At 64.5% G+C, this 57,671-nt stretch carries 49 protein-coding genes (1 of these 49 running past the window's edge); 31 read left to right on the top strand and 18 right to left on the bottom strand.

Annotation, left to right across the window (positions count from 1 at the left end):
* Nucleotides 1-587: the 5' portion of a metal-dependent hydrolase gene (locus KVY23_RS19405; protein WP_230557873.1), read on the bottom strand. 370 nt of this gene lie to the left of the window's left edge; the window shows 587 of its 957 coding nt (coding positions 1-587); its start codon is at nucleotides 585-587; its stop codon lies beyond the left edge, outside the window.
* Nucleotides 588-691: 104 nt separating this feature from the next.
* Between KVY23_RS19405 and KVY23_RS19400 the strand changes: the two genes are divergently transcribed.
* Nucleotides 692-1,285, top strand: coding sequence for a TetR/AcrR family transcriptional regulator (locus KVY23_RS19400; protein ID WP_206508967.1), 594 nt, complete (start codon nucleotides 692-694; stop codon nucleotides 1,283-1,285).
* Here KVY23_RS19400 and KVY23_RS19395 read toward each other — a convergent pair.
* The 6 genes from KVY23_RS19395 to KVY23_RS19370 all read right to left on the bottom strand — a co-directional run bounded on the left by KVY23_RS19395 (nucleotide 1,263) and on the right by KVY23_RS19370 (nucleotide 9,790).
* Entirely contained in the window at nucleotides 1,263-2,768 is a 1,506-nt protein-coding gene (locus tag KVY23_RS19395) for an aldehyde dehydrogenase family protein (RefSeq protein WP_230557872.1), read from the bottom strand. The two genes, KVY23_RS19400 and KVY23_RS19395, sit on opposite strands and share 23 nt — an antisense overlap.
* On the bottom strand, nucleotides 2,765-4,312 hold the full coding sequence (locus KVY23_RS19390; protein WP_230557909.1) for a long-chain fatty acid--CoA ligase: 1,548 nt from the start codon (nucleotides 4,310-4,312) through the stop codon (nucleotides 2,765-2,767). The genes KVY23_RS19395 and KVY23_RS19390 overlap by 4 nt, the downstream gene beginning before the upstream one ends.
* A 172-nt stretch (nucleotides 4,313-4,484) precedes the next feature.
* Nucleotides 4,485-5,096, bottom strand: coding sequence for a TetR/AcrR family transcriptional regulator (locus KVY23_RS19385; RefSeq protein WP_230557871.1), 612 nt, complete (start codon nucleotides 5,094-5,096; stop codon nucleotides 4,485-4,487).
* 26 nt (nucleotides 5,097-5,122) lie between these two features.
* Nucleotides 5,123-7,297, bottom strand: a complete 2,175-nt coding sequence (locus tag KVY23_RS19380; protein WP_230557870.1) for a 3-hydroxyacyl-CoA dehydrogenase NAD-binding domain-containing protein — start codon at nucleotides 7,295-7,297, stop codon at nucleotides 5,123-5,125.
* Between the two features lie 48 nt (nucleotides 7,298-7,345).
* Nucleotides 7,346-8,554 (bottom strand): acetyl-CoA C-acetyltransferase, encoded by a 1,209-nt coding sequence (locus tag KVY23_RS19375; RefSeq protein WP_230557869.1) that lies wholly within the window; start codon nucleotides 8,552-8,554, stop codon nucleotides 7,346-7,348.
* 42 nt (nucleotides 8,555-8,596) lie between these two features.
* Complete coding sequence (locus KVY23_RS19370) at nucleotides 8,597-9,790, bottom strand: acyl-CoA dehydrogenase family protein (protein WP_230557868.1); 1,194 nt, start codon at nucleotides 9,788-9,790, stop codon at nucleotides 8,597-8,599.
* Between the two features lie 240 nt (nucleotides 9,791-10,030).
* On the opposite strand from KVY23_RS19370, the gene KVY23_RS19365 reads away from it, so the two are divergent.
* Nucleotides 10,031-10,918 carry a universal stress protein gene (locus KVY23_RS19365; protein ID WP_230557867.1) on the top strand — a complete coding sequence of 296 codons (888 nt, stop codon included), beginning with the start codon at nucleotides 10,031-10,033 and terminating at the stop codon, nucleotides 10,916-10,918.
* Between the two features lie 30 nt (nucleotides 10,919-10,948).
* Here the strand turns inward: KVY23_RS19365 and KVY23_RS19360 are convergent, their stop codons facing one another.
* The 3 genes from KVY23_RS19360 to KVY23_RS19350 all read right to left on the bottom strand — a co-directional run bounded on the left by KVY23_RS19360 (nucleotide 10,949) and on the right by KVY23_RS19350 (nucleotide 13,667).
* Complete coding sequence (locus KVY23_RS19360) at nucleotides 10,949-11,173, bottom strand: hypothetical protein (protein ID WP_230557866.1); 225 nt, start codon at nucleotides 11,171-11,173, stop codon at nucleotides 10,949-10,951.
* 130 nt (nucleotides 11,174-11,303) lie between these two features.
* Nucleotides 11,304-12,773, bottom strand: coding sequence for an HNH endonuclease signature motif containing protein (locus KVY23_RS19355; RefSeq protein ID WP_230557865.1), 1,470 nt, complete (start codon nucleotides 12,771-12,773; stop codon nucleotides 11,304-11,306).
* 138 nt (nucleotides 12,774-12,911) lie between these two features.
* Nucleotides 12,912-13,667 carry an IclR family transcriptional regulator gene (locus tag KVY23_RS19350; RefSeq protein WP_230557864.1) on the bottom strand — a complete coding sequence of 252 codons (756 nt, stop codon included), beginning with the start codon at nucleotides 13,665-13,667 and terminating at the stop codon, nucleotides 12,912-12,914.
* A gap of 47 nt (nucleotides 13,668-13,714) precedes the next feature.
* Here KVY23_RS19350 and KVY23_RS19345 point away from each other — a divergent pair, with 47 nt between their 5' ends.
* The 3 genes from KVY23_RS19345 to dmpG are packed head-to-tail and all read left to right on the top strand — an operon-like array spanning nucleotide 13,715 to nucleotide 16,546.
* On the top strand, nucleotides 13,715-14,506 hold the full coding sequence (locus KVY23_RS19345) for a 2-keto-4-pentenoate hydratase (protein ID WP_230557863.1): 792 nt from the start codon (nucleotides 13,715-13,717) through the stop codon (nucleotides 14,504-14,506).
* Between the two features lie 28 nt (nucleotides 14,507-14,534).
* Complete coding sequence (locus tag KVY23_RS19340) at nucleotides 14,535-15,482, top strand: acetaldehyde dehydrogenase (acetylating) (protein ID WP_230557862.1); 948 nt, start codon at nucleotides 14,535-14,537, stop codon at nucleotides 15,480-15,482.
* Nucleotides 15,479-16,546 (top strand): 4-hydroxy-2-oxovalerate aldolase, encoded by a 1,068-nt coding sequence (gene dmpG / locus KVY23_RS19335; protein ID WP_230557861.1) that lies wholly within the window; start codon nucleotides 15,479-15,481, stop codon nucleotides 16,544-16,546. The genes KVY23_RS19340 and dmpG overlap by 4 nt, the downstream gene beginning before the upstream one ends.
* Before the next feature lie 3 nt (nucleotides 16,547-16,549).
* Here dmpG and KVY23_RS19330 read toward each other — a convergent pair whose 3' ends face one another.
* The gene (locus KVY23_RS19330) at nucleotides 16,550-17,926 is read right to left on the bottom strand and encodes an MFS transporter (RefSeq protein WP_230557860.1); all 1,377 of its coding nucleotides are present in this window, start codon (nucleotides 17,924-17,926) and stop codon (nucleotides 16,550-16,552) included.
* A 107-nt stretch (nucleotides 17,927-18,033) separates the two neighbouring features.
* Nucleotides 18,034-20,397, bottom strand: a complete 2,364-nt coding sequence (locus KVY23_RS19325; RefSeq protein ID WP_230557859.1) for a pyruvate dehydrogenase — start codon at nucleotides 20,395-20,397, stop codon at nucleotides 18,034-18,036.
* Between the two features lie 271 nt (nucleotides 20,398-20,668).
* Between KVY23_RS19325 and KVY23_RS19320 the strand changes: the two genes are divergently transcribed.
* Entirely contained in the window at nucleotides 20,669-21,976 is a 1,308-nt protein-coding gene (locus KVY23_RS19320) for an MFS transporter (RefSeq protein WP_230557858.1), read from the top strand.
* On the opposite strand, the gene KVY23_RS19315 is transcribed toward KVY23_RS19320, so the two are convergent.
* Entirely contained in the window at nucleotides 21,943-22,650 is a 708-nt protein-coding gene (locus KVY23_RS19315; RefSeq protein WP_230557857.1) for a TetR/AcrR family transcriptional regulator, read from the bottom strand. The two genes, KVY23_RS19320 and KVY23_RS19315, sit on opposite strands and share 34 nt — an antisense overlap.
* A gap of 132 nt (nucleotides 22,651-22,782) precedes the next feature.
* On the opposite strand from KVY23_RS19315, the gene KVY23_RS19310 reads away from it, so the two are divergent.
* The 8 genes from KVY23_RS19310 (at nucleotide 22,783) to KVY23_RS19275 (ending at nucleotide 31,017) form a co-directional block, all read left to right on the top strand.
* Nucleotides 22,783-23,925: a VOC family protein gene (locus tag KVY23_RS19310; protein ID WP_230557856.1), complete on the top strand. Its 1,143-nt coding sequence runs from the start codon at nucleotides 22,783-22,785 to the stop codon at nucleotides 23,923-23,925.
* Nucleotides 23,922-24,857 carry a fumarylacetoacetate hydrolase family protein gene (locus KVY23_RS19305; RefSeq protein ID WP_230557855.1) on the top strand — a complete coding sequence of 312 codons (936 nt, stop codon included), beginning with the start codon at nucleotides 23,922-23,924 and terminating at the stop codon, nucleotides 24,855-24,857. Before KVY23_RS19310 ends, KVY23_RS19305 begins: the two co-directional genes overlap by 4 nt.
* Before the next feature lie 34 nt (nucleotides 24,858-24,891).
* Nucleotides 24,892-26,466 carry a bifunctional 3-(3-hydroxy-phenyl)propionate/3-hydroxycinnamic acid hydroxylase gene (locus tag KVY23_RS19300; RefSeq protein WP_294638678.1) on the top strand — a complete coding sequence of 525 codons (1,575 nt, stop codon included), beginning with the start codon at nucleotides 24,892-24,894 and terminating at the stop codon, nucleotides 26,464-26,466.
* Between the two features lie 57 nt (nucleotides 26,467-26,523).
* Entirely contained in the window at nucleotides 26,524-27,327 is an 804-nt protein-coding gene (locus KVY23_RS19295) for an SDR family oxidoreductase (protein WP_230557854.1), read from the top strand.
* Between the two features lie 56 nt (nucleotides 27,328-27,383).
* The gene (locus tag KVY23_RS19290; protein ID WP_230557853.1) at nucleotides 27,384-28,055 is read left to right on the top strand and encodes a TetR/AcrR family transcriptional regulator; all 672 of its coding nucleotides are present in this window, start codon (nucleotides 27,384-27,386) and stop codon (nucleotides 28,053-28,055) included.
* 84 nt (nucleotides 28,056-28,139) lie between these two features.
* A complete protein-coding gene (locus tag KVY23_RS19285) occupies nucleotides 28,140-29,222 on the top strand; it encodes an amidohydrolase family protein (RefSeq protein ID WP_230557852.1) in 1,083 nt (360 codons plus the stop codon).
* A 163-nt stretch (nucleotides 29,223-29,385) separates the two neighbouring features.
* The gene (locus KVY23_RS19280) at nucleotides 29,386-29,793 is read left to right on the top strand and encodes a YciI family protein (RefSeq protein WP_230557851.1); all 408 of its coding nucleotides are present in this window, start codon (nucleotides 29,386-29,388) and stop codon (nucleotides 29,791-29,793) included.
* An 18-nt stretch (nucleotides 29,794-29,811) separates the two neighbouring features.
* A complete protein-coding gene (locus KVY23_RS19275; protein WP_230557850.1) occupies nucleotides 29,812-31,017 on the top strand; it encodes an RNA polymerase sigma factor in 1,206 nt (401 codons plus the stop codon).
* On the opposite strand, the gene KVY23_RS19270 is transcribed toward KVY23_RS19275, so the two are convergent.
* Nucleotides 30,981-31,964, bottom strand: coding sequence for an endonuclease/exonuclease/phosphatase family protein (locus tag KVY23_RS19270; protein ID WP_230557849.1), 984 nt, complete (start codon nucleotides 31,962-31,964; stop codon nucleotides 30,981-30,983). The genes KVY23_RS19275 and KVY23_RS19270 overlap by 37 nt on opposite strands.
* A gap of 90 nt (nucleotides 31,965-32,054) precedes the next feature.
* Between KVY23_RS19270 and KVY23_RS19265 the strand changes: the two genes are divergently transcribed.
* Entirely contained in the window at nucleotides 32,055-33,206 is a 1,152-nt protein-coding gene (locus KVY23_RS19265) for a GTP-binding protein (protein WP_230557907.1), read from the top strand.
* 47 nt (nucleotides 33,207-33,253) lie between these two features.
* Here the strand turns inward: KVY23_RS19265 and KVY23_RS19260 are convergent, their stop codons facing one another.
* Nucleotides 33,254-34,423 (bottom strand): AI-2E family transporter, encoded by a 1,170-nt coding sequence (locus KVY23_RS19260; protein ID WP_230557848.1) that lies wholly within the window; start codon nucleotides 34,421-34,423, stop codon nucleotides 33,254-33,256.
* A gap of 187 nt (nucleotides 34,424-34,610) precedes the next feature.
* Between KVY23_RS19260 and KVY23_RS19255 the strand changes: the two genes are divergently transcribed.
* The 3 genes from KVY23_RS19255 (at nucleotide 34,611) to KVY23_RS19245 (ending at nucleotide 37,632) form a co-directional block, all read left to right on the top strand.
* Nucleotides 34,611-35,534 (top strand): dioxygenase, encoded by a 924-nt coding sequence (locus KVY23_RS19255; protein WP_230557847.1) that lies wholly within the window; start codon nucleotides 34,611-34,613, stop codon nucleotides 35,532-35,534.
* Nucleotides 35,535-35,628: 94 nt separating this feature from the next.
* A complete protein-coding gene (locus tag KVY23_RS19250) occupies nucleotides 35,629-36,930 on the top strand; it encodes a lipase family protein (RefSeq protein WP_230557846.1) in 1,302 nt (433 codons plus the stop codon).
* A gap of 57 nt (nucleotides 36,931-36,987) precedes the next feature.
* On the top strand, nucleotides 36,988-37,632 hold the full coding sequence (locus KVY23_RS19245) for a YoaK family protein (RefSeq protein WP_230557845.1): 645 nt from the start codon (nucleotides 36,988-36,990) through the stop codon (nucleotides 37,630-37,632).
* 44 nt (nucleotides 37,633-37,676) lie between these two features.
* Here the strand turns inward: KVY23_RS19245 and KVY23_RS19240 are convergent, their stop codons facing one another.
* Nucleotides 37,677-39,701: a hypothetical protein gene (locus KVY23_RS19240; RefSeq protein ID WP_230557906.1), complete on the bottom strand. Its 2,025-nt coding sequence runs from the start codon at nucleotides 39,699-39,701 to the stop codon at nucleotides 37,677-37,679.
* Nucleotides 39,702-39,742: 41 nt separating this feature from the next.
* Nucleotides 39,743-40,984 carry an acetyl-CoA carboxylase biotin carboxylase subunit family protein gene (locus tag KVY23_RS19235; RefSeq protein ID WP_230557844.1) on the bottom strand — a complete coding sequence of 414 codons (1,242 nt, stop codon included), beginning with the start codon at nucleotides 40,982-40,984 and terminating at the stop codon, nucleotides 39,743-39,745.
* A 114-nt stretch (nucleotides 40,985-41,098) separates the two neighbouring features.
* On the opposite strand from KVY23_RS19235, the gene KVY23_RS19230 reads away from it, so the two are divergent.
* From KVY23_RS19230 to KVY23_RS19170, 13 genes are all read left to right on the top strand, one after another.
* On the top strand, nucleotides 41,099-41,554 hold the full coding sequence (locus KVY23_RS19230) for an NUDIX domain-containing protein (RefSeq protein ID WP_230557843.1): 456 nt from the start codon (nucleotides 41,099-41,101) through the stop codon (nucleotides 41,552-41,554).
* A gap of 87 nt (nucleotides 41,555-41,641) precedes the next feature.
* Nucleotides 41,642-42,841: an acyl-CoA dehydrogenase family protein gene (locus KVY23_RS19225; protein WP_230557842.1), complete on the top strand. Its 1,200-nt coding sequence runs from the start codon at nucleotides 41,642-41,644 to the stop codon at nucleotides 42,839-42,841.
* 14 nt (nucleotides 42,842-42,855) lie between these two features.
* Nucleotides 42,856-43,860 carry a phosphotransferase family protein gene (locus tag KVY23_RS19220; protein ID WP_230557841.1) on the top strand — a complete coding sequence of 335 codons (1,005 nt, stop codon included), beginning with the start codon at nucleotides 42,856-42,858 and terminating at the stop codon, nucleotides 43,858-43,860.
* Entirely contained in the window at nucleotides 43,857-44,597 is a 741-nt protein-coding gene (locus tag KVY23_RS19215) for an SDR family oxidoreductase (protein ID WP_230557840.1), read from the top strand. Before KVY23_RS19220 ends, KVY23_RS19215 begins: the two co-directional genes overlap by 4 nt.
* A 214-nt stretch (nucleotides 44,598-44,811) precedes the next feature.
* Nucleotides 44,812-45,786 (top strand): alpha/beta hydrolase family protein, encoded by a 975-nt coding sequence (locus KVY23_RS19210; RefSeq protein WP_230557839.1) that lies wholly within the window; start codon nucleotides 44,812-44,814, stop codon nucleotides 45,784-45,786.
* Nucleotides 45,787-46,223: 437 nt separating this feature from the next.
* Nucleotides 46,224-47,324 (top strand): pyruvate dehydrogenase (acetyl-transferring) E1 component subunit alpha, encoded by a 1,101-nt coding sequence (gene pdhA, locus KVY23_RS19205; protein WP_230557838.1) that lies wholly within the window; start codon nucleotides 46,224-46,226, stop codon nucleotides 47,322-47,324.
* The gene (locus tag KVY23_RS19200) at nucleotides 47,321-48,331 is read left to right on the top strand and encodes an alpha-ketoacid dehydrogenase subunit beta (protein WP_075838555.1); all 1,011 of its coding nucleotides are present in this window, start codon (nucleotides 47,321-47,323) and stop codon (nucleotides 48,329-48,331) included. Before pdhA ends, KVY23_RS19200 begins: the two co-directional genes overlap by 4 nt.
* Nucleotide 48,332: 1 nt before the next feature.
* A complete protein-coding gene (locus KVY23_RS19195; protein ID WP_230557837.1) occupies nucleotides 48,333-49,574 on the top strand; it encodes a dihydrolipoamide acetyltransferase family protein in 1,242 nt (413 codons plus the stop codon).
* On the top strand, nucleotides 49,571-50,920 hold the full coding sequence (lpdA, locus tag KVY23_RS19190) for a dihydrolipoyl dehydrogenase (RefSeq protein ID WP_230557836.1): 1,350 nt from the start codon (nucleotides 49,571-49,573) through the stop codon (nucleotides 50,918-50,920). Before KVY23_RS19195 ends, lpdA begins: the two co-directional genes overlap by 4 nt.
* Before the next feature lie 79 nt (nucleotides 50,921-50,999).
* Nucleotides 51,000-51,674 carry a GntR family transcriptional regulator gene (locus KVY23_RS19185; RefSeq protein ID WP_230557835.1) on the top strand — a complete coding sequence of 225 codons (675 nt, stop codon included), beginning with the start codon at nucleotides 51,000-51,002 and terminating at the stop codon, nucleotides 51,672-51,674.
* A 57-nt stretch (nucleotides 51,675-51,731) separates the two neighbouring features.
* Nucleotides 51,732-53,516: an allophanate hydrolase gene (gene atzF / locus KVY23_RS19180; protein ID WP_230557834.1), complete on the top strand. Its 1,785-nt coding sequence runs from the start codon at nucleotides 51,732-51,734 to the stop codon at nucleotides 53,514-53,516.
* On the top strand, nucleotides 53,513-54,223 hold the full coding sequence (locus tag KVY23_RS19175) for a cysteine hydrolase family protein (protein WP_230557833.1): 711 nt from the start codon (nucleotides 53,513-53,515) through the stop codon (nucleotides 54,221-54,223). Before atzF ends, KVY23_RS19175 begins: the two co-directional genes overlap by 4 nt.
* A 1-nt stretch (nucleotide 54,224) precedes the next feature.
* On the top strand, nucleotides 54,225-55,808 hold the full coding sequence (locus KVY23_RS19170; protein ID WP_230557832.1) for a regulator: 1,584 nt from the start codon (nucleotides 54,225-54,227) through the stop codon (nucleotides 55,806-55,808).
* A gap of 14 nt (nucleotides 55,809-55,822) precedes the next feature.
* Here the strand turns inward: KVY23_RS19170 and KVY23_RS19165 are convergent, their stop codons facing one another.
* Nucleotides 55,823-57,514, bottom strand: coding sequence for an HNH endonuclease signature motif containing protein (locus KVY23_RS19165; protein WP_230557831.1), 1,692 nt, complete (start codon nucleotides 57,512-57,514; stop codon nucleotides 55,823-55,825).
* Nucleotides 57,515-57,671 lie beyond the last annotated feature (157 nt).

Here is a 57,671-nt window from a genome sequence, read left to right as displayed (position 1 = left end):
AGTTCCTCGGCGCCATGCCAGCGCAGTAGGTCGAGCATCGTCGGGTCGACGCCCATCTGATCGAACTCGGTGTTGTCGAGCAGCCACTCGCCGACTACTGCCGTGAAATGCTCTGCGGCTGCGTAGATTCCGAGTCGCTCGTTCAGCCAGGCGCGGCCTGCCCGCCCGGTCAGACCGTGATCTCCGAACACGACGCCAACGGCGAAGCGGATCCGTCGCAGGATGGGTTCGATATCCACACCGTGTGAGGCGAGGTATTCGCGGAAGCTCTCGTGTGAGGATGCGTGGGTCGCTTCCTGGCCGACGAAGCCGATGACCTCCTCGTGCAACCTGCGGTCGTCGATGAGGGGGAGTGCGCTGGCGAAGACGTCGGCCATCGCGCGTTCTCCCTCGGGGAGAACCAGGTGCATCACGTTCCAGAAGTGCGTGGCGTACCACTCACCCGGAATGTACTGGAGGGGGACATCCGTCCAGTCGAACTTCACGGCCCGCGCCACGATGGCGTAGGACTCGTTTTCGTAGGGGGTACCCGAGGTCTGGCCTGTGGCGGGTGGTCGGTTCGGGTCGACCGGCGTGATTCGAGGCATCCGAACTCCGTTCTTTGCGAATGGTGAAGCTGAGGTTGGACCAATGTTACATAGCAACATATAATGTTGCAATGTTGCATTCGCCGCCCCGCTATCATCGTTCGATGCATCCCGACGACGATCCGATACTCGACGCCGCCTTCGAGCTCTTCGGTGAAGTCGGGATCGCGCGCACGACCATCGGCGACGTGGCGAAGCGGGCCAGAATCAATCGGGTGACCGTCTATCGGCGCATCGGGTCGAAGGACGAGTTGATCCGGGCTCTCATGACAAGGGAGTCATCGAGGTTGCTGGCCTCGGTGTCCACCGCGGCATCGCAGCAGAGCACACGTGCGGACCGCACGGCGCACGGATTCGCGACCACGATCGACTCCGTGCGGACCAATCCGGTGCTGCTGGAAATGTTCGCTTCCGAGAGTCCGGTCGTGCTCGAGCAGCTGACCATCAACGCCTCCGCGCTGCTGGCGCCGGCGATCGCGGCTGCCACGGTCATCGCCGGCGGGGAGGCGGGCTTCGGGGGCTTCGCTATACCTGACGCGCCGGAGATCGTCGTACGTGTCGTTCATTCCATCCTGCTGACACCCTCGGCAGGAGCACCTCTCGACACGTACGACGATCTTCTTGCGTTCGCGCGCCGCAACATCGTTCCGCTGCTGGCCAGTGCGGCACCCTCGATCAGCGACGGTGGCGAAGGCTGAGCGCGCGATCGATCAGCGGCATGACCCATCGGCGGCGCTTCAGGGTGACCAGTTCGAACCCGGGAATGCCGAAGAGCTTTCTGACGCGACCGCGTGTTCGACAGAATTCAGCGAATCCCTCGTCACCGTGCACGCGTCCGAACCCGCTGGCACCGACACCGCCCATCGGAACGGCACCCATACCGGCGAAGGCGATCACGGAGTTCACGGTCACCTGACCGCACACCAGTTGTTCCGCGATTTCGGAACCGTGGTGGCGGGAGAAGACCGACGCCCCCAACGCGTACCGGTGGTCGTTCGACAGCGCGATGGCCTCGTCGAGGTCGGCGACCTCACGCACGGTGACCGTCGGGCCGAACGTTTCCTCCCGTACCGCAGAGCAATTCTCGGGGGTCTCCACCAGCACGGTCGGACCCACGAATCGCGAACCGATCGAATGCACTCCGCCGACCAGCGCGCGGCCACCGGAATCGGCGGCATCGGTGAGATGCCGTCGGACGATCTCGATCTGTGACGGCATCGTCATCGGTCCGTATGTGGCCGAACCGTGGACACCGGGTTCGATGCCGCGTGCGTGCGCAACGAGCGCGGCGGTGAACTCGGCGGCAATGCTGCGCTCGACGTACACCCGTTCGACGCCGACGCAGGTCTGGCCACCGTTGGTGAAGGCGCCCCAGGCAACGGCCTCGGCCGCCGCCGCGATATCGGCATCCGCCGCCACGACGACCGGATCCTTGCCGCCGCACTCCATCACCACCGGTGTGAGAGTCTCGGCGCACGTCGCCATGATCTTCGATCCGGTTCGACTCGAGCCGGTGAACGCGATCTTGTCGACCCCAGCCCTGCACAGCGCGGCACCGGTTTCACCGAAACCGGTCACCAGCGACAGCACGCCAGCGGGTAGTTCCGGATTGGCGTCGCTGAAGGCCTTGACGTACCTGGCCCCGACCGCCGGGGTGTACTCGCTGGGCTTGAAGACAACGCAGTTGCCGGCAGCAAGTGCTGCCGAGATCGCGCTGTTGGGCGCGTAGAGCGGGTAGTTCCACGGCCCGATGACTCCGACCACACCGAGGGCGACCTTATCGACCAGCGCCGAGTAGTTCGCCAACAGGAAGCCGGGGTTGACCCGCCGAGTGCGCAGCAACCGAGGTGCGTGCTTTTCGGCCCAGGCAATGTGCTCGAGGGTGAGCACGATCTCGAGCAACGCATCGTCGGCGGGCTTGCCGTTCTCCCGGTGGATCAGATCCACGAATTCGGCACGTCGAGACCAAATCTCGTGCCGCCAGGCTTTCAGATGCTGCGCGCGGGTGCGGGGTGGCATCGACGACCACGCGTGCTGAGCGCTTCGTGCGGTGCTGAGCACACCCGCGACGGTTTCCGCCGAGTCGACGGTGAATGTGGCGATGAATTCGTCATCCGCCGGTGCGAGCGAATCGAACGTCGCCGATCTCTGATCGCCGGTCACCGATGCCTGCACCGTCACTGTGAGATCCCGAGCCCGTCTTTCGCTTCGTGTGCGTCACGAAGGTCGCGCTTGAGGATCTTGCCGGCACCGCTCATCGGCAGTGCGGGCAGGAACTCGAAGGTGCGGGGAGCCTTGTATCCGGCGACGTAGGTCCGGGTGTGCTCGCGCAGCTCCTCGGCCGTCGGTGAGGCACCCTCCGCGAGGACCACGCACGCGTGCACTCGCTCGCCCCATTCGCCGTCGGGTACACCGATCACTGCGCAGGCCAGCACCGCGGGGTGTCGGCTCAGTGCACTTTCCACCTCGGCGCTGTAGACGTTCTCGCCACCGGTGATGATCATGTCCTTGAGCCGGTCGACCACGAACAGGAACCCCTCGGGGTCGAGGTAGCCCACGTCGCCGGTGTGCATCCAGCCGTCGCGGATGGCGGCTGCGGTCTCCTCGGGCTTGTTCCAGTAGCCGAGCATGACATGGCCGCCGCGCACGCAGATCTCACCGACGGCACCGGTGGTCAGCTCCTCGCCGTCCGCTCCGACGATGCGGATTTCCGAGTGCGGGGCAGCGCGACCGGCCGAGCCGATGCGTGCTCCGACGTGGTGCTCGGGCCAGAGCAGGGATGCGACCGGGGCGAGTTCGGTCATGCCGTACGCCTGGGTGAGGCGTACACCCGGAAGACGTGCGAGGGTCCGTTCGAGGACTCCGGCCGAGATCGGCGATCCTCCGTACAGCACACGACTCATCGACGAGGTGTTGTACTCGGCCAGCGCGGGGTGATCGACGAGCATCTGAATCATGGTGGGCACGAGCAACACATCGGTGATGGAGTGTTTCGCGATCGCGCCGAGGACTGCGGTGGGTTCGAAGAACGGAATCATCACGTGCGTGCCACCGAGCATGACCTGTCCCACCCAAGCGGCGAGATCGGCGAGGTGGAACATCGGTGCTGCATGCAACAGGATGGAGTCGTCGTCGAGCAGCTGGCCGGTGGCCACGGTGCCGAGGCCCGAGGTGATGAGGTTGGCGTGCGAGAGCATCACGCCCTTAGGGAATCCGGTGGTGCCGCCGGTGTAGAAGAGTCCGGCAAGCTCGCTTCCGTTGCGTCGCACATCGGGAATCGGCTCGTGGTCGGCGACGAGCTTGTCGTAGGAGACCATGCCGGCGGGGGTCTCACCATCACCGCAGTAGACGATCGATTCCAGTCCGGGACATGCATCGCGCAGGGCGGGGACCATCGCGCCGAAGGTGTCGTCGACGAGTAGCACCTTCGTGTCCGAGTCGTTGAGGGCGTATGCGACCTCCACAGGGGACCAGCGAATGTTGACGGGGTTGAGCACTGCATCCGCCCACGGCACCGCGAGCAGGTACTCGGCGTAGCGGTCGCTGTTGAACGCCAGCATCGCGACCCGGTCATCCTTGGCCACTCCGATCGACTGCAGGCCGGCGGCCAGCCGTGCGACTCGGTCGATCTGTTCGGCGAAGGTGCGCACACGATCACCGAAAATCGTCGCGGGCCGGTCCGGGGTGGTTGCTACGGATCGGTGGAGGCCTTGAGTCAAGTACATGGCGTATTCCCTTTTCGAGAGGAGACTGGTGATGCGCAGGGTGAATGAGGTCACAGTTCCATCTTGTTGGCGCAGTGTCAACAGCGCGGACACGGGCGACCTCGTGGACCGTGTGGTCGGTTCCAGAGGCGCGGAAACGCGAAAGAACGAGAGCCGCTACGGCTCTCGTTCTTTACGCATCCGTCATCGATCGGACGGTTGCGAGTACGGAGACCAGTGCATCGGTCAACAGCGTTTCGACCTGCTCGCGGGTGAGCGTGCCGCGGACGAGCCATTCTCGACCTGCCGCCTTCACCATCCCGCCGAATGCCCGCACCGCGGACGCGGCAAGCAGGCGATCTGTGCCCGTGCCCTCGAACGACGTCGCCTGCAGTACACGCTCGGCTGCAAGATCGTCCGCGTCGTCGAGAATCTGGGCGACCTGCTCGTCGACGCCGGATCCACTCGCCATCGAGACCCACGCCGTACCGTGGGTCTCGATCACGCCGACCAGCCAGTGCACGCTGCCACGGGCCCGCTCCTCGAGCGAACCCGTGGGCAGGTGCACCTCTTCGAGCGGCGGGACCGTGACCAGGAACCGAACGCTCTCCAGATACAGGTCCCGTTTGCTCCCGATGTAGTGGTGGATCAGCCCACGGGCAACACCCGCGGATGCCGCCACCTCCGACATCGATACCTCTGTGTATGCCTTGTCACCGAACAACCGGACGGCGCTCGCAAGGATCTGTGTGCGGCGCTCGTCCGGCTCCAGTCGGTTCCATTTTGGGGTACTCGTAGCCGGCATGGTCCCCATGATGGCACCGCGCCGCGTCAGCGGTACGGCTCGGTGCGTGTACGCAGCGACTGCGGAACACGGAACCGATCACCGTAGCGGGCTCGCAGTTCATCGGCTCGCGCCACGAATCCCTGCGGACCTCCCTCGAACTGCCCGACGAACTGGAGTACACCACCGGTCCAGGCGGGATATCCGATACCGAGAATCGATCCGATGTTCGCGTCCGCCACCGTGCGCAGCACACGCTCGTCGAGGCATGCGACCGAGTCGAGGGACTGCGCGATCAGCATGCGATCCATCATGTCCTCGAACGGAATTCCGTGATCCGGCCGGTGGTAGTGCTCGACGAGTCCGGGCCACAGTCCTGCCTTGGACCCGTCCTCGGCGTACTCGTAGAAACCCCGCCCGGCCTTGCGTCCTGCGCGATCGAACTCGTCGACCATGCGGTCGACCAGTGCGTAGGACTTCGAGTCGGTCCAAGTCCGGCCGTCGACGCGGGCGGCCTCTGCCATTCCCTCGCGGATGTGGCGCGAGAGGGTCAACGAGATCTCGTCCATCAAAGCCAGGGCCCCGGAGGGGTAACCGGCCTGCAGTGCAGCCTGCTCGACAGTTGCCGGGTGCACGCCCTCGGCGACGAGCGAGATCGCCTCGTCCATGAAACGGCCGATGACTCTGGTGGTGAAGAACCCGTGACTGTCACCGACGACGATGGGTGTCTTGCCGATCAAGCGGACAAAGTCGAACGCGCGGGCCAGTGCCGAGTCGCTGGTGTGTTCTCCCACCACGATTTCCACCAGCGGCATCTTGTCCACAGGTGAGAAGAAGTGCGTACCGATGAAGTCCGAGGTGCGCGAGACTCCCTTCGACAGTTCGGTGATGGGCAGCGTCGAGGTGTTCGAGCACAGCAGTGCGTCGGCGGTCAGGTACTTGTCGACGGCCTCGAAGGCGCCCTGTTTGACGGCGGGGTCCTCGAACACTGCCTCGACGACGAGATCGCATCCCTCGGCATCGGCCGGATCCGAACTCGGGGTGATGAGCGCCAGCACCGCGTCGGCGTCGGCCTGGGTCTTGCGGCCCTTCGCGACAGCCTTGCCGAGAATGGAACGAGCGTAGTCTTTTCCGCGCTCTGCAGACTCGACGGAAACATCGCGTAGCACGACGGGCACCTTTGCCGAGGCGACGACGTAGGCGATGGCAGCGCCCATCATCCCGGCACCGATCACCAGCACCTTCTCCGGCACGCGATGTGGCTCTGCGCTCGGACGGGATCCACCCTTGTTGATGGACCCGAGATCGAAGAACATCGACTGGATCAGATTTCCCGATACCGCGCCGCACGCGAGGGAGGTGCAGTGCCGGGTCTCCACCTGTGAGGCCGAGTCGAAGTCCAGGACGGACCCCTCCACTGCCGCCGCGACCACCGCGATGGGAGCTGGCATGGGCGCACCCTTGACCTGCTTGCGCACCGTTGCAGCGAAGGCAGGCAACTGCGCGGCCAATGCGGGCGAGGCCGCGGTCCCACCGGGAATCTTGAATCCCTTTTTGTCCCAGGGCTGCACGGCCTCAGGATTGGCGACGATCCAGGCACGTGCGCTCGCCATCATCTCCTCGTGCGTGTCGACGACCTCGTCGACGAGTCCGAGTTCGAGAGCCTTTGCCGGCCGATACCGCTGGCCCTGTCCGACCACCTGAGTCAGGGCTTTGACGATGCCGAACATGCGGACCGTTCTGGTGACTCCACCGGCTCCGGGCAGGAGACCGAGTGTGACCTCGGGGAGTCCGAATCGAGTATTGCGCTTGTTCAACGAGATTCGATGATGGCAGGCCAGCGCGATCTCGAAGCCGCCGCCCAGAGCGGTGCCGCCGAGCGCAGCCACGACGGGCTTGCCCAGCTTCTCGAGGCGACGGAACTTGTCCTTGGTGAAATCGAGGGCGTCGGCGATGGCCGCGTGCTCGGTCGGGCCGGCGTCGCGCAGCAGCTCGAGATCTCCGCCGGAGAAGAAGGAATCCTTCGCCGAGGTGATGATGACGCCGTCGTACGCGTCGCGGTTGGCCTCGAGCCAGTCGACCGTCTGCTCGAGCGACTGACCGAACGCAGTGTTCATGGTGTTGGTGGACTGTGTCGGATCGTCGATCGTCAGTACGAGTACTCGGTCGCTGCCGACCTCGCCGGTGATCGTGGGTGTCCGCACAGCAGCAGATGTGCTCATGGGTGTCCTTCGGGCGTCGTCATGGTGGGTGATCGAAAGTGATTGGGTCTAGAGGCGTTCGATGATGGTGGCGACGCCCATACCTGCACCGATGCACAGGGTGATCAGCGCGTATCGCTCGCCGCGACGTTCGAGCTCGTCGAGGGCCATTCCGGTGAGCATGGCACCGGTCGCACCGAGTGGGTGGCCCATTGCGATCGCGCCACCGTTGACGTTGATTCGGTCGTGGTCGATGTCCATCTTCTTCGCGTAGTTCAGTACCACCGAGGCGAATGCCTCGTTCACCTCGAAAATGGCGATGTCATCGAGGGTGAGACCGGCTGCTGCCAGCACCTTGTGGGTGGCTGGCACCGGACCGGTGAGCATCAGCGTCGGATCGGATCCGGCAACGACGCCGGCGACGACGCGTCCGCGCGGGGTCAGTCCACCTGCGCGACCGGCATCCTCGGACCCGACCAGGACCATCGCGGTGCCGTCGACGATGCCGGAAGAGTTACCGGCATGGTGGACGTGGTCGATGCGCTCGACCTCGGTGTACTTCTGCATGGCGACGGCGTCGAATCCGGCGAGTTCACCGATCTGAGCGAAGGACGGCTTCAACCCAGCGAGATCGGCAGTCGTGGTGTGGGGACGCATGATCTCGTCATGGTCGAGCATGAGTCGACCGTTCGCGTCGAACACCGGGATGACCGACTTCTCGAAGTGACCCATGGACCAAGCGTGTGCCGCACGCTGCTGGCTACGCACTGCGAAAGCGTCGACCTCGTCGCGATCGAACCCCTCGATCGTCGCGATGAGGTCGGCGCTGACACCCTGCGGCACGAAGTAGCTGCCGTAGTTGGTCATCGGGTCACACGGCCACGCGCCGCCGTCCGCGCCCAACGGCACGCGTGACATCGATTCGACGCCGCCGGCGACGATGAGCTGGTCCCAGCCGGACCGAACACGCTGTGCCGCAGTGTTGACGGCCTCGAGACCGGATCCGCAGAACCGGTTCAGTTGGACCCCCGCCACGCTGTCCGGTAGGCCGGCGACCATGGCGACGGTCCTGGCGATATCGCATCCTTGGTCACCGACCGGGGTGACGACACCGAGAACGATGTCGTCGATCAGGGCCGGATCGAGTTGCGAGTTTCGTGAGAGCAGGGTGGACAACGTGCTCGCGGCCAGATCGACGGGTTTGATGGTGTGCAGCGAGCCGGAGCTCTTGCCGCGGCCGCGTGGGCTTCGGACCGCGTCGTACAGAAACGCCTCCATTGGGCGGTGCCTTTCTCGAAGGAGATACAGGGTTCGAAAGAACTACAGGGAACGGGAGATGAGGTCTTTCATGACCTCGTTGGCGCCGGCGTAGATGCGCGCGATGCGGCCGTCGACGAACATGCGGGCGATGGGGTATTCCTCCATGTAGCCGTAGCCACCGAAGAGCTGCAGGCATCGGTCGACCACCTCGAACTGCCGGTCGGTCGTCCAGTACTTGACCATCGCGGCGGTGGTGACATCGAGCTCGCTGCGCACGTGCTTGGCCACGGCGTCGTCGACGAACGTGCGCACGACTCGGCCGATGGTGGCGCACTCGGCCAACTCGAATTTGGTGTTCTGAAGATCGAACAGGGTCTTGCCGAACGCTGTCCGCGACTTGGTGTATTCCACGGTCTGCTCGACAGCGGCATCGATCATGGCCGCGGCCGCGATACCGCAGATGAGCCGTTCCTGCGGGAGCTGCTGCATCAGCTGGGAGAATCCGCGGCCTTCGGACCCGCTTGCCTGGTCGTTCCTGCCGGCTCCACTCCCGCCCAGGATGTTGGCGGCGGGGATGCGCAGGCCGTCGAATGTCAGCTCGGCGGTGTCCTGGCCTTTCTGGCCGATCTTGTGCAGAACCCGTCCTCGGTGGAATCCCGGAGTGTCGTCGGATACCTCGGCAACGAGCAGGGACAGCCCGCGGGCACCCGCAGCCGGGTCCGTCTTCGCTGCGATGATGATGAGATCGCAGTGCGCTCCGTTGGAGATGAACGTCTTACCTCCGGTGACCACGTAGTCTTCGCCGTCGCGGACTGCTCGCGTGGTGATGCCCTGCAGGTCCGAGCCGGTGCCAGGTTCGGTCATCGCGATCGCACCGATCCATTCGCCGGAGCACAGTTTCGGCAGCCAACGCGCCCGGTTCTCCTCGGATGCGTACGCGAGGATGTAGTGCGGCACGATGCCGCTGTGCACGCCCAGCTGCATGGCGGAGTCTCCGGCGCGCACCTGCTCTTCGAACAGCACGGCCTCGTGGCGGAAGTCTCCGCCGCCGCCGCCGTATTCCTCGGGAACGGACATGCCGAGGAGTCCGAGGTCTCCGGCGCGGCGGTAAACCTCGCGGCTCGGGCGTCCGGCGGCCGCGAAGGCCTCGCGGTGCGGGACGACGTCTTTCTCGAAGAATCCCCGGGCAAGAGCCCGCACGTCGGCAAGCTCGGTTTCCAGTTCCGCACTGGGGCGGTCTGCGATTGCGGTCATGGTGCGTCCTTGACTGTTCATCGGAATCTGAGCCTATTGGCGTCGTGCCAACAAACTGTGCCCGGCATCACGCGGTATGTCAACCATGGGGGGATGTCAGTACCGAAACAGAGGACGAAATGCCCTGTTCTCGGACGCAGGGGCGCCGTGACAATGGACAGGCATCCACCACTCGGATGCACCCGGACCGGGCAATACATCTCGCAGGCGCGTCGGCCGTGTCGAAGACAGGGGAAAACAATGGTTTTGGCGAATCGTCAGAGGATCGTGGCAGGAGTCGACGGGTCGGACGCGAGTGCCTCCGCGGCGCGGTGGGCGGCGGCGATGGCCGCGCGACTGGGGTCTCCGCTGCACCTGGCCAGCGCGATTCGAGAACCGGCTGCCTACGTCGGCGAGCCGCTTCTGGCGATTCCTGCCGAGGTGTGGGAGGAGGAGAAGCGAACCGTAGAGGGGCTTCTCTCCGGCCTGGCTGCATCGATCGGCAAGGCTCATCCCTCGCTCACGGTGACCACCAGCGTCGACCCAGCAGCGATGCCCGGACCCATGCTGATAGAGCTCTCGCACACTGCGCGGATGCTCGTGGTCGGTAACTCCGGTGCGGGACTGGTCAGCACGATTCTGCTCGGTAGTACCGCGAAGGCCGTGGCCGACAAAGCGGCCTGTCCAGTGGTCATCTGGCGTGAAGGAACCCAGGGCGCCGACGCCCCCATCACGGTGGGAGTCGACGGTGGTGCCACCGGCGAGATCGCGCTGGAGCGCGCGTTCGAGGTAGCCTCCCACTTCTCGGCACCGCTAATTGCCGTCCACACGTGGAATGCCAGTGCGGCCCACGGGATCGTCGCCTTCCCCGAGTTCACCGACTGGGCGGGAGTCGAGCGTGAGGAAGCGGCTGTGTTGGCCGAAAGCCTGGCCGGCTGGACCGACAAGTATCCCGACGTGGCCGTCGAGCGAGTGGTGCACCAAGGCAATGCCACCAAGACGCTCGTCGACCGGTCCGCTCGGTCACAACTCGTCGTCGTGGGCAGTCGCGGACGCGGAGTGCTGGCACGCACCTTCCTCGGATCGACGAGCAGCAACCTCGCGCACCACGGGCAGTGCCCCGTGATGATCTGCCGCGACGGTCAGTGATCGCGCTCAGAGGCCGGTAGACAAGTTTCGTCAGGTATCCGGATTCTCGTTGTTTGCGCGTGCCTCGATCCAGTCGACTGCCTCGTCGGTCAATCCGTCGCTGGGTTTGCCGGACCACCAGCGCGGATCCGGGGAGCCGGCGGTGGCCGCGGCGATGTCCTCGCCGACGGCTGCATCCAACGGCTCCCCATTGTGCTCGACGAGCCAGTCGCGTGTCTCGCTGCTGAGCTTCGGCCACCACTGTTCGATGTTCACGCCCTCGATCATCGACCTTGGCCGAGCTGAGCACATCGGGGAATACCCTGATGTCGACGCCGCAGTCGCGAAATCGCCGCAACGCGTCGTTGGCAGGGCCATACTCTCGGTGGGTGGTAGTCGCCCTGGACTAGGCGGAGTGTTTTCGTCTCCGGTGATAGCTGGGGATGGGTCGACGCTGGGGGTCGGTTTCGGGGGGCGGGATGGAGTGCGGGTGCCCGTCCTCGCCCATGGCGAGTTCCCAGTCGGTGTTGTGGATGTCGCGGTGGCATTCGGTGCAGAGGAGCGCGAGGTTGTTGAGATCTGTTGCGCCGCCGTCGTTCCAGTAGGTGACGTGGTGGATTTGGCACCATTGGGCTGGTCGTCCGCACATCACGCAGCATCGGTCGCGGATGATGACCGCTTGGCGTAGTGAGTTGGATGCGAGCCGGAAGCTGCGGCCGAGTGCGAGAGGCACGCCGTGGTGGTCGACGATGATCGGGGTGAGGTGGGCATCGCACGAGAGGTATTCGGCGAGGTGGCCGCTGATGGGGCCGGTCCAGTCCAGCCAGAATGGCCAGTCGCCGTCACTGGGGCTGTTGTCACTGCTACTCGGTGGGGTGGTGCGCTGAGCTGTGTTGTGGGGGTGTGGGTTCTGGTGGTCGGCGGGCTTTTTCAGGAGGTCGGTGAGTGAGACGATCAGGTTGACGTGGGCGCCACCTGATCCGGTGCCTGTGCGGGTGTGGAGGTAGCGGTCGAGGAGTTCGCTGAGCCCGTCGGCGTTGCGTTTGTGGGGTGTGCGGGGGTCGCGGGTGCCGTCGGGTGAGGGTGTGGGTGCGGTCAGCGGTGACAGGGCGGCTTTGAGTTTCTCGACGGTCAGTGTGTCGAGGTCGCCGTCGATTTTGCTGCGGCCGTTGGCCAGTGGGTAGATGCCGAGTCTGTTGAGGGCGGTGTTCTCGGCGACCGGCAGCGGCGGTGGGCCAGGTGGAGGCGCAGGCGGGGCGGGCGCCGGATCGGGAGTCGGGTCTGGCGCCGGATGGCCGGGGCTGGGGTCCTCGGGGCTGGGGTTCTCGCGGCTGTCAGCGGCTTTGCGGCGTTGTTGTTCTTGTTCGTGGCGTCGTCGTTCGGCTTCGTGGCGGGCTCGGGCGTCGTTGGCGGCGTGTTGGGCGAGTTCTTGGCCGCGGTCGTGGACGTCTTTGGGGAGGGCGCGGGTGGCGACGTCGAGCAGTACGGCGGTGATCTCGTTCTGTCTCTGCGTGGTGAGGGTGGGGTCGGCGGCGAGGACGGTGGCGGTGGCGTCGGCGATGGCTTTGACGTGGAGGTAGTGGATGGTGCCGTCGGTGAGGGCTTCGGCGACGGTGGGGTTGTGTGTGAGCCATTTTCCGAGGGTCATCTGGTGGGCGATGTTTCCTTCGGGGAGGCGTACGGCTTTGGCGTACCAGCGTTTGATGGTGGAGTGGCCGAGTTGCAGTGCGAGTCCTCGTCGGTCTGCTTCGGTGAGCATTGCCAGTCGTGATGCGGCGAGCTGGGTTTCGGTGGTGTGGATGTGCGCGAGTCCGGTCACGATGTCCTGGTCGGACAGCGTGTGTGCTGTGGTGAAGTCCCCCAACTTCTTCTGCATGCCAGGGAAGGTACAACCGCCCACCGACAAGAACGGTCGAGCCCGTTCCGAACGTTGCCGTCGATGCCAGGAAACCCCCCAACGATGCCGCCATAGCCGCAGCTCAGAGCGCCCGCAGTTCCAATTGCTACTGCGGTACTAGGCCGGGGTATCGGGCGAGGTACGGGTGAGCACTCGGCCGAGCGCGAGCGCAGCCGTGCGCACGGCGGGCGCGAGCAGTTCGGGTTTGAACTGGGCTTTGGGTACCGAAACCGAAAGTGCAGCAATGGGCTTCTTGTTCACCATGACGGGAGATGCCAGGCAACAGCCACCGAGTGCAGCTTCTTCGCGCTCGAGAGCAACTCCGGTTCGGCGAATGGAATCGAGTTCGAGACTCAGAACTTTCGGATCGGTGATGGAGTGTGGCGTGAAGCGCCGCAGCGGCCGGGCCAGGACGTCCTGCTGAACGGACTTGCTCTCGGGCGCGAGCAGTGCCTTGCCGACGGCCGTGCACGTGAGGGGAAGCCGTCCGCCGATCTGCGAGGGTAGCGGGAACGAGAGATGCCCGTGGATCTTCTCGACGTAGACCGCGTCGTGACCATCGCGTACGGCCAGGTGGACGGTCTGTTCGGTTACCGAGAACAGATCCTGCATGAACGGTAGCGCCGCGGTGCGCAGTCGGTGCTTGAGGCCGACCCGTTCGCCGAGCTCGAACAGAGCCATGCCCAGCTCGAATTTGGTTCCACTGCGCGCCAACCACCCCACATCGGCCAGTTCGACCAACAATCGATGAGTGGTCGATCGGGGGAGCGCGGTCCGTGTGGTGACCTCGGCGAGACTCAATGCCGTGCCGCCGGGAAAAACGCCCAGGATCAGGGCGTATCGCTCGAGAAGCGACATCGTGTCCCGTTTCATGGGACACATCCTATTCACTGCGCCGGGTCGGGCATAGCGTGCTTTTCATGACCAAGGTGGACGAACACGCGATCGACGAAGCAGCGCAGCGCCTGGCCGCTGCCTCCCACACGAGCACCCCGTGCGCTCCGGTGCGCGACCTGATCGACCGAGCGGACATCGATGCCGCGTATCGAATCCAGACGCGCAACATCGACTCGCTCATCGCGGGCGGGCGGCGCGTGATCGGACGCAAGATCGGCCTGACATCGGCGTCGGTGCAGCAGCAGGTCGGAGTAGACCAACCGGATTTCGGCGTCCTTCTCGATGATTTCGATGTCTCGGACGATCCCGCCGTGGACTCGTCGCGGCTGCTACAACCGAAGATCGAGGCCGAGATCGCCTTTACCCTCTCGGCCGACATCGACGAACTGATTACCGCCGATCAGGCGCCGAACTACGTCGATCGCGTTTTCGCCTCCTTCGAGATCGTCGACAGTCGCATCGCCGGATGGGACATCAGTCTGGCCGATACGGTCGCCGACAATGCCTCCTCCGGTCTGTTCGTGCTCGGAGATTCCGTTGCGAAGGACGACGCACCGGATCTGGCCGGCATCGAGATGACCATGACGGCCGACGGCGAGCACGTTTCCGCAGGCACGGGTTCCGACTGCCTCGGTAGCCCGTGGAAAGCGCTTGTGTGGCTGGCGAATACCAGCCTGTCCTACGGATCGCCGCTGCGCGCCGGCGAGGTGATCCTGTCCGGGGCGTTGGGTCCGATGGTGCCGGTGAAGCCGGGCGCGACCTACACCGCGTCCATCACCGGTATCGGTGGGGTCAGCGCGACGTTCACCGCCTGAACCTTCCTCGAAACGAAAGCGAGAAATCATGAGCATCACCAAAGTTGCGGTGATCGGGTCCGGCAATATCGGTACCGATCTCGTCATCAAGCTGAAGAGAGTTGCCAAGAACGTCGAGATCGCTGTTCTCGTCGGCATCGACCCCGATTCCGACGGACTTGCCCGCGCGCGCCGGATGGGGATCAGCACCGTCGATACCGGTGTGCAGGGTCTGATCGAGCATCCCGATTTCGCGGATATCTCGATAGTCTTCGACTCCACCTCCGCCAAAGCGCATGTTGCCAACGCAGAAGCGCTGCAGCCGTACGGAAAGCAGCTCATCGATCTGACGCCCGCGGCGATCGGCCCCTTCGTCGTACCCGCTGTCAACCTCGAGGAACACCTCGAGGCGCCGGATGTCAACATGGTGACCTGTGGTGGTCAGGCCACCATCCCGATCGTTGCCGCGATCTCGGCGATCACCCCCGTTCACTACGCGGAGATCGTGGCCTCGATCGCATCGAAGTCGGCCGGACCGGGCACGCGAGCGAACATCGACGAGTTCACCGAAACCACTTCCGAGGCCATCGAGAAGGTCGGGGGAGCAGCACACGGCAAGGCCATTATCGTGCTCAACCCGGCAGAACCACCGCTGATCATGCGTGACACCGTCCTCGCGCTGGTGAGTACCCCGGACCAGGACGCGGTCCGTCGATCCATCCTCGACATGATCGAGAAAGTATCGGCGTACGTGCCGGGATACCGGCTCAAGCAGGAGGTGCAGTTCACCCAGCTCGACGACGCCGAATCCGTCGCCACCCTGACGGGCGGCGTCGAGAAGGGGCCGGGGCTGTGGAAGGTGTCGGTGTTCCTCGAAATCGAAGGCGCCGCGCATTACCTGCCCGCATACGCGGGCAACCTCGACATCATGACCTCCGCAGCGCTGCAGGTCGCCGAGAAGATCGCCGAGAATACGATGTTGGAGGCAGCACGATGAACGACGCGACCCATACTGCACCGACCGGTGCGACACGCTCGAACGCCGCTGATGGCGCTGCCCTGTACATCCAGGATGTGACGTTGCGCGACGGTATGCACGCGATGCGGCACCGCATCACACCAGAGAACGTCGCCCGCGTCGCGAGTGCCCTCGACAGCGCCGGAGTCGATGCCATCGAGGTCACTCACGGCGACGGTCTTGCGGGCCACAGCCTCACCTACGGTCCCGGTAGCAACACCGACTGGGAGTGGATCGAGGCCGCCGCATCGGTGGTGCATCGGGCGAAGTTGACGACGTTGCTCCTGCCCGGTGTCGGTACCGTCAAGGAGCTCCAGCGCGCGTTCGACCTGGGCGTCACCTCGGTTCGAGTGGCCACGCACTGCACCGAAGCCGATGTGTCGGCGCAGCACATCGGATTCGCTCGCGAACTGGGAATGGACGTCTCGGGCTTTCTGATGATGTCGCACCTCGCCGAGCCTGCCCAGCTCGCCGAACAGGCGAAGCTGATGGAATCGTATGGCGCACACTGCGTGTACGTGACCGACTCGGGTGGCAGGCTGACGATGAACGGTGTGCGAGATCGGGTGCGGGCCTACCGGGACGTGTTGGACGCGGAGACCCAGATCGGCATTCACGCCCATCAGAATCTGTCGCTGTCCGTGGCCAACTCCGTCGTGGCGGTGGAGGAAGGCGTCATGCGAGTCGACGCCTCCCTCGCCGGCCACGGTGCGGGAGCAGGCAACTGCCCGATTGAGCCGTTCGTCGCCGTCGCCGACCTGCACGGGTGGAAGCACAACTGTGACCTGTTCGGGTTGCAGGACGCAGCCGACGATATCGTGCGGCCGCTACAGGATCGGCCGGTTCAGGTGGACCGTGAAACCCTGACGCTGGGATACGCGGGTGTCTATTCCAGCTTCCTTCGTCATGCCGAGACCGCCGCACGCCAGTACGGACTCGACACCCGCGCAATCCTGCTCGCGGTCGGCGAACGGGGCCTCGTCGGCGGCCAGGAGGACCTCATCACCGACATCGCCTTGGATCTGGTCGCAGCCAAAGGATGACGCTCAGCGCCCGGCGGTGTCGGCGGACATGTCGACATGCCGGGTTTCGACGAGTGCCTTGGTGCACACCAGGCTCAGGACGGACAGGGCGGCGAGCATGACTCCCACTGCGATACTGCCGAATTGGGCGGTCAGCGGAGCGGCGAGCAGGGGCGGGATCGCCCCGCCCAGCACTCCTGCGAGGTTGTAGCCCAACCCGGCGCCGGTGTACCGGAACCTGGTCTGGAACAGCTCCGGCAGGAGTGCGCCGGTCGGTCCGTAGGCGATCCCGAAGATGGCGAGGGTGACGCACATTGCCAGGATGTACACCGCTTGATTGCCGGTGTCGAGTAGCGGGAACAGTGCGATCGCCCAGGGAATGGCAAGGGCGCACGATGTCATGATGACGCGGCGACGTCCCACTCGGTCGGAGTACATCGCCGAGAGGGCGATGGCAAGACCGAACACGACTGCTCCGACAAGGCCCGTCCACAGCACGAACGGACGGTCGTAGCCGAGGGTTTTGGTGCCGTAGCTCGTCAGATACGCGGTCCCCATGTAGAAGAGCGAGAACAGTGAGGCCAGCGCTCCTGCCGAGAGCAGGATCTCCTTCCGCTGTACGTGCCATGCTTCGAGAATCGGGAGTCGTACCGGCTTTTCGGTGGTCTTCTCGGCTACTTTCTCGGCTGCCTGATTGGCACGGAAGACCGGTGTCTCCTCGATCGCCAAGCGCATGTACAGGCCGATCAGAACCAGTACGGCGCTGAGCAGGAACGGGATTCGCCAGCCGTAGTTCAGGAAGACCTCGTTGGTGTCCCCGAAAACAGCTCCGGTGATGAGGAAGGTGCCGCTGGAGAGAATGAATGCCGCGGACGGGCCGAGTTGCGGGAACATCGCGTAGAACCCGCGCTTCTTTGCGGGCGCGTACTCGGCGGTCAACAGCGTCGCGCCGGCCCATTCTCCTCCCACCGCGAAACCTTGCCCGAATCGCAACAGCACGAGGATGATCGGCGCGGCGACGCCGATCGTCGCGGCCCCCGGCAGTAGTCCGATGGCGAAGGTGGAAATCCCCATCAGCAGCAGCGTCGAGATCAGTGTCTTCTTGCGCCCGATACGGTCGCCGAAGTGACCGAACAGCACCGCTCCGACCGGCCTGGCGATGAATGCGACCGCGAAGGTGGCGAACGACGCGACTGTGCCCGCGGTCGCCCCGAGGGCAGGGAAGAAGACCGTCGGAAAGACAAGGGCAGCAGCGGTTCCGTAGATGAAGAAGTCGTAGAACTCGATAGTGGTTCCGATGCCGCTTGCGATGGCAACTTTTCGCACGCTGGTCTTCGGCGGCGCGGTAGGTGGTGGTGGCGAGTGGCGGGTAACCGCATCGTCGGGTGTTAGTGAGGTCATGTCTCTCCAGGGGCGGGTCACAGTACGTGCTCTTCTCAGAAACAGAACGTATGTGACCCGCAGCACACCCCACTACCCCCGAACAGGGGTGCGTGCGCGAGGAGTAGCTACTTCCCGGTGACGTCGAGTGCGGCGCCGACTATGGAATCGGCGTCGATGCGGTGGTACTTGTACACCTCGTCGAGCGAGCCGACCTGCCCGAAGTTGCTCACGCCCAACGACGTCGAGGCAACGCGGTTCACCGTGGCGAGGAAGGCGAGGGTGTGCGGGTGGCCATCGAGCACGGTCACCATCGGAGTAGCTCGGTCGGCAGGCAGGAGCTGGTCGAGGATCCAAGTGTCGTCGCTGGCGTGACCTTGGCGGGCACGCAGGGCACGGTAGAGCTGTCCGGGGCTGGTGATGCACAGGACGTCGGCCGCGACACCGATGTGTTCGAGCCGTTCGGCGGCAGCGAGCGCCTCGGTGACGAGGGCACCCATCGCGGCGATGGTGACGACCGCGCTTTCGCGTCGAACGAGGGGATATCCACCGGCCACCACCTGGCGTCGTCGACGTTCTCGCGCGGCCCGATCGGTGGGGACGTCGGCGAGCGACTGATTCACCGGTCTTGTCGACAGGCGCAGGTACGCCGAGGTGCCGTCGGGTCGACCGAGTCGCCCGATGCTGGCGAGCAAAGTCCATTCGACGTCGATTGCGAATGCCGGCTCGTAGGTGATGCACTCAGGCTGTTCCAGCCCGATCGAGGGGGTTTTGATCGACTGATGTGCACCGCCCTCCGCTGCCAACGTCACCCCGGACGGCGTGCCGACGAGGATGGATTGCCCGCCGGCGTAGATGCCGTAGGACCAGGGTTCGAGCGCGCGCTCGACGAATGGGTCGTACATGACGCCGATCGGAAACAGCGGTTGGCCCCAGCGACTCCAGGTGGCACCGAGTTCACCCATGAGACCGACCAGGTTGGTCTCGGCGATGCCGAGTTCCATATGCTGGCCCGTCGGATCCTCGCGCCAATGCATGATGGTTTCGGCGTCGTCCTCGAACCAGTCCCTGCGCTCGGTGGCGGACCACACGCCCACCTTGTTCACCCAGCCGCCGAGGTTGGTGGTGGAACTGACGTCGGGGCTGACGGTGACCACGCGTGCGGCAGCGTCCGGTGCCTCGCGGGTGAGATCGAGCAGAACCCGGCCCAGCGCGGCCTGCGTCGTCGCGGTTCCCTTCGGTGTGCGCCCGATGTCCGCGGGAACCGGTGGCGGGTTCGAATCCGGAACTCTCGCTCTGCGCAACCGATCCGCGGTCTCGATGCACTCTTGACCGGGGCCGCTCTCGGCGGAGAATCGCGTCCAAGGATTGTTCGGATCGGTGCCGAGCGACTGCGCGAGTGCGTTGTATTCCTCGACGGTCAACAGCGATGAATGGTTCTGCGGATGCCCCTGGGTGGGGAGTCCGAATCCCTTGACCGTGTAGGCGATGATGGCGGTCGGTCGGGTGTCTTCGATCTGGGCGTATGCCTGCCGGAGTGCGGACAGATCGTGTCCACCGAGGTTGCGGATCGATTCGGTCAACACGGTGTCGTCCAGATCGACGATGAGCTCGGCAATCGCTGCGGCTTCGGGCCCCTCTCCTGGCAGTCTGTCGCGCACCTGAGCAGCCGTGCACCGCAACAGCCGCTGGTACTCGGGGTTGGGCATGTCGAGAATTCGGCGGCGCAACGCGTCCCCGCCGGGACGAGCGAACAGGTCTTCGAGCAGGCGACCGAATCTGACGGTGATGACCTGCCAGCCTGCTGCGTCGAACATCTTCTCGAGGCGGCGGGCGGCGATGTTGGGGACGACGCGATCGAGCGATTGGCGATTGAGGTCGACGATCCACACGATCTCACCCAGCTCGGTGATTCCAGGATCGATGACGGCTTCCCACACGGCGCCCTCATCGAGTTCGGCGTCGCCGACGAGCGAATACTGCCGTCCGCTGAAGCCGCCGGCCCGCTCCCGAGCCGAACTGCTTTCGGTGGCACCGAAACTCGCCTCGACGTAGCGGCGTGACACCGCACCCCAGATCGGTGCGGTGGCACCGATTCCGACCGAGCCGGTCGAGTAGTCGACGGGGTCGGGGTCCTTGGATCGTGAAGGGTAGGACTGCAGTCCACCGAAGGAGCGGAGCGTGGTCAGGTAATGCTCGTCGAGTTCACCGAGCAGGTAGTTGATGGCGTGGAGAACCGGGGACGCGTGCGGTTTCACCGACACGCGGTCCGCCGATTCGAGTTGTTCGAACCACAATGACGTCATGATCGTGACCAGCGAGGCGCAGGAGGCCTGGTGGCCTCCGACCTTGAGTCCGCTGGGGTTCGGGCGTACGCGGTTCGCGTGGTGGATGATCGAGGTCGACAGCCAGAGCACCTTCTCCGCGATCTCTTGGAGATGGTCGGGAACGACTCGAGACGAGTCGCGATCGGCCGGAACAATGCTGTTCATGTCGGAAAGCTCCTGGAGTCGACGGCATGTGGTCGAGCGACGGCGTCCGGGTTGCGAAGCGCTTGGTGAAGTTGCGAGGTGTCAGCAACGCACACGAGTCGACCAGATATCGGCGAGCTGCGCAATTGTCTTGTTCGAAGGAGTGCACAATGCACGGTTCTGGCTCAGTGGCCGGGCCTGAACTGGTTCAGGTGATCAATCCGATGTCGGTCGCGTCGTCTCGTGCCGCATCCTTGACCGCGTGAATTAATATGGATACGGTGTAGCCAAAATGCTGGCCGACCGTTTGGAGAAGGCATTGACAACGTCCGAATCGGGCCTTCCGCGCGAGACTGCACCGCGCGAGAGTGCGCACAGCCCAGCGGACGTCGCGCAGGCGCGCGGACTGCTGATCTCCGTCGCGAGTTCTCAGTTCGGGATCTCGGTAGTCTATGGCGCGGTGCCGGGGGTGCTCCTTGCGCTGCAGATCGCAGACATGGCCGGAGACCAGAACAAGGCCGGGGTCCTGAGTCTGTTCACCATCTTCGGTGCCATTGCAGCTCTGGTGGCACAGCCGCTTGCCGGAAGGTTGTCCGATCGGACCAGAACGAGAGTCGGAAGTCGTACACCATGGGTGGTCGGCGCATCCGTGATCGCGGCACCGATGTTGTGGGCCATGGGTTTCAGCCAGTCGCTACTCGTACTTGCAGTGCTGTACGTGGGGTCGGAATTCGTTCTCAGTGCCGCCCAGGGGCCTCTCTCGGCAGTGTTGCCCGATCGAGTTCCCATCGATCGCCGTGGCACCTACAGTGCCGGTCTCGGTATGGGCATCATGCTCGGATCGGTCGTCGGCACCGTCCTTGCCTCGGTTCTGTCGGACAACACCGTGGTGGCCTACCTCGTGATCGGAAGCATTCCGGTGATCATGGCGCTCTCGCGTCTGTTGGTTGCTGGAGACGCTGACAACCGGGGCGCACCTGTCGTGCTCGACAAGGTCGATCGAGGATGGAGGTCCTTTGTCGTATCGCCCTCGGAACATCCAGATTTCTGGTGGGCTATCGGTAGTCGTTCGCTGACCTACGCCGGATTCTTCACCGTCCAGGGTTATGCGCTGTACCTGTTGCAGGACTACATCGGGCTCGGGGACGATGCAGTTGACCTTGTTGCCGTGTCATCCGGAATCGCCGCACTGTGCATCGTTCTCGCCGCCGTGCCGTCGGGCATCCTGTCCGACCGTGTGGGTCGACGAAAGCCGTTCGTAGTGGCTGCATCCGGCACGATGGCCGCCGGTTTCATCATCCCGCTGATCTTTCCGACTGTTGCCGGCTATCTCGCGATGATCGTCGTGATGGCGCTGTCCTTCGGCTGTTTCGAATCGACAGACAATGCGCTCGTCACTCAGGTGCTGCCGCGAGAAAGCGCATACGCGCAGGACTTGGGCGTGGTGAACGTTGCGGCCGTGGCGCCCCAGATTCTGGCGCCCGCGCTGGCGGGTTCCGTCGTCGTCTTGACCTCCGAGTACGTGTTGATCTTTCCGCTCGCCGCTCTCTTCGCCTTGCTCGGCGCCTATTCGGTGACTCGGGTTCGTGGAGTGCGCTGATTCGATGTTGCCCGTGGTTGGTTCGCGGTGTCCTCGATGTCGGCCAGAACCTCGGCTATCGACGGAAGCGGTCTACTGCACAGTGCGTGTGCCTCGTCCGTGGGCAATCCGAGCGCGATGAGGATGCCGGCGGTCATGGCGTCCGCCGCGGCTGCGTCGTCGCGGTCCGGTTGTTGGAGCAGTAGTTGGCCGAGTCCGAGGAGGGATCCGGCGACGAGGGCGAGCGCGAGATCGGGATCCTCGACGCGGAATCTGCCGGCCTTCGAGGCGGCGGCGATGTCTCGTGCGGCGCGGGGCGCCAAGCCCTTCCCCGAGCTGATCAGTGAGGAACCGGAGTTGACTAGTACGCGACTGAGTTCGGGCTGCAGCCGAAACAGGCGGCCGGCTATGCGGAAGGACTGAGCGAAGACCTCTGCGGGATCGCCGACGTCATCGCCGAGGGCGTCGAGAAAATCTCCGAGGGAATCGAGCGCACTCTCCACGGCGGCAGCGAAGAGTTCTTCCTTGCTCTCGAAGTGGTTGTAGAACGATCCCATCCCCACGTCGGCGGCCTGGGTGATCTCCAGAATGGGCGCGGTGAGCTTGCCGTCGGCGATGAACCGCTGTCCAGCAGCGATCAAGGCCGCGCGTGTACGTGCTTTGCGGCGTTCGAGCCGGCTCGCTCCTGCGGTCATATGGGGTGCACCTTCGCCATCGGGTATCGACCGATCGATCCTAGCCTATCGTCAATATTGACGAATTCTTCAAAAGCCTTGACTGAGGGTCTGGTCATAGGTGACGATATCGTCAGACAGTGAGGAGTCGAGATGGTGGAAGTACACACCGGCGTCGATGCACACAGCGGCATGCACGTCGACCAAGGTGCGCTACCCGGGGAACATCCAGGTCGAGCATCGAACCCGATCATCAAGGTCCACGACATCGCATGGCTGGAGTTCGAAAAACCCGATCTGGTGAAGGCCGAGGCGTTTGCGACGGCATTCGGATTCACGGTTCCGCACCGCACGACGGAGGAAGTTCATCTCCGGGGAACGGAGACCGGCGCCCCGTGCGTCATCATCCGCAAAGGGAATCGAACCCGGTTCGTGGGCGCGGCGTTCCTCGCCGCCGACGAGTCCGATGTGTTGGTGTTGGGAAAGCTGACCGGCAACCGCGTATCACGCCTACCCGAGAGCATCGGCGGCATCGGGGTCACCCTGCACGATCCGGGTGGTCAGCCGGTTCGGGTGGTGGCGGGCATGAATCAACTGCCTTCCCTTCCGGGTCAGCGCGCGCACACCTTCAACTTCGACGAACCGCTGACGCGCGTGAACGCGACGCAACGTCCGCCGCGCGAGCCTGCGCGGGTGCAACGTCTGGGCCACGTGGTCATCTCGCGTACGCGTTACCTCGAGAACCTCAATTGGTACCTCGAACACCTCGGACTCATCGTCAGTGACTTCCTCTACTACGACGGCCAGCGCGAACGTGGCCCGGTGATGAGCTTCATCCGCTGCGATCGCGGCGAAACGCCGACGGATCACCACACGCTCGCAATGACGCTCGGTCCGTCCGACCGCTACGTGCACTCGGCGTATCAGGTCTGTGATCTCGACGCCCTCGCCGCCGGTGGCGAGTACCTGACCGAACGCGGGTATCGGCACTCGTGGGGGATCGGGCGCCACATTCAGGGCAGCCAGATCTTCGACTACTGGCGCGACCCCGATGGCTTCCTCGTCGAGCACTTCAGCGACGGTGACATGTTCGACGCCTCGCTCGAGCCCGGGTGGGCGCCGATGACGGCCTCCGGCCTCGCTCAGTGGGGCCCGCCGGCTACCAAGGACTTTCTGGGCATCACGCCGAACCGTCAGGGTCTGCAGGAATTCCGGTCGATCCTTTCCTCGCTCCGTCAAGACAACGAATTCGATACCGAACGCCTCCGTGGCCTGTTGAAAGTAGCGTCCTCATGAGCATTTCCGTTCTCCGTACCGACGACGCGTGGTGGGTCCAGACCCCCGAAGGTGCCGTCAAGGTCGACACCGACGCGGTCACCACCGCCGAACTTCTCGCCGACCGGTCCTCGGTCGAGGCGGCACGGAAGGGCACGGACACCGTGCCGGTGGAGACTCTGCAACTGATCTCCCCCGTCACCGCGCCCTGCCGGGTCGTCGCGCAGATGACGAACTTCGTATCGCACGTCAAGGACTCGGGGATGAACCCGGAGACCGTCCCGTTGACGTTCTTTCGCAAGTCCTCCGGATCGATCAGCGGCCCCACCGACGACATCGTCAAGCCTGCGCACGTGAAGCTGCTGGACTACGAGATCGAGATCGGGCTCGTCTTCGGCAAGACGCTCGCGGTGGGCACGGAGATCAACAGCTCCGATATCGCGGACTACATTGCCGGGCTCGTCATCACCAACGATGTCTCGGCTCGCGACGTGCAGCTCCCCAAGACTCAGTTCTACGAGGGGAAGTCGTACCCCACCTTCACCCCGGTCGGACCGGTGCTGCTTCTGCTCGAGGCCGGGGAATTCGCCCGGTTCAGCGATCTGGGCCTGACTTTGCGCGTCAACGGGGAGGTGCGCCAGGACAGCACTGTCGCGGACATGATCTATCGGCCGCTGGAAACGTTGCGAACTCTCGTCGGATTCCAGCGCATGGATGCGGGCGACCTGCTGCTCACCGGCACCCCGGGCGGAACCGCGCTCAAGGCCCCGGCGAAACCGGTCGAAATGATCGGCGCCCTGGTGCCACCGGCAGTCAAGTGGAAGGTCTTCTTCAAGAAGCAGGCATCGAATCCCTTGTATCTGAAGGACGGCGACGTGGTGGAGCTTTCGGTGTCCACGCCCGATGGCGCACTCGATCTCGGGATTCAGCGGACGACAGTGCGGTATGCCTGATGTGCAGCGATGACCGACGATCTGGGAGGACGAGGTGACTGTCGAGCACTACCCTGTGGTTGTCGTCGGCTCCGGCCCGGCGGGAATGACCTCTGCACTACTGTTGGCACAGTACGGAATCGAGTGTCTCGTCCTCGATCGCTGGCACGGTGTCTACCCGCAGCCGCGAGCGGTGCATCTCGATGACGAGGTCTATCGCATCCTCGGAGACCTAGGGCTCGCCGAGGATTTCGCGCAGCAGTCGAGGCCGACCCGAGGCTTGCGGCTGGTGGACTGCAACATCGGTGTTCTCGCCGAGTTCGAGCGTGACCCCGACCACATGCCGCATGGGTTTCCACAGGCCAACATGTTCGACCAACCCGACCTCGAACGTCTGATGAGAACCAGATTGTCGACCTCCGCAACCGTGCACGAGCGCGGTGGTTGCGAGGTCGTCGATGTCGCGAACATGCGCGATCACGCTGTCGTTACGTACATCGATGTCGACACCGGCGAGCGCCGCGCCGTCACAGCGGACTACGTGCTCGGGTGCGACGGGGCAAACAGCGTCGTCCGTTCGTCCATCGGTTCGAAAATGAAGGATCTGGGGTTCGAGCAGCGGTGGCTGGTGGTGGACATCGCCACCGACGCCGAACTGGGGCAGTGGGAAGGCGTTCATCAGGTCTGCGATATCGACCGAGCCGCCACGTACATGCGGATCGGGCCCTCTCGCTATCGGTGGGAATTTCGTTTGCATGAGGACGAAACCGCGGAAATGTTCACCGAGCTCGAAGCGATCGAGCCGCTCGTCGCACCGTGGCTGCGCGAGGTGTCCGACCCGGATCTGAAGCTGATCCGAAATGCTGAGTACACCTTCCGTGCCCAGGTTGTGGATCGGTGGCGGGACCGACGAATCTTCTTGCTCGGCGATGCCGCGCACCTCACCCCGCCGTTCATCGGCCAGGGCATGGGCGCCGGACTGCGCGATGCAAGGAACCTCGTCTGGAAGCTAGCGGTCACCCTCGGCGGTGCTGCGTCCGACGAGGCCCTCGATACCTACGAGTCGGAGCGAAAGCCGCACGTCACGTCCATGATCCAACTTGCCATAGCGATCGGTTGGGCCATGACCGGCGGCGGCGCGATCAGCGACGTGATTCGCAAGCAGGTCGCACCGCTACTCGGCTACGTGCCGGTGCTGGGGGCGAGAGTCACCAACAGTGCCACGCCGCGCCTCTCGCGTTCGGCCTTCGTACAACGCAATTACCTCTCACGCCACGATCTTGCGGGTCAACAGTGTCCGAACTGCGTGATCGGCGGCGCTCAGCGTCTCGACGAACTCGCCCCTGGCCGTTTCCTGTTCGTCGCGAACACTCCGCTCACGCCCGAACAGCGTACCGAGGTTCATCGACGCGGCGCTGTGGTGTTGGAAGTGCCGGCGTCCTCGGATCTCGGGCAATGGCTGCACCGCGGCCGCGTCTGCGCCGCGATTGTCCGGCCGGATCGCACCGTGATGGCGACGAGTCGCTCGGTGCCGGCACTGCACACGAAAGTGCCCAGCTGCGAGGCCTTGTCCGGCCAGAAGCTACCGAGGCTGGCTCCACCGATTCTCCGCAGCGTCCATGTTCATTGACGTGTGCAAAGTACGAAGCTGGACCGAAGTTTTCGGCGAGACTAGGAGACAAGAGATATGAAGACAGCAATCGTCACCGGAGCGTCATCGGGCATCGGCCATGCTGTGGCAGCAGCTTTGGTCAAGCGCGGCTACCGGGTGATCGGAACCAGCCGAAACAGTTCCACGGTGACCGACCCGGTGAAGGGCGTCGACTACCGTGATCTGGATCTGACAGATCGGGACTCGATCAAGCGCTTCGTGGACGGCCTCGGTGGCAAGGACGTGGATGTGCTGATCAACAATGCGGGTGAATCGCAGTGTGGACCACTCGAAGAGCTGCCCGTCGACGCTGTGCAGCGGTTGTTTCAACTCCATGTCTTCGGCGCAATCGAACTGACTCAGCTGGTGCTGCCGGGTATGCGCGAGCAGCGTAGCGGCAAGATCGTCAATGTCGGGTCCATGCTCGCGAGCTTCCCGCTCGCCTACCGGTCTTCGTACGTGGCGACCAAGGCCGCCATCAGAGGTTTCTCCACCGCCGCGCGTTACGAACTGGCCCAATTCGGCGTCGACATCACCACCGTCGAACCGGGATCGATCGCCACCGGGCTGTCTGGCCGTCGTACCAAGTACATCAATGACAACTCGCCGTACCAGCAGGAGTTCACCTCTGCGATAGCCGCTCTCGACGCCAAGGAGTCGCAAGGGATTTCGGCGGCCAAGGTTGCCGAGACGGTGGTCAAGGCTGTCGAGTCCAAGAAGACCCGTTCGCTCTATGCTGTCGGCAGCAACGCGCCTGTCGTGTTCCTCGCTCGACGGTTGCTGCCGCGCAACGTGATCGAATCCGTCATGGCCAAGGCCTACGGTATCGGCGCCAAGTAGCGAACCAGTCGATGTAGGACCGAAATGTCAAGGCGGGGTGGTTTATCGTGTGTGCGATGCCGACGAACGAGCAACCTGTGTCCGGGCCGTCGAGGCCGCCCGGCATTCGGTCGCGCCGTGCCTCGCGCCCACGTCGAGACGCGAGCCCCCGTCGCGATCGCAGGCAAGCGCTCATCGACGCCGCCATCGAGATGTTCACCGAAGATGGTTCCGCCGACATCAGTGCAGCGGCGGTTGCTCGACGGGCCGATGTGGCCCACGGCCTGTTGTTCTACTACTTCACCGATAAAAAGGGCCTCGTGGCGGCGGCGTTGGTGGACATGCTGGACGAGCTGGCCGCATACCAGAGTCCGCGGCCCGAAGAGAAGACTGAGCGTGAACGGCTCGAAGGGTTCGTTCGGCGCCACGTCGAGTTCCTGGACCGCTACCGAATGGCGTACCTCAGGGTGATTCGCGAGGGTGTGTTCGCCACCCCCGAGATCAATCGCGCTGTACAGCAGGCCCGTTCGAACGCCGCGGATCAGGTCACTGAACTCCCCGGCTTGGCCAAGCCCGGATCTGCTCGCGGCAGAGTCGCTGTCAGTGGCTGGATAGGCTTTCTGGACCGACTTGCCGACGAGTACATCGATGATCCTGAGCTCGATCTCGACAGCGTGGTCGTGTTGGCTGCTGATGCTTTCGACGCCGTCGTCAATGCGGCGCGCATCTCCGGGTGTGCCGATTTGTGAACGCTCACACTGTGCCGCAAGGGTTTCATAGGCAATCATGATCAGGCGGAACTACTTTCTTCACAAACTGCATTGGGGTGATCGGTGTCGAACGAGGTGTCTCGGAGATCAGCGCTGAGGGCGTTGGTGGCCGGTGGCGTGGTGGCCGGTGCGGTGGCGCACAGTCTGTCATCCCCGCCCACAGCTGCTGCGTTGCCGAACAGTAGATTTCGGGTAGACCTTCATGCGCACTACTTGCCTCCGCAGTATCGCGACGCACTGAACGCGACCGGGTATACGGCAAAATCGTTGGTACCACTGCCGTCCTGGTCGGTCGGTGAGGCGATCGAGTTCATGGACGCTCATGCGATTGCAGCGCAGGTTATCTCGATCTCGGATCCGGGAGTCACCTTTCTCTCCGGGGCAGACGCTGCAGCCATGGCCAGGCATTGCAACGATTTTGCGGCCGATCTCGTCGAATCGGAGCCGACTCGCTTCGGCGCCTTCGGGGTGCTCCCGCTGCCCGATGTCGTCGCCTCGATAGCGGAGCTGCGGTACGCCCTGGACGATCGGGCGATGGACGGAATTGTTCTTCTCAGTAGTTACGCCGGCATCTACCTGGGTGATCCGAGATTCGAACCGGTGATGGCCGAGTTGAATGCGCGCTCGGCGTTCGTGTTCGTCCATCCTGCCGAGGTCGCTCCGGACAATCGCCCGGAGCTACCATTCCCGGCGTTCTACCAGGAGTATCCGTTCGAGACGACGAGGGCAGCTACGGTTCTCATGGCCTCGGGCACCCTGGACCGGTACCCGAACATCCGGTTCTCGCTGGCCCATGCTGGTGGCTGTCTGCCGTTCCTCTCCGGGCGGCTGCGGGCGCCGCGAGCGGCAATCCCCGCGGCCCCGGACGTATCCGTCTTCGCCTCCGACACCGCTCTGGCGTCGTTCCACTACGACACATCACTTTCCGACAGCCCCGCCGCGATGCGAAGCGTGGTCGAGGTCGCGCCCGTGGAGAAAATGCTGTTCGGCACGGACTGGCCGTTCAGTTCGCTGGTCTATCGAGCGGCTACGACAGACGACCCGGCGCCCGGCCTCGGCGAGGTATTCGATACCGAGCAGCGTTATCGGATCGAACGACTCAACGCCCTCGAACAGCTACCGCGGCTGGCAGGCGCCCTCGGCTGAGGACCCCTGCCCAGCGCGTCGGGTTGCGCTTTGTACGTTGCGCCGCATTGTGTCGCGGAATCGACTCGGAAACAATGAGCGGGGAATGTCGAGAACGCGACTCGAGCTTCGTCCCAGGGGTGGATGCGGCCACTCGGGCTGCACGAAATGTAGGAGAACCACGATGGCGAAGTACCTGCTTCTCAAGCACTACCGCGGCGCTCCGGCGGCGGTGAACGACGTCCCCATGGACCAGTGGACCCCTCAGGAAGTCGACGCTCACATGAAGTTCATGAGCGACTTCGCCACCGAGCTGGTGGGGTCGGGCGAGTTCGTCGACGGCCAGGCACTTTCGCCGGAGGGGACGTTCGTGCGGTACGACGGCCCAGGTCGACCGCCCGTCACTGACGGCCCGTTCGCGGAGACCAAGGATCTGATCGCGGGCTGGATGGTCATCGACGTGGACAGCTACGACCGCGCGCTCGAACTGGCGGCCGAGCTGTCTTCGGCACCGGGGGCAGGCGGAGAGCCGATCCATGAATGGCTCGAGATCCGCCCGTTTCTGAGCGCACCGGCGACGGTCACGGAGTAGGCGGGGAGGGCGCCGTTCATGGACGCGCTGCAACTGAGGGAGCTGACTCCGGCGGTGATCGGCGTCCTTGTCCGCCGGGGTGTCGACTTCGTGTGCGCCGAGGATGCCGTGCAGGAAGCGCTGATACAGGCCTCCCTCACCTGGTCGGTCGGTATGCCCGAAGATCCGAAGAGCTGGATGGTCACGGTGGCATGGCGCAAGTTTCTCGACGCGCACCGCGCGGAATCCTCGCGTCGTGATCGTGAGGAACGAGTGCACGCCGAGCCACCGCCCGGGCCCACCGAGACGGCCGACGACACGCTGCAGTTGTTGTTTCTGTGCGCCCACCCCTCATTGACTCCGAACTCCGCTGTCGCTCTGACTCTTCGGGCAGTAGGCGGATTGACAACCTGGCAGATCGCCCAGGCATACCTCGTGCCGGAAGCAACGATGGCGCAGCGCATCAGCCGCGCCAAACGCACTGTCAGCGGTGTGCGTTTCGACGAACCAGGCGATCTGCCTACCGTGCGGCGAGTGCTGTACCTGATCTTCAACGAGGGCTACACCGGCGACGTCGATCTGGCGGCAGAGGCGATACGCCTCTGCCGCCAGATGGTTCGGGTCGCGTCGCAGCGGACACACGACGCTGAGCCGCGCACACATGACACTGAATCGGACGGGTTGCTGGCATTGATGCTGCTGCACCATGCTCGTCGGCCCGCGCGAATCGGCTCCGACGGCAGCCTCGTTCCGTTGGCGCTCCAGGACCGCTCGCTGTGGGATACCTCGCTCATCACCGAGGGCGTCGATATCCTGCAGCGGGCGCTCGCCCGTGATCGGCTCGGGGAGTTCCAAGCACAGGCTGCCATCGCTGCGCTGCATGCGGACGCGCAACGCGTCGAGGACACCGATTGGGTGCAGATCGTCGGTTGGTACGACGAGTTGCTCGCACTCACCTCGAGCCCGGTGGTGGAACTCAACCGGGCGGTTGCGGTCGGCGAAGCCGACGGGCCCGCAGCGGGACTGGCTGCTCTGGCCTTCGTCGACGCAGACATACCACGTCGCGCTGCGGTATCGGCCTACCTGCATGAGAAAGCGGGTGACCTCGATGTTGCGGCACGCCTGTACGCGGAGGCGGCGCGGTCCGCCACGAACCTCGACGAGCGGAACCATCTGATCAAACAAGCAGCCAGGACGGGAACGCTTCGTCAGGACGGGAACGACACGTCGACGATCAACCCGTGATGATCGGAGCCTTCGACGGTGATCCGCTGCAGCGACTGCGCGTGCGCACCCCGCGTCAGCACGTGATCGATACCGATGACCGCAGGAAAACCCTTGTCGGTCGGGTAGGTCGGGATGATGCCGGTGCCCAGTTGGTCTGCGGCGTCGGAGTACCCGGCGTCGAGTAGATCCCTGAACTGCCGGTGCAGGTAGGTGGTGTTGAAGTCGCCGCTCACCACGACCGGGCTTGGAGTTGCGGCCAGATCTTCGAGGGCGACTCGCAGTGTGTCCAACTCGGCAGTCCACACGTCGGGAGGAGTGATGTACGCGGGCCCCGGATGGACGGCGACGAGCTCGAACGATGTCGGAAGGTCGACGCGTGCTACGAGATTGGTGGGCCCGAATCCGTTCAGCTCGCGCATCTCGGCCAGTGGATAGCGGCTGTAGATTCCCGCTCCGGCGCCGCCTGCGTCATCGGGAACGAGGTATTGGTACGGCAGTAGATCGTCGAGGCCGAGATCGTTCATCGCCTGTGCGAGCGGGTGGGTCAGCTCCTGAACCGTCAGGGCATCGACGTCATTGTCGCGCACGGTGGCCACCACACTGCCGGGGTCGGCTTGCCCGAACAGCAGATTTGCCTGCATGATCCGCAGCGTCTGTCCGCGAGGGATCTCATCGTCGGCCACATGTCCGTCTGCCACATAGAGCGGTCCGACGACCGCCGAGACGACGGCGAGGAGCACGGCGGAGGCGGTGACGAGCATCCACCGTCGGAACACCAGGGAGACCACCAACCCGACCGCGGTCACGGCAATGAGCAGCGGGACGAACGATGCAACTGCGATCAAGAGGTTGATCGGGCGGGATTGAAAGATGGATACGACGGCAACGATCCCGACCGCGATACCGCCGAGCCCGACCGCTTGGGCAACGCGTCGCGCGGGCACGTTGTCCCTGGTGAAGCTCATGACAGACGGTAGCAAACAATGGGCCGTGGATCCTTCGGCGAGCCCGGGCGGACACGCCGTATTGAAAACGATTATCATTAAGGGATGTCCATTGCTGCAACCCGCCCGCTACCGGTCACTGTGCTGTCCGGTTTCCTCGGAGCGGGAAAAACCACGGTGCTCAATCACATCCTGTCCAACCGCGACGGCTTGCGAGTTGCTGTCATCGTCAACGACATGAGCGAGATCAACATCGATGCCCGGCTCATCGACGGATCGATTGCCGGCGACGCCCAGCTGAGTCGAACCGAAGAGAAGCTCGTCGAACTGACCAACGGGTGTATCTGCTGCACCCTGCGTGAGGACCTCATCGAGACGGTCGGCAGACTCGCCGCTGAGGGACGATTCGACTACCTCGTTATCGAATCGACCGGGATTTCCGAGCCGATGCCCGTGGCGGCGACGTTCGAGTGGGAATTCGAGGACGGCTGCACGCTGGGTAGCGTCGCATCGATCGACACGATGGTCACTGTCGTCGACGCCTCCACATTTCTCGGCGAGATCGCCAAGGGGGAATCGTTGGCGGACCGCGAGCTCGAAGCAGGAGAGGGTGATTCGCGGTCGATCTCGGATCTGCTGGTCGACCAGGTCGAGTTCGCGGACGTCATCCTGCTGAGCAAGACCGACCTGGTCAGCGCCACTGCAGCTGGGGCCACCGAGGCGACGTTGCGCCGCCTCAACCCCCGGGCCGAGATCGTTCGCGTCGATCACGGATCGGTCGGCATCAAACGCATACTCGACACCGGCCTCTACGACCCCGATGCCGCGGCCCGTGTGTCCGGATGGGAAGAGGAGCTGACGAGCACCCATACGCCCGAAACCGAGGAGTACGGGATCCGCAGCATGGTCTATCGGTCCGACCGACCGTTCCATCCGCTGCGTTTGTCCGAAGCGCTGGGAAGACTACGCGGAGTGCTGCGCAGCAAGGGATTCTGTTGGATCGCCAGCAGGCCGATCCAGGCTGCAGTCTGGTCGCAGGCCGGCCCGACACTGATGATCGAGGGAGCCCAGAAGTGGGCCGATACCGACATCACTCCGGGGCAGGAGATCGTGTTCATCGGAGTCCGACTCAGCGAGGACGCCGCACGCACCCTGCTGGACCCGGCGCTGCTTACCGATGACGAATTGCTGGCCGGGCCGTCGGCCTGGATCACCTATCCCGATCCACTCCCGAGGTGGGCCGACCACCCCGTCCACGCATGAGTTTCGGTCATTGCGGCCGGATCGGCAGCCCTGTGGCGAGGGGTGACTTACGAGTTGTCGCTCTTCGCGGGCTCCTCTGCACCGAGATCCTCGCGCACCTTCTCGGCGATGTCGTCGTCGATACCGGAGTCCTCGTCCGATCGCAGTGCCATTTGCTCGTTCAGGTAGCGGAATAGTACGGCGGCGACTGCTGCGGCCGGAACGGCGAGAAACGCTCCGATGATGCCGAAGATCGAGGCGCCGGCGGTGACGGACAGCAACACCACGGCCGCGTGCAGGTTCATGGATTTGCTCTGCAGCACCGGCTGCAACACGTTTCCTTCGATCTGCTGTACGACGATGATGATGGCAAGCACGATCAGGGCGGTGGTGAAGCCGTTCGCCACCAGCGCGACGAGAACGGCGAGTGCTCCGGCGACGAATGCTCCGACGATCGGGATGAAGCCACCGAGGAATGTCAGGGTCATCAACACCGGGGCCAGCGGCACACCCAGAATCACCAGGCCGATGCCGATGAAGATGGCATCTATGGCGCTGACGATGGCTTGGGTGCGAATGAACCCGCCGAGTGTGTCCCACATCCGACTGAATACTTCGGCGATGTGTCCGCCCGCTTTGCCGCCGGCGAGGCCGCGCATCCATGGCAGGAAGCGGGGGCCGTCCTTGACGAAGAAGAACGTCAGTACCAGCACCAGGCCGAGAGTGACCAGCAACGATCCCGCGGTAGCGACACCCGAGAACACTCCGGTCGCGATCACCGCGCCGCTGTCCTGAAGTTGATCGGCGAGCGCCTGCACCGCATTGTCGATCTGTGCGTCATCGAGGTTGACCGGAGGGCCTTCGAACCACTCCTGCACCTGCGTGATGCCTTGGGAGGCTCTGTCAGCCAGCTCAGGCGCCTGGTTCATCACTGACGGCACGATGAAGGCGATGACGCCGGCGAGTACGCCGAGGAAGCCCAACAAGCTCGTCGCTGCGGCCAGTGCGGGTGGAAATCCGATGCGGCGCAACAGTCGAGTGAAGGGCCACAGCACCGTGCACACGATGAGCGCGAGCAGAACGGGGAGGATGATGACCCACAGTTCGCCGACGATCCATCCGATGACCCACAGGGCTGCGGCTGCAACGAGGATTACGGTCGACCATTTGGCGATCCAGAGACCACCTGCTCCGAACAGGGTGTCGCGGCCGCGACGGGTGGAGGCGTTCTCTGTCACGAGGGTCCTTTCGTCTTCGAACTCGTGCGAATACCGCAATGATGCCTGCCCTGACGCCGCGGAGTTCGCGCAGCGGGTCGTTGCACCCCGTCACTCGCTGACAGCGAACACACAGCCACCGTCCAGGCTGGCGGAAGTTTGGGTTGTTCAGATGGTGTCATCAGCAACAGACGCCCTGGAGGTCAAGATGACGCGCAACACCGACCACGAAGTTCACGAGCACGATCGCGGGCTCGGATACGACTTGAAGACGCTGGTTTCGCGGCGCAAAGCACTGATGTTCTTCGGTGCGGCCGCGGGGACCTCCGCGCTGGCAGCATGTGCCACCGGCACGTCGACGAGCACTTCGGCAGCGGAGACGACGGCGTCCGCCGCCGAGGCCACGACGGACGCGGCCTCGTGTGCAGCGGCTGCACCGCAGGAGACAGCGGGGCCGTACCCCGGCGACGGCAGCAACGGTCCGAACGTGCTGATCGAATCGGGCATCGTCCGTCAGGACATCACGAGCAGTTTCGGGTCGTACACCGGAACAGCGGAGGGTGTGCCGACCACGATCGAGCTGACTCTGCAGGATCTCGCCGCCGAATGCTCGCCCGGCGTGGGCATGGCGGTTTATCTATGGCATTGCGACCGGGACGGCGAATACTCGCTCTACAGCGAGTCGGTTGCTGATCAGAACTATCTGCGCGGAGTCCAGGTCGCGGACGCAACGGGCACGGTGTCCTTCACCTCGATCTTTCCGGCTTGCTACGCGGGCCGCTGGCCGCACATTCACTTCGAGGTCTTCGACTCGCTCGAAGCAGCAGTCGCAGGTGAGAACGCTCGTTTGACCTCGCAGATAGCCATTCCGCAGGACGCGTGCACGACGGTATTCGACTACGACTCCGGGTATTCCCGCAGTATCTCGAACCTGGCCCAGGTGTCCCTCGAATCGGACAACGTGTTCGGGGACGGCTGGGACGCCGAACTGGCCACGGTGAGCGGGACCCCAGACACCGCGATGGCGCTCTCCATCACGATCGGCGTGGCCGAGAAGTCGGCGAACACTGCCGCCGCCCCACCGGCGGGCGGACCAGGCGGCGGCCAACCACCGGAGGGTGGACAGCGCTGATTTCCGGTCATCGTGCTGGTTTTCGGTCGACTTCGCGTTACTGTGACTTGAAGACTCGTGTACTCGAGTCTGTCAACAGGGGGTGCGTGGGTACATGAGCGTCGACAGAGACACGGGCAGTGCAGCATGGCGAGCCGAACCGTGGCCCAGGCCATATCGCGCTGTCCTCCCAGCTCAGGACCCGTTCTTCGCGGCACCCGAGGGCTTCGAGTCGGCCGAGCCCGGCGCCGTGCTCCGTCACCGCGAGGTCGAGGTCGCACTGTTCGGCACCATTGCCCAGCAGGTCGATGCCTGGCAGCTGCTCTACCGAACCACCGATCTCGACGATCAGCCGCAGGTGACCGTCACCACGATCCTGCGGCAGCATGGAGCCGTCGACCTCGATCAGCCGCTGCTGTCCTATCAGTGCGCGATCGACGCGGTCTCGGAGCGCTGTTTCCCCTCGTATGCGCTGCAGCGAGGCGCGAAAGCCTGGGGCGCGGTGCCTCAGTTCGAGTTCGCGATCGTTCTGCACGCCCTGCGTCGTGGATGGGTGGTGTCCCTGCCCGACCACGAGGGCCCCGACGGCCGCTGGGGCGCCCCGCGCGAGCCGGGCTTCTTCACACTGGACGCCGTCAGGGCCGCGCTGGACTTCGAACCCCTCGACTTGAGAATCGACACGTCCGTCGGACTATGGGGGTACTCCGGTGGTGGGCTGGCTACCTCGTGGGCGGCCGAGATGGCGCCCGAGTACGCGCCTGAACTCCGCATCGTCGGAGCGGCCCTGGGATCGCCCGTCGGGGATCCGGCATCGGCGTTCATACGACTCAACGCCACGCTGCATGCCGGGCTACCCACCCTCGTCGTCGGGGGGCTGCGCCGCGCATATCCCGAACTCGACCGAATCGTGCGGGAGCACGTCAATGCCGAGGGTCTGGCATTGCTCGACTCGGTGGACGATCTCACCACGGTCGCTGCGGTGAAGAAGCTCGCCTATCACGACCTGGACAAGTACATCGACCTTCCCTTGGCCGACTTGCTGGCCAAGCCCGAAATCCTGGAGGTGTTCGAGGCCATCCAGCCGGGCCGCACCTCGCCGTCGGTGCCGATGCTCGTCGTGCAAGCCGTGCACGATCAGATCATCGCGGTGGACGACGTCGACGGTCAGGTCGATCGGTACCTCGACCACGGTGTGCACGTGACCTACCTGCGGGACCGGCTCAGTGAACACCTGACCTTGCATCCACTGGCGATGCCGCTCACCCTGGACTGGCTCCAGGACCGGTTCGACGGACATGCGCTCCCAGCGTCGGGAATCACGACGGTGTGGTCGACGGCTGCTTCGCTCGGAGCGGTGCGAGACCTTCTTTCCTTGGCTTGGTCGACGGCTACTGCGGTGTTCGGCCGCCGTCTCTGACTTCAGGCTTGTCCTACTAGCATTCGTGCAATGGCAGCGCACTTACGGTCTCGATCGATGTTGCTGTTTCTGTCGTTCGGCGCGGGTGCAACCGATGCGTTCGCGTTCCTGGCGTTGGGTGGCATTTTCACCGCCAACATGACGGGCAATCTTGTGCTCGTCGGGCTTGTGGGTCGCGAGGATTATGTTCATACGCTCATCGGGGCGTCGGTGGCGATCGCAGTGTTCTTCATGGTGCTGTTCGCCGGGTTCCGGAGCGCGTACCGCGACGGTGCTTCTGCGGCGCGCACGACTATGTGGATGCTCGGGGTGGCTGCGTCGATGCAGTGCGCGGCGGTGGCAGCGTGGTGGAATCTGGGCGGCCCGACTGACCGCGTCGTAGTCGGGGGGCTGATTTCGCTGTCCGCCGCCGCGATGGCGCTGCAGACGGTGGTCGCGCGCACCTCGACGGTGGGTGGTGGGTTGTCGACGACCTTCGTGACGGGAACGCTCGTCAACATCGTCGACGATCTCGCTCGCGGTGATCACCGCTACCTGGTGCTGCGGATGGGTGCGATCGTGGCCCTGGTGATCGGGGCGTTCGTCGGTGCGCTCGCGATTCTGGTCGCGCCCGCACTGGGGCCGGTGGTGCCGGCAGTGACGGGGTGCGCTGCATTCGCGATCAGCGTTGGCGCCGTGCGTCGTCTTCGGCACACGCAGTAGCGCGGCCGGGTGCCGGTTCGCGCACCCGGCCGCGTCGGCCCGCGTCAGTTGCTGGTTTGCGCGGTCCCGTCGGGCAGGCGCCCAGCGCCCCAGCTGCGTTCGATGTACCCGATGACGCTGTCGACCGCGGCGGTCGGCACCTTCTCCGGTTCGCCGTTCTCGAGCGGATCGGTGTGGAAAATGTAGAGACGAGACGCGAACTGTTCGAACGGCAGTGAACCTTCGCCGGCCTTCTCGCCGTTTCCTGCAGTTCCGACGACGACTCCGTCGCCCCAATCCTGACCGCTGTCGTTGTTGGGGTTGAAGAAGAACACTCGCATGATGCCGTCCGGGTCCGGAGCGACACGCAGGATGGTGATGGCGTGCCAACCGATGTAGCGGGCGGCGCTGTCGGTGACGGCGATGCCGGCGGGCTGCGGGTGGATCAGTGGCTGGCCACCGTTGTACGCGGGGTGGTACGACGAGTGGAATTGCCGGATGAAGTCGTCGAGGTCGATCAGGTTTCCGGTTGCGACGTCGACGTTGATGTGGAATCCGCGAGCCGACCACCACCCGTGAAACTCGGGATTGACCCAGCGGTGCGGATCCCCGGGACGATCCGCGCAACGGCGACCCATCTCGGCATAGATCCGGTCGAGGTGGGGAACGAGCAGCTGCGAGACGGGGTCGAGGTCGATCGGCGAGGCTGTGGCGACGCCGCTTGCACTGTCCTTGGACGAGATCGGCTGACCTTCGAAGTGCATCACGATCTCGTCGTCTCGGGCCGCCCAGACGACCATCTGCAGCAGGTAGTCCGGGTCGTTGTACGACCACATGGACAGCGCTCGCGCCGACTGGCAGGTGGGATTGTCGCCCTGTCCGACGCCGAGCGGCTGGCCCAGCATCGAGATCAACCCGCCGAGCAGTCGAGCTTCCGGCTGCGGCGTTGGGCCGAACAGATCGATGAGTCGCTGTCGCACCCCGGGATCGAGCTTCAGCTGCATTTGACGCCACAGTGACGGGACGATGGGCGGCTGATGCAGAATTCCGCGATCGAGCAGAAGTGCGATGCCGTAGAGGCACTGCGCTGCTTCCGGGTGCACGGCCGCGGTGACAAGAGCGTGCACCAATTCCGGATAGCGCTGGAGGCAGGTTCGGCCGGTTTCCGATACGCCGAGCGCCTCGCCGAGCAGGTACGGGTTGTTGTCGATGAGGAAGCGCGCGAGCGTCGCGTGGTACGGCGAGACCAGGCCGGTGTCGTGCATCGCGCGCGCGAATCCGCGGGCCTCGAACTCGAGGTCCTCGGCATCCATGACGTCGAGACGGGATTGGTAGACCTCTACGCCGGGGTCCTCCCGGCAGGCCTCGGTGGGTCCGAACAGGGCGGAGATCAGTCGATCGAGTCCCTGCCCGGATGCGCCGAGGTCGACGTTCGGGTCACCGCGGTACACGGCGATCCGAGTGACGATGGCCTTGACGTGGTCGACCTGGATGGGACGCTGACGCAGTACGCGCCAGATTTCCTCGCCGAGCTCGTCGAGCACGCTGTCGTACCCGATCTCCTCCGCGATGTAACCGAAGAGATCGCGAACGAGGTGTGCCACCCGGCCGAGCCGAACGCGCTCGGCCTCCGACGGCGGCGAGAACAAAACCTCGAGGTTCATCGCCAGTACCTGCGACAGGAAGCGCCTCGCATCCTCGGCGCTCAAGGATGGGTGCTCGTACTCACCGGCGATGATTGCGAGCATTCTGAGCTCGCTGGTTGCCTCGAGAACAACGGTGTCGACGTTGCCGCTGTGCAGACTCGTCCCGACGAAGGAGGGGACGAGTATGTCGGGGTGCGCCCAGTCCGAACCCAGGAACAGGCCGGCGTCTTCGAGTGCTGCGGCGCGTTCGCGCACCGCAGCACACCCGCCCCGCTGCATGAGCACTCGCTGCAGCGAGTCGATGACGCGTCGCAACTTCGTGCTCTTTGAGAAGTCGGGCGCAGCCGCCATCGCCTCGGTTGCATTGTCGAGCTGGGCCAGCCGTGTTTGCAGAGCGGGATCGATCTCTTGGTGCCCGCCCTCGGCCGGGTCGTCGGAGTTCATCGTCTGCGACACCGCACTGAGTCCGTTCCCGAGTTCTTGCCTCACACGTAGAAGTCCAGTTCTTCCTGACGCTTGAGCAGGTCACGCATGACGTAAGGGTCCTCGCCGAAGAAGTACAGCAGACCCCAGTGCGTACCGAATGCGGTGCGCTTGGTGACGGTCTCCTCCAACGGCGCTGCGAGGTCGTTGGTCTCGTAGTAGTCGTGGTCGGCGGTTTCCTCGGGAATCTCGAGGTTGCTCACCACGCGTCGACGTGGGTAGACGCCGAAGCAACCGGCGGTTCCGTTGGCGTCGACGACCTCGCGGGGGAAGAACGCGTCGATCTCTTCCTCGGTGGTCTTCGGGTCGAACGCCAGCACGAGCCCCTGGTAGGCGTTGAAGCCGTAGGCGCGTTCGAGCAGCTCGAAGACCTTGAAGCCTGGCGGCCGGTACGCCACCTCGCCGAAGTACATTTCGCCGTCGCTCGTGACGAAGTACTCCGGGTGGATGAACCCGAACTCGATGTCGAAGGCCTTGATGAGCTTCTCGATCTGTGCGGTGATCGCCGGACGGTACTTCTCGAGTTCCGGTGTCGCGGGCACGAATACCGAGTATCCGAGCGTGACGTACTCCGAGATGTTGAGAAACTTGATCTTGCCCTTGTGAATCCACGCCTCGACGGCGAATTCCCAACCGTCGAGGTGCGATTCCATCAGCACCGGGAACTCGTCGTCGGGGATGGAGTCGACCTCGTCGGGCGTGCGAATGACGCGGTGCCCAAGGCAGCCGGCCTTGTCGAAGGCCTTGAGGTGGATGGGGTCGTTGGGGTCGCCGTCGAGCTTGAGCAGCGTTTGATTGACGCGCCGCAGGAACCGGATGACGTCCTCGCGGTCGTGGGCTTCTTCGAAGATGCCGACACGGATACCGCCGAGCTGCGCGCGTCGCTTCATCAGCGCCTTGTCGCGCAGGAGCATGGCTTGACCGAACAACCGAGGGTTACCGAGCAGCACCGAGTTGATTGCGCCGGCCCACTCCACCGTCTCCTCGTACAGCGGGATCGCGACGTCGACGCCCTTGTCCTGCAGCGTCTCGGCGATCTCGAGTGACCGGTCGTTGAGTCGTTCGAAGTTCCATGGCAGGAACGGGATGTTGTTTTCGGTGCAGTACTGCTCGGCCCACTCCGGAGCGACGACCAGGTACCGACGGTCGAACTTGTCCAAAGCTTCCACCGCTGCCAGGCTCCAGCCCAACAGTGCTACGTAGCCCTTTTCCGGATTCTTCTCCAGGCGTGCGGGCGGCGGCATACAGGTCCTTTCCATCGATTTTTTCAGGTCAGGTCGTCTTACACCGTACATAGGTCGCCGATTCGTCTGCGCGGCGTCGGGTGTGGGCAGGCCCGGCAGTGGTGCAATCGAACAATGCCGAAACACAGCGCCGGCCTGCTGCCGTACCGATTTCGCGACGGGGTGGTGGAGGTGTTGATCGGGCACCCCGGCGGGCCGTTCTGGGCGCGCAAGGACGACGGGGTGTGGTCGGTGATCAAAGGTGAGTACACCGACGAGGATCCCCTGGTCGCGGCGCGGCGAGAGTTCCGGGAGGAAACAGGACTCGAGCTGCCCGACGGCGAAGCCGTGGCCCTGCCCGTGATTCGCCAGCGCGGCGGCAAAGTGGTGACGGTGTTCGCAGTCGAGGCAGATATCGAGGTTGACGGCGCAGTGAGCAATACCTTCGAGATGGAGTGGCCACCGCGGTCTGGGAAGAAGCAATCGTTTCCGGAGCTCGATCGGTTCGAATGGTGCAGCGTGGAGCGTGCGCGCATCAAGCTGTTGGCGGCGCAGGCTGCACTGCTCGACGCGCTGCCGCCGAGTAGCTGACCCTTGACTGAGCGAGCACGAACGTGTCAGTCTTTTCACCACCGACCGATCGATCGCTCGGTCCCGAGAAGTCCAAGGAGCGCTCCTGTGCCGATTGATCTGACCTATTCGCCCGAAGTCGAGGCGCTGATCGAGAAGACGCGGACGTTCGTGCGCACCGAGATTCTCCCGATCGAGGACGAGTTCCACGGCAACGTCGAGGACGCCGGCGGCGACGAGCTGCGCGTTCGGATGCAGCAGGCCGCCAAGGATGCGGGCGTATTCGCCCCGCACGCACCAATCGAATACGGCGGCGCGGGCCTGAACATGTGCGACCGTGCCCCGCTCTTCGAGGAGGGCGGCTACTCGCTGTTCGGTCCGCCGGCGCTCAACATCGGCGCCCCCGACGAGGGCAATGTGCACATGCTCGCCCACATCGCCTCCGATGCGCAGAAGCAGCAGTTTCTCGCCCCGCTCGCCGCGGGCGATGTTCGATCCGCGTTCGCGATGTCCGAGCCCGCTCCGGGTGCCGGGTCCGATCCGTCCGCACTGACCACCGCGGCGGTCAAGGTTGACGGTGGCTGGAAGATCGACGGGCACAAATGGTTCATCACCGGCGCCGACGGTGCAGGCTTCTTCATCATCATGGCCCGCACCTCCGGCAAGCCGGGAATGCGCGGCGGGGCGACGATGTTCCTCGCCCCAGCCGACACCAAGGGGATCAAGGTCGGCCGACACATCGGCACACTCGACAAAGCGATGATCGGTGGACACTGCGAAGTGTTCTTCGACAACGTCTTCGTTCCGGACGAGAACGTGCTCGGAGCCGTCGACGAGGGCTTCGCCTACGCGCAGGTTCGCCTCGGCCCCGCCAGGATGACCCACGTCATGCGGTGGCTCGGGGCTGCGCGGCGCGGGCACGACATCGCCGTCGCACAGGTCGCGCAGCGTGAGGGTTTCGGCTCCAAGCTCGGCGATCTCGGAATGGTCCAGAAGATGGTCGCCGACAACGAGATCGACATCGCGGCAACCCGCGCCCTGCTGATTCAAGCGTGCTTCGCACTCGATCAGGGCTCGCACGCAAGCAATGAGACCTCCATCGCCAAGACCTACGCGGCCGAGGCCGTGTTCCGCATCGTCGATCGCAGCATCCAGATGTGCGGTGGTCTCGGCGTCTCCGACGACCTCCCGCTGGCGCGCCTGTCCCGCGAAGTGCGTCCGTTCCGGGTGTACGACGGTCCCTCCGAGGTGCACCGGTGGGCCATCGCCAAACGTGTTGTCGGCGCAGCGAAGAAGGCGGCACAGTGAAGGATCTACCAGGAATGAACACGCCGGCTCTGGCGCAGTTCTTGAGCGAGAGCGGCATCGAACTCGCCGGAGATCTGCGCGTCGAACTCATCAGCGGCGGTCGTTCCAATCTGACGTTCAAGGCCTACGACGACAAGTCCGCGTGGGTCGTTCGACGGCCCCCGACCAGCGGGCTGACGCCGTCGGCGCACGACATGGCCCGCGAGTGGGCGGTGACGAGTGCACTGCAGTCGACGGCAGTCCCGGTCGCCGAGACTGTCGCCTTCGATGCCGAGGGGACTGTGCTGGGCGCACCGATGACGGTGGTCGGATTCGATCCCGGCCGGGTGATTCGGACCAGAACCGACCTCGAAAGCCTGTCCGACGAGCAGATCACCGCCAACACCGCTGAGCTCATCCTAGTCCTCGCGGCACTGCACGATGTCGACTACGAGGCCGTCGGGCTCGGATCATTCGGCAAGCCCGACGGATTCGTCGGCCGTCAGGTCAAGACCTGGTCGCGGCAATGGGAACGGGTGAAGACGCGTGAGTTGCCAGATGTGGAGAAGTTGCGCGAGAAGCTCGCCGCGAACATCCCGTCGCGGTCCGCGTCCTCGATCGTGCACGGTGATTATCGCGTCGACAACGTGATCCTGAAGGCCGACGATCCCGGTTCGATTGCGGCCGTAGTTGACTGGGAGATGTCCACCCTCGGCGATCCGCTCACGGACGTGGCGCTCATGTGCGTGTACCGCCAACCGATCTTCGACGACGTGTTGGGCGTCAGTGCGGCATGGACGAGCAGTCGCTACCCCTCGGCCGACGATCTGGCCGAGCAGTACAGTCGTCGATCTGGAACTGCGTTGTCGGACTGGAACTTCTACATCGCGTTGGCGAACTTCAAGCTCGGAGTCATCGGCGAGGGCATCACCTACCGCGCCCTCGCCGGGTCCGATACCGGCTCGGGAGCCTCGACCGCTGCCGAGGCCACACACGAGTTCATGGCAGCTGGTCTGCGCGCACTGGACGGCAGGCAATGACGACCTCGAAGTCTGCACTGGTGACCGGCGGCTCCCGCGGCATCGGTCTTGGAATCGCCACCCGCCTATCGGAATTAGGCTATGCGTTGACCGTCACCGCGCGCGATGCGGCGACCCTGGACGCTGTTGCTCCGACGCTGAAAGCCGCCGGAGCACCCGAGGTGGTCACCGTCGCTGCCGATCTTGCGGACCGAGCCGCGGCCGATCGCATCATCGATGCGCACAAGTCGACATACGGGTCGATGGACGCACTGGTGCTCAACGCCGGCGTCGGGACCGCAGGTTCGATCGCCGACTATCCGATGCGCCGCTTCGACAAGACGCTGGACGTCAACTTCCGCGCCCCGTTTGCGCTGCTACAGGGCTCGATGCCGCTGTTGCGCACAGCGGCGGAGAACAATCCGGAGGGCGGGGCCAAGGTAATCGCGCTCGCGTCGATGGCCGGGGTCTATTCCGAGGCCGGACTCGCCGTCTACGGAGCGACGAAGGCTGCGATGCTGTCGCTGATCGACACCCTCAACGCCGAGGAAAGTGGCAACGGAATCTGCGGCACGTCCATCGCTCCCGGCTACGTGGACACCGATATGAGCGACTGGACCAAGGACACGATCCCGGCCGAAACGATGATCCGGGTCGCCGACATCGTTGAGCTCGCGTCGAGCATCCTTGCGCTGTCCTCGCGTGCTGTGGTCCCGCGCATCGTGGTGAATCGGGCGGGAGCCGGGCTGGGAGCGTAGGCCCGGTCGCGTTGGCCCGGTCCCGTTGGCCCGGTCCCGTTGGCCCGGTCCCGTGGCATGAATGGAGCATTCAAGCCGTCTAGCCGTTGTGATGGCCCATTCATGCGGCGTGCGGACGGTCCAGGAGTTCATTCTCGATGCCCGTGTGGGAAGACGGGATGTGCGAAACTTTCCGATGGGTGGCCGTCGGAGCCGCATCGATTTCGGGGGTTGCATGTTCAGCACACGGCGGATCGCGGTGTTCTTCGTCGTTCTCGCATTGAGTTCGGTCGGAATGCCGACAGTGGCCAGCGCGCAACCCGGGGCAGCTCACATCACCTCGCGCGACGACGTGAGCGAGACGTTGGCACAGCTGTCGGTGTATTCGCCCAGCATGGACCGCGCGATCGAGGTGCAGGTACTGACCCCCGTTGTCGGTGCAGGTCCTCGTCCGACCCTGTACATGCTCAGCGGTCTCGGTGAGGAAGACCCGTCGAACAGCATGTGGCTGCGCAAGGGCAGCGCCGCCGGCTTCTTCCGTGACAAGAATGTCAACGTCGTGCTCCCCCTCGCCGGGCCGGGGAGCTTCTATGCAGACTGGCAGCGTGACGACCCGGCGTTGGGGCGCTACCAGTGGGAAACCTTCCTGACCGAAGAACTGCCGCCGCTGATCGACGCCGAATTCGACGGCAACGGACGCGACGGCATCGCGGGACTGTCGATGGGTGCGCAGTCGGCCATGATGCTGGCCTCGCGCAATCCCGATTTCTACTCTGCCGTAGCGGCCTACAGCGGATGCTTCACCTCGGCGGAGCCCGCGGGGCAAGGCAGTATGCGCGCAATCGTGTCCGCTTTCGGGGGCGATGCGAACAACATGTTCGGCGGACCGCTCGACCCCGACTGGGCAGCCCACGACGTGGTGATCAACGCAGAAGGACTTCGCGGCCAAGCCATCTACGTATCCGTCGGCACTGGTTATCCCGGACGGCACGAGTCTTTCCAGACTGCACAGGACTGGGACAGGGTGATCATCGGCGGCGCCATCGAGGCGGGGGCCAACTATTGCACCCACCGACTCGACGAGAGGCTGCGTTCGATGGGTATCCGGGCGACCTTCGACTACGAGAACGCCGGCACCCACTCCTGGCCCTACTGGGTTGACCAATTGCCGAAGAGCTGGCCCACCCTCGCGGGCGGTTTGGGGCTGTAGCTTATCGCCAACGCGAGCGCTGGATTGCACCGAACATCTCGGGCTGGGGACGGGCGGACAACGGCCTATGGGCTAGTCGTCGACTACGAACACGGGCACCATCTCGCTTCCCTGAGTGAGACTGAGCAGCTTAAAATCGCAGTGGCTCAGCCGCACAATCCAGGAATGTCCGAATGGATGGCACGCGGGTTGGTCGCGGCGGCGGATGCGCCTGTGGGATCCGACCGACGTGCCAGGTTCTACCAACTCAGCTGATGCCACGCGCGCCCTTCGAGTTGGCCCTGCTGAGCTGATGCGGAGCACTCAATGCGCACAACTCGAGCATCATTTCGTAACCGCGAACCGTGCATATTGCTCACTTCTGAACCCTTCTATTGCGCCTCCTGGCGATTATTGGTTGTGTTCTAGGTAACAGTGCAACCGTCACGGAGGCCGCCATGAACACCGCCTACTTCACCACCGGCGACGAACTGATTCAGATCGTCGCTCCCGACGGCGCGCGTAGCGAACCGTCCGAGTTCAGCGAGTCCGTCGCCGACATCAGCACCGACAAGCTGTGCGATCTGTACGAGGACCTCGTCGTCGTGCGGCGTATCGACGCCGAGGCCACCGCGCTGCAGCGGCAGGGTGAACTGGGACTGTGGGCGCCGCTGCTCGGGCAGGAGGCAGCTCAGGTCGGATCCGCGCGAGCGCTGCGCAGTGACGATTTCGTCTTCGGCAGCTATCGCGAACACGGCGTCGCGTACTGCCGCGGCGTGGATCCGACGCAGATGCTTCGGTTCTGGCGCGGATCGACGCAATCCGGCTGGGACCCGTACCGATACAACATGACGACACCGGCGATCATCGTCGGCTCCCAGGCCCTGCACGCCACCGGGTACGGCCTCGGGATGAAGTTCGACGGCGTGGAAGGTGCGGTCATCACCTACTTCGGTGATGGCGCGACCAGCCAGGGCGATATCTCCGAAGCATTCGGCTTCGCAGCGAGTTTCGAAGCCCCTGTGGTGTTCTTCTGCCAGAACAATCAGTGGGCCATCTCCGAACCGGTCGCGCTGCAGACGCATACGTCCATCGCCGAGCGCGGGCGCGGATTCGGCGTCCCGGCGCTGCGGGTGGACGGCAATGATGTGCTCGCGGTGCTGGCGGCGACCAGAACCGCCCTGATGCGAGCGCGGGAAGGTAGCGGACCGACGCTGATCGAGGCGGTCACCTACCGAATGGGCCCACACACCACCTCGGACGATCCGACGCGGTACCGGCCCGCCGGACTCGACGACGAGTGGCGAGCCAAAGACCCCATCGACCGCATCGAGCGACTGCTCGAACGCGAGGGCGTCATGGACGAGACCCTGCGGGGCCGCGTGGCCGAGCGCGCCGATGACACTGCTGCCGACCTGCGTCGCGGCTGCCTCGGCACCGTGGAACCGGCCCCGATGTCGCTGTTCGACAACGTCTACGCGGACCCGCATCCGCTGATCGACGAGGAGCGCGAGGCGTACGCCGCGTATCGCGCCGGATTCGAAGGAGTTCAGTCATGACCGCGACGCTTGCTGCACCCGCTGCCCTTCCTATGGGGAAGGCGCTCAATGCCGCGTTGCGCCGCGCGATGGAGGACGACGCGAAGGTCGTACTTCTCGGCGAGGACATCGGCAAGCTCGGCGGGGTCTTTCGCATCACCGACGGGTTGCAGAAGGACTTCGGCCCGAACCGAGTCATCGACACTCCGCTGGCCGAGTCCGGAATCGTCGGTACGGCAGTCGGACTCGCGATGCGCGGCTACCGGCCCGTGGTAGAGATCCAGTTCGACGGCTTCATCTACCCGGCGTTCGACCAGATCGTCTCGCAGGTGGCCAAGCTGCACTATCGTACGGGCGGCAACGTGAAGATGCCCATCACCATCCGCGTGCCCTACGGCGGCGGAATCGGTGCCGTCGAACATCATTCGGAATCACCCGAGGGATACTTCGCTCAGACGGCCGGTTTGCGCGTGGTCAGCTGCAGCAATGCCGCCGACGCCAACATGATGTTGCGTCAGGCAATCGCCTCGGACGACCCGGTGCTGTTCTTCGAGCCGAAGCGCCGCTACTGGCAGAAGGGCGATGTCGACGTCACCGCCTCGATCGAGGACGCCTACCCGCTGCATCGCGCGCGCGTTCTCCGCGAGGGAGTCGACGCGACCGTCCTCGCCTACGGGCCCTTGGTGGCGACGGCGCTGCAGGCCGCGGATATCGCAGCGGGGGAGGGGCGCTCGCTCGAGGTGATCGATCTGCGCTCGCTCTCACCGCTGGACATGGACACCATCGCAGCGTCGGTGCGCAAGACGGGCCGGCTCGTCATCACCCACGAGGCCGCCACCTTCATGGGCATCGGTGCGGAAATTGCTGCACGCGTGCAGGATCAGTGCTTCTACAGCTTGGAGGCACCGGTTCAGCGGGTCGGTGGGTTCACCGTTCCCTATCCGCCCGCCAAACTCGAGGAGTACTTCCTCCCCGACGCCGACCGGATTCTCGACGCAGTCGACCGCACCCTGATTGGACCTGCCTGACATGACACAGAGCTTCCGGCTGCCCGATCTCGGTGAGGGACTCACCGAGGCCGAACTGGTCACGTGGCTCGTCGAGGTCGGCGATACCGTCGAACTCAACCAGGTGATCGCCGAGGTCGAAACAGCCAAGGCCTCCGTCGAACTGCCCTCGCCCTACGCCGGGACAGTCACCGCGCTGCGCGCCGAAGCGGGCACCACCGTCGAGGTCGGAACGCCCATCATCGATATCTCCGACGGCGACGGCAGCGGTCCGGTTGCCGAGGAACCTGCACAGGACGAGGAGCGGATACCTGTCCTCGTCGGCTACGGCGTCGCCGGGGAGGGGCGTAGCCGGCGCGGGGACAGGAAGGTATCCGAGCCGGAGCACACCCCTGTCGAGAGTTCGAAACCACTGGCCTCCCCGCCGGTGCGGTATATCGCACGGCAGGAAGGCATCGATCTGGCCGATGTGCCGGCCACGGGGCCCCGCGGCGAGGTGACCCGCGAGGACATCGCGGCGTACCTGTCCGATCGCCATGAACCCGTCCTGGTCGAAACCGCTCGAAACGAAACCCGCACACCGATCAAGGGCGTCCGGAAGCACACAGCCGCGGCGGTGGTGTCGAGTGCGTTCACAGCCCCGCACGTCACCGAGTTCATCACCGTCGACGTGACGCCGACCGTCGAACTGCTCGACAAGCTGCGCGGCACGAAGCACTTCCGCGATATCAAGCTGACGCCGTTGGCGCTCGTCGCGAAGGCCCTCGTTGTTGCGCTGCGGTCCAATCCGAGCCTGAACTCGGAATGGGACGAGGAGAATCAAGAGATCGTGACCAAGGGGTACGTCAATCTCGGTATCGCTGCCGCGACGCCGCGGGGCCTGATGGTGCCCAATATCAAGGATGCGCACACGCTCGGTCTGCGGGATCTCGCGCGGGCTCTCGGCGAACTGACCGAGACGGCCAAGGAAGGAAAGACCGGACAGGCCGATCTCGTCGACGGAACCATCACCATCACCAATGTCGGTGTCTTCGGGGTGGATTCGGGGACTCCGATTCTCAACCCGGGGGAGGCGGCGATCCTGTGCTTCGGCGCGATCCGTCGTCAACCGTGGGAGTTCGAGGGTGAGATTGCGCTGCGATCGCTGACGACGCTGAGTCTGTCGTTCGATCATCGCCTCGTCGACGGTGAACAGGGTTCGCGCTTCCTCGCAGATATCGCCTCGGTCCTTTCGGATCCGCTCAATCTGATTGCGCTGGCATGAGCGCGATACCCGACGTCGTCATCCTGGGAGGCGGATCGGGTGGCTACGCGTGCGCCTTCCGTGCGTCGCAACTCGGCATGTCGGTGACGCTGATCGAGAAGGACAAGGTCGGCGGCACCTGTCTGCATCGCGGTTGCATCCCGACGAAGGCACTGCTGCATTGCGCCGAGGTCGCCGACACCGCGCGCGACAGCGAGGAGGTGGGGGTGCGAAGCAGCTTCGACGGTATCGACATGGCCGGCGTGCACTCCTACAAGGATGGCGTCGTCACCAAGTTGTACAAGGGTCTGCAAGGGCTCGTTGCCGCGCACAAGATCGAATTGATCAGCGGCACCGGTACGTACGTCGGCGAGAGGACCGTGGAGGTGGATGGACGCCGCATCACCGGCAAATCCGTGGTGCTCGCAACCGGGTCCCATGCGAAGGTACTGCCGGGGATCGAGCTGGGCCCGCGCGTGTTCACCAGCGACCGGGCGTTGACGCTCGACACTGTGCCCACGCGGGCGATCGTGCTCGGTGGCGGTGTGATCGGCGTCGAATTCGCCAGTGTGTGGGCCTCGTTCGGCGTCGACGTGACGATCGTCGAGGCACTGCCGAGGCTCGTGGCCGGCGAGGACGAATGGTCCTCGAAGCAGCTGACCCGTGCTTTCCGCAAGCGCGGTATCACCGCCAAGACATCGTCACCGTTCACCGGTGTGAAGGAAGCACGCGATGGGGTGAGCGTGACGCTCGCATCCGGTGAGACGCTCGACGCGGATGTGCTGCTCGTGGCGGTGGGCCGAGGTCCCAATGTCGAGAACCTCGGAGGCGTTGTCCTGGATGAAGGTTTCGTCGAGGTCGATTCGGTACTGCAGACCAGCGAGCCCGGCGTGTACGCCGTCGGCGACATCGTGTGCGGACCCCAACTGGCGCACAGAGGATTTCAGCAGGGCATTTTCGTCGCCGAGCAGATTGCGGGGCTGGCCCCGAAATCGGTACCCGATTCCGCAGTCCCCCGCGTGACGTACACCAATCCGGAAGTAGCATCCGTCGGTCTCACCGAGGCGCAGGCCGTCGAGCAGTACGGCGATGTGGACACCACCGTCTACGACCTGGCGGGCAACGGCAAGAGCCAGATCCTCGGGACATCCGGTGGTGTGAAGCTGGTACGTGCGGGCGGCGCTGTTGTCGGCATCCACATGGTGGGGGCCCGTGTGGGTGAACTTATCGGCGAGGCCCAACTGGTGGTGAACTGGGGCGCGTACCCGGAGGAGGTCGCGCATCTGATCCACGCTCACCCCACCCAGTCCGAGGCATTCGGTGAAGCCCACCTCGCGCTCGCGGGCAAGCCGCTGCACTCGCACTAGATGCGCCGATCACCGATCCGACGCGGCCGAAAGGGAGCATTCCTGCACTGCTCCCGGTCGAGTTCGTAGACTGGCGGACATGACCTCACCGACGAACAAGGCTGCGCTGCCGCTGAGTCTCGTCGAGATGGCCACTCGCCAGGTCCGCTCCGAGGTGCTCAGCGGTGCGCTCGAGCCGGGGTCTCGCGTAGTGGAGGAAACGCTGTGCGCCCGGCTCGGTATCAGCAGGGCGCCGGTGCGGGAGGCGTTGAGGCTGCTCGCGCAGCAGGGCCTGGTCGAGCATCTGCCGCGTCGAGGGTTCCGGGTGACAGTGTGGTCCTCGGCCGACATTCTGCAGTTGTTCGAGCTCCGGCAGGTCCTCGAACAGCATGCGATCAGGCGCGCTCTTCCGCTGGATACGACACACGGGGATCCGTTCAGCGGTGCCCGTTCGGCCCTCGACGACATGCGCGAGGCCGATGCACGCGGCGAGTCGCTCGAGAAGGACGACGCCCATCGGCGATTCCACGAGGCCATCGTCGGGCTGGCAGGCAGCCACCAACTGGACCTTGCATACGCGCCGATCCTGCTCAAACTGCAGTTGCCGATGGCCCGCAACCTGCGAGAAGAGGCGCGTATCGCGAAGCCGGTCGACGGTATCCGTCGTCACGCCGTCCTGCTCGAGGCGGTGGAGTCCAATGACGCGGCCACGGCGTCGGCAGCGCTGAAGGAGCACGGCGAGCTCACGTACCTCCACCTCGAGAGTATTTGCTAACAGACTAGAAACACGCCGTCCACCTGCAGTAACGTGAAACTGTCGACAATCGACGGTATGAATGGTCCAGTAGCAGGCCCGAGTGTCACCGAGCTCCTCACCTCGTATCGAACAGGGTCGAGCTCCCCGACGAACACCGTCGACAAGCTCGCTGATGCCCTCGAACTACGCGGTGACGACGGCACCTGGATAACCGTGCTCGGGCGAGACGAACTCCGCCGCGCCGCCGCCGAACTCGAATCGCGCGAAGGAGCCTCGGAGCTGCCGCTCTACGGCATCCCGTTCGGCGTCAAGGACAGCATCGACGTGGCCGGCTTCCCGACCACGCTCGCCTGCCCCGAATACGGATACATCGCCGACTCGACCGCGCCTTGCGTACAGGCTCTGATCGACGCCGGTGCGCTGTTCGTCGGCAAGACGAGCCTCGACCAGTTCGCGACCGGTCTCAACGGGACCCGCACGCCGCACACGATTCCGCGCAGCGTGTACGGCAACGACATGATCTCCGGCGGATCGAGTTCCGGATCCGCCTTGGCAGTGGCGTTGGGACAGGTCCCGTTCTGCGTGGCCACCGATACCGCCGGATCCGGTCGAGTGCCTGCTGCACTCAACGGGATCATCGGGTGGAAGCCCTCGCGCGGGCTCATCAGCACCGTCGGCCTTGTGCCCGCGTGCAAGTCCCTCGACTGCATCACCCTGATGGCAACCTGCGTGGCAGACCTCGACCTGATCTTCGACATCATCAGCGGCATCGATCCACGTGACGGTTGGTCCCGAGGAAGGGGGCCGAAATACGACGGCCGCGACATCCGTATCGGGCTGCCCGACGAGAGTGAGCTCGACTTCTTCGGCGACGACGTCATGGCGGATGCGCATCTCGCCGTCCGCACTTCGCTTGCCGATCGGGGCTTCACCACCACGGCAGTGACACTCACACCATTTCTCGACGCCGGATCGCTGCTCTACCAGGGCCCGTGGGTCGCGGAGCGACTCGTCGAGTTCGACGAGTTCCTCACCGAGCACCCGGACTCCATCGTCCCCGTGGTTCGCGAGATCCTGCTCGGGGGCCGTAAGTACACAGCCATCGATGCGTTCCGCGCACTACAGCGGCTGCAGCGATTGCGCAGTGAGGTTTCAGGGTTGTGGAACTCGATGGACGTGATGATCGTCCCCACTATCGGAACCACCTTCACGGTGCCCGAGGTTCTTCAGGACCCAATCGGGTGCAACACCAAGCTGGGGCACTACACCCACTTCGGAAATCTGTTGGACCTCAACGCCGTTGCGGTCCCCGCCGGAGTTACGGCCGACGGACGCCCCTTCAGTCTGATGGTGATCGGACCTGCACTGACAGACGACACCGTCCTTGCGGTCGCAGCTCGATTGCTGGGAGAACCGCGTGCCGCATCTGACGGGTACACCGTCGATATCGTGGTCGCCGGCCATCACTTGGCCGGCGAACGCGCCAACGGTCAACTCACCGAGCTGGGCGGATCTCTGGTGAAGGTCACCTCCACTGCGCCGAGCTATCGACTGCTGCGCATCGGAGCGCAGGATCCGACGCCTGGACTGCTTCGCGTCCCCGACGGTGGACGCGCAATAGACGTGGAGCGGTGGCGCCTGCCCGCCGCCGCTCTGGCTGTACTCGCGGGCAGAACGCCGGCTGTGCTCGCTCTGGGACGGGTGCATCTGGCCGACGGATCGACGGCCCTCGGTTATGTCTGCGACGCGGCAGTGCAGACCGGGGCATCGTCATCTTCCGTCGAGGACATCAGCGAGTTCGGCGGCTGGCGCGCGTACTCCCAGTCGATCAATACACCGACAGCACAGGAGGTCTCATGAACGAATCGTATGTATCGGATGCCTCGCCCACCCCGTTCACCATCCCCGCCGGGAAGACGGCGCTACTCGTCATCGACATGCAGCGCGACTTCCTGCTGCCGGGTGGATTCGGGGAAAGCCTCGGAAACGATGTCGACATGCTCCGCAACGTCATCGAGCCACTTGCGGCGCTCATTGCTGCAGCACGTGAGCACGGGGTACCGGTGATCCACACCAGGGAAGGGCATCTGCCCGACCTTTCGGACTGTCCACCCGCCAAACTCAACCGAGGTAAGCCCTCGCAGCGCATCGGAGATCCAGGTGCGTTCGGGCGCATCCTTGTTCGAGGAGAGTACGGACACGACATCGTCGACGAACTAGCGCCGATCGACGGTGAGACTGTCATCGACAAGCCAGGAAAGGGTGCCTTCTACGCCACGGATCTCGTCGAGGTTCTCGAGATGGCCGGCATTACGACGCTCCTCGTCACTGGCGTCACCACCGAGGTGTGTGTGCACACCACTGTCCGCGAAGCCAATGACCGGGGATACGAGTGCCTCGTCGTATCCGATTGTGTGGGTTCCTATTTCCCCGAGTTCCAGCGCGTCGGCCTCGACATGATCGCAGCGCAGGGCGGGATCTTCGGCTGGACATCGCCGTCCGACGAGGTCATTGCTGCAATCGGTGAGCTCGCTCCATCACCTGCACTCCACACGAACAGGATTTGACATGAGCACCGAAGTTAAAGATTCGACCGCGCCGAGCTCCTTTGTCCTACCGTGGTGGACGAGAGGCGATACCAACGCCTTCTTCGGCCTCGGCTTCAATATCCTCGTCAACGTTCTGACCCTGACGACGCTCAGTATTGCCGTGGTCGGTATTTCCTCCAACGATGTGCTGGGAACGGTGTTGCCGGCGCTCGGCGTTGCCCTGATTCTGGGCAATCTCTACTACATGATTCTCGCGCGACGACTGGCCAAGCGAGAGAGACGAACCGACGTCACTGCACTGCCCTACGGCCCGAGTGTGCCGCACATGTTCATCGTCGTGTTCGTGGTGATGCTGCCGGTGTACCTCGCTACCGGAGATGCTGTGCAGGCCTGGGCTGCAGGCTTGGCTTGGGCGTTCATGATCGGCATCATCGTGATGATCGGTGCGTTCGTCGGCCCGTACATTCGCAGGATCACCCCGCGGGCCGCGATGCTCGGCACCCTCGCCGGAATCTCGATCACCTTCATCGCGATGCGCCCTGCTGCGCAGATGTGGGAGGTGGCGTGGATCGGATTGCCGGTCCTGGCAATCATTCTCATCGGCTTCTTCACCGATGTGAAGCTGCCCGGCAACATTCCAGTAGGTCTCGCGGCACTCCTGGTAGGCACGGCGATCGGATGGATCGGCGGGTACATGTCGGTACCCGACGTCACCGAGGCGGCGAGCAACATCGCACTTGGCTTGCCGGACCTGCGCCTGGATCTGCTGCTCGACGGGCTCGGCAATCTGGCGCCACTGCTGGCGACCGCGATTCCTCTCGGCGTCTACAACTTCACCGAGGCGATGAGCAATGTGGAAAGTGCCTCTGCCGCAGGGGACAACTACAACCTCCGCAGTGTGCTGCTCGCCGACGGAATGGGTGCGGTCATCGGTTCGGCATTCGGATCGCCGTTCCCGCCTGCGGTGTACATCGGCCATCCAGGATGGAAGGACGCCGGTGGCCGTACGGGGTACTCGCTGGCAGCGGGTGTCGCGATCGGGCTCATGTGTTTCCTGGGTCTCTTCGGTCTACTCGCCACCCTCCTGCCGATCCCTGCGATCGTGCCGATCCTGCTGTACATCGGATTGCTGATCGGTGCGCAGGCATTCCAAGCGGTTCCGCGACTGCATGCGATCGCCGTCGTGGTCGCGCTGCTGCCGAACCTCGCGGAATGGGCCGTCGGACTGATCGACAACGCGCTCAGTGCGGCAGGAACTTCGGCGTCGGAAGTGGGGAGTGAGGCCCTCGGCCAGGCAGGCGTCGTCTACGACGGGTTGAAGACGTTGGGCGCCGGAGCGGTGCTCGCGGGGTTGGTCCTCGGAACGATCGTCACCTTCATACTGGACAAACGTTTCCTCGCTGCAGCGGCGGCCGCAGGTGTCGGGGCGGTGCTCTGCTGGATCGGCCTCATCCATTCCCACGAGGTCGGGTGGGCGGCGAATCCGCAGGTCGCGCTCGGGTATCTGTTCTTCGGCCTGGTGTGCTTGGCGTACTCGCAGCTGCCGTCGGCCAGGACCCGGCCCGAGGTCGTCGAGGACGACGAGCCGGCGATAGTCGAGTAGGAGTGATCGGGGGGTCAGAATGGTGGGTCCTCCTCGACGGGGTGACGCGCTTGCTGGCCCGTCGCCATCGCGGGTCGGGGTGAGCCCGTGCCGCACGTCGTCCGCCGCTTGCGTGGTACGTGCGGCACGGGTGACTCTTCGGAGTGATCCGTTCTGCCAGCCAGGTTTCCGGGCAACGTGACTGCGGTGGTGCCCGAACTCGACACCCAGTAGTCGACACCGCCGGCAAGCATGGTGGGTATCCACACGCCCATGGTCTTGAGCATGTGGTGATAGCGGCACAGGCAGTGCAGGTTGGTCAGAATCGTCCAGCCGCCGTGCCCGGGATCGTATTGACGGAATGGGACGACGTGGTCGATCTCGCAATTGGCGGAGGGGACATCGCAACCGGGGTGGCGGCAGGTGCGATCCCGGTGCCGGACGCAGTCGGCGAGGGCGCTGCTTGGACGGTAGGTGAGGGCGCCCCCGGGTGGTTCGGCGTATCCACCGTGTCCGTCGGGGTACAGCGCGGTTCCGAGGGCGGGGTTCGCGGCGATGGCTGCCTCCAATGCCGTGATCAAGGTGTTCGCGCCGCGGTACTCGCCCGTGGCTTGGATGCCCGGCGGAATCGGCCCCGCGGCGGGGGACTTCGGTAGATTCAATCCTGCTCTGCGACGACCCCGCCCGAGCGGATGGAAGATCTGATGCGAAGCGCGCTTCGGGGAGTCGCCGACACTGTTCTCCTCGCCGGCTGCACCGTTGATCCCGATTTGTTCGGCTAGGTCCGCAGCCTCGGTGACGATGAGTTGCCAGGTCGCGTTCTCCGACAGCTGGCGGGCGTAGTCGGCGTCAATGAGGCCGTGCCCGGCGAGGTGCGCGGGTAGATCAGCCAATCCGACCAGCGTATTCAGGTCGATGGTGATGTGGGTGAGTGGTCGGCGATGATCGGGTAGGTCGCGTCGCGCGGTGCAAGGGTGGTCCTCATCGACCTCGCAGGTGCACGCCAGATAGTCATCGCGACGAAGGAGTGCGATGTAGGCGGCGGCGAGGCGTTGACCGCGGGTGCGAGGGTCACGCGGGCACAGGGTGGCGGCCATCTCGTTGATCAGTTGCCAGCATGCCGCGGCGTCGCCGGCTTCGAGGTCCGCTTCGATGGTCGAGAGGATGTCTTTGTCGCGGTAGCGCACCCGGGTCAGGACCGTGGTGATGTCCTTGCGGAGTGCAGCCGCCTCCTGCGGTGCGATGCGGTGCATGATGTCGGCGATCTCGGTGGCAAGGGGACCGGGCGAGAGCCTTCGGGCGGCGTGCAGTATCTCCGACTGAGCCGCCTCGACGGCACCGAGCGTGTACGAGCTGGTAGTGCGGTAGATGGCGCGAACACGGGCCAGGTCGAACTCGCCGGCGTCGAATGCCGCTCTGACAGCAGGCAGACGCAGCCGAAGGTCCATCCCGATCTCGGCGAGGGTGTCAGCCACGGCCTTCGAACAGCCCAGAACTTTCGCGGTCTCGGATGCCGCGTAGTGGCCGGCATCGGTGACGTGGTCGCCCACCAGGACGTTCTGGTGGATGCAGTAGTCCCAAATATTCGCGGCAAGTGCGACTTTGCGCGCGCAGGCTTGGTTTTCGAGGATGGCGATGTCGGCCAACTCCTGCAGCCAGCCGGCATCGACGACCGGCGTCTTGAACGGGCCCAGCTGGTACGCGAATATGCTGCGACTCCTCGACATGAATGCGCCCCCCGGCTTTCGTTCGACCATCATATTAGAACGTATGTGGCGCTCCTGAGGTTTGTGTGGGCGCCATTTCTGCTGTTCAGGGCGGGTTGTGTTGTTGGACGCAGTGTTCGGCGAGTTGCCGGTGAGATGAGGGACGCGCACGTGTTGG

This window comes from Rhodococcus sp. I2R (assembly GCF_020889545.1).
In the GTDB taxonomy this organism is placed as follows: Bacteria; Actinomycetota; Actinomycetes; order Mycobacteriales; family Mycobacteriaceae; genus Rhodococcoides.
Note: the sequence above shows the minus strand (reverse complement) of the source record. Positions and strands in the feature narration are given on the sequence as shown.

Bases quoted from the DNA above. Each gene is read 5' to 3' on its own strand.
- KVY23_RS19400 (WP_206508967.1), top strand. From the start codon at position 692: ATGCATCCCGACGACGATCCGATACTCGACGCCGCCTTCGAGCTCTTC.
- KVY23_RS19390 (WP_230557909.1), bottom strand. From the start codon at position 4,312: ATGTACTTGACTCAAGGCCTCCACCGATCCGTAGCAACCACCCCGGAC.
- KVY23_RS19385 (WP_230557871.1), bottom strand. From the start codon at position 5,096: ATGCCGGCTACGAGTACCCCAAAATGGAACCGACTGGAGCCGGACGAG.
- KVY23_RS19380 (WP_230557870.1), bottom strand. From the start codon at position 7,297: ATGAGCACATCTGCTGCTGTGCGGACACCCACGATCACCGGCGAGGTC.
- KVY23_RS19375 (WP_230557869.1), bottom strand. From the start codon at position 8,554: ATGGAGGCGTTTCTGTACGACGCGGTCCGAAGCCCACGCGGCCGCGGC.
- KVY23_RS19370 (WP_230557868.1), bottom strand. From the start codon at position 9,790: ATGACCGCAATCGCAGACCGCCCCAGTGCGGAACTGGAAACCGAGCTT.
- KVY23_RS19365 (WP_230557867.1), top strand. From the start codon at position 10,031: ATGGTTTTGGCGAATCGTCAGAGGATCGTGGCAGGAGTCGACGGGTCG.
- KVY23_RS19355 (WP_230557865.1), bottom strand. From the start codon at position 12,773: ATGCAGAAGAAGTTGGGGGACTTCACCACAGCACACACGCTGTCCGAC.
- KVY23_RS19350 (WP_230557864.1), bottom strand. From the start codon at position 13,667: ATGAAACGGGACACGATGTCGCTTCTCGAGCGATACGCCCTGATCCTG.
- KVY23_RS19345 (WP_230557863.1), top strand. From the start codon at position 13,715: ATGACCAAGGTGGACGAACACGCGATCGACGAAGCAGCGCAGCGCCTG.
- KVY23_RS19340 (WP_230557862.1), top strand. From the start codon at position 14,535: ATGAGCATCACCAAAGTTGCGGTGATCGGGTCCGGCAATATCGGTACC.
- dmpG (WP_230557861.1), top strand. From the start codon at position 15,479: ATGAACGACGCGACCCATACTGCACCGACCGGTGCGACACGCTCGAAC.
- KVY23_RS19330 (WP_230557860.1), bottom strand. From the start codon at position 17,926: ATGACCTCACTAACACCCGACGATGCGGTTACCCGCCACTCGCCACCA.
- KVY23_RS19325 (WP_230557859.1), bottom strand. From the start codon at position 20,397: ATGAACAGCATTGTTCCGGCCGATCGCGACTCGTCTCGAGTCGTTCCC.
- KVY23_RS19320 (WP_230557858.1), top strand. From the start codon at position 20,669: ATGCTGGCCGACCGTTTGGAGAAGGCATTGACAACGTCCGAATCGGGC.
- KVY23_RS19315 (WP_230557857.1), bottom strand. From the start codon at position 22,650: ATGACCGCAGGAGCGAGCCGGCTCGAACGCCGCAAAGCACGTACACGC.
- KVY23_RS19310 (WP_230557856.1), top strand. From the start codon at position 22,783: ATGGTGGAAGTACACACCGGCGTCGATGCACACAGCGGCATGCACGTC.
- KVY23_RS19305 (WP_230557855.1), top strand. From the start codon at position 23,922: ATGAGCATTTCCGTTCTCCGTACCGACGACGCGTGGTGGGTCCAGACC.
- KVY23_RS19295 (WP_230557854.1), top strand. From the start codon at position 26,524: ATGAAGACAGCAATCGTCACCGGAGCGTCATCGGGCATCGGCCATGCT.
- KVY23_RS19290 (WP_230557853.1), top strand. From the start codon at position 27,384: ATGCCGACGAACGAGCAACCTGTGTCCGGGCCGTCGAGGCCGCCCGGC.
- KVY23_RS19280 (WP_230557851.1), top strand. From the start codon at position 29,386: ATGGCGAAGTACCTGCTTCTCAAGCACTACCGCGGCGCTCCGGCGGCG.
- KVY23_RS19275 (WP_230557850.1), top strand. From the start codon at position 29,812: ATGGACGCGCTGCAACTGAGGGAGCTGACTCCGGCGGTGATCGGCGTC.
- KVY23_RS19270 (WP_230557849.1), bottom strand. From the start codon at position 31,964: ATGAGCTTCACCAGGGACAACGTGCCCGCGCGACGCGTTGCCCAAGCG.
- KVY23_RS19255 (WP_230557847.1), top strand. From the start codon at position 34,611: ATGACGCGCAACACCGACCACGAAGTTCACGAGCACGATCGCGGGCTC.
- KVY23_RS19250 (WP_230557846.1), top strand. From the start codon at position 35,629: ATGAGCGTCGACAGAGACACGGGCAGTGCAGCATGGCGAGCCGAACCG.
- KVY23_RS19245 (WP_230557845.1), top strand. From the start codon at position 36,988: ATGTTGCTGTTTCTGTCGTTCGGCGCGGGTGCAACCGATGCGTTCGCG.
- KVY23_RS19240 (WP_230557906.1), bottom strand. From the start codon at position 39,701: ATGAACTCCGACGACCCGGCCGAGGGCGGGCACCAAGAGATCGATCCC.
- KVY23_RS19235 (WP_230557844.1), bottom strand. From the start codon at position 40,984: ATGCCGCCGCCCGCACGCCTGGAGAAGAATCCGGAAAAGGGCTACGTA.
- KVY23_RS19230 (WP_230557843.1), top strand. From the start codon at position 41,099: ATGCCGAAACACAGCGCCGGCCTGCTGCCGTACCGATTTCGCGACGGG.
- KVY23_RS19220 (WP_230557841.1), top strand. From the start codon at position 42,856: ATGAACACGCCGGCTCTGGCGCAGTTCTTGAGCGAGAGCGGCATCGAA.
- KVY23_RS19215 (WP_230557840.1), top strand. From the start codon at position 43,857: ATGACGACCTCGAAGTCTGCACTGGTGACCGGCGGCTCCCGCGGCATC.
- KVY23_RS19210 (WP_230557839.1), top strand. From the start codon at position 44,812: ATGTTCAGCACACGGCGGATCGCGGTGTTCTTCGTCGTTCTCGCATTG.
- pdhA (WP_230557838.1), top strand. From the start codon at position 46,224: ATGAACACCGCCTACTTCACCACCGGCGACGAACTGATTCAGATCGTC.
- KVY23_RS19200 (WP_075838555.1), top strand. From the start codon at position 47,321: ATGACCGCGACGCTTGCTGCACCCGCTGCCCTTCCTATGGGGAAGGCG.
- KVY23_RS19195 (WP_230557837.1), top strand. From the start codon at position 48,333: ATGACACAGAGCTTCCGGCTGCCCGATCTCGGTGAGGGACTCACCGAG.
- lpdA (WP_230557836.1), top strand. From the start codon at position 49,571: ATGAGCGCGATACCCGACGTCGTCATCCTGGGAGGCGGATCGGGTGGC.
- KVY23_RS19185 (WP_230557835.1), top strand. From the start codon at position 51,000: ATGACCTCACCGACGAACAAGGCTGCGCTGCCGCTGAGTCTCGTCGAG.
- atzF (WP_230557834.1), top strand. From the start codon at position 51,732: ATGAATGGTCCAGTAGCAGGCCCGAGTGTCACCGAGCTCCTCACCTCG.
- KVY23_RS19175 (WP_230557833.1), top strand. From the start codon at position 53,513: ATGAACGAATCGTATGTATCGGATGCCTCGCCCACCCCGTTCACCATC.
- KVY23_RS19170 (WP_230557832.1), top strand. From the start codon at position 54,225: ATGAGCACCGAAGTTAAAGATTCGACCGCGCCGAGCTCCTTTGTCCTA.
- KVY23_RS19165 (WP_230557831.1), bottom strand. From the start codon at position 57,514: ATGTCGAGGAGTCGCAGCATATTCGCGTACCAGCTGGGCCCGTTCAAG.